The 57,671-nt window shown below is 71.3% G+C and carries 50 protein-coding genes (2 of these 50 cut by a window edge); 29 read left to right on the top strand and 21 right to left on the bottom strand.

Going from position 1 to position 57,671, the window contains the following annotated elements:
* From ACWDRB_RS17675 to ACWDRB_RS17650, 6 genes are all read right to left on the bottom strand, one after another.
* Positions 1–800: the 5' portion of a metal ABC transporter substrate-binding protein gene (locus tag ACWDRB_RS17675; protein ID WP_363967345.1), read on the bottom strand. It extends 115 nt beyond the left edge of the window; the window shows 800 of its 915 coding nt (coding positions 1–800); the start codon lies at positions 798–800; the stop codon falls past the left edge of the window.
* A gap of 153 nt (positions 801–953) precedes the next feature.
* Positions 954–1,814: a formate dehydrogenase accessory sulfurtransferase FdhD gene (gene fdhD / locus ACWDRB_RS17670; protein WP_350725062.1), complete on the bottom strand. Its 861-nt coding sequence runs from the start codon at positions 1,812–1,814 to the stop codon at positions 954–956.
* 29 nt (positions 1,815–1,843) lie between these two features.
* A complete protein-coding gene (locus ACWDRB_RS17665; RefSeq protein WP_364239898.1) occupies positions 1,844–2,686 on the bottom strand; it encodes a 2Fe-2S iron-sulfur cluster-binding protein in 843 nt (280 codons plus the stop codon).
* Entirely contained in the window at positions 2,683–4,476 is a 1,794-nt protein-coding gene (locus tag ACWDRB_RS17660) for an NAD(P)H-dependent oxidoreductase subunit E (RefSeq protein WP_449894969.1), read from the bottom strand. Before ACWDRB_RS17660 ends, ACWDRB_RS17665 begins: the two co-directional genes overlap by 4 nt.
* Positions 4,477–4,480: 4 nt before the next feature.
* Positions 4,481–6,382, bottom strand: coding sequence for a molybdopterin oxidoreductase family protein (locus tag ACWDRB_RS17655; protein WP_449894967.1), 1,902 nt, complete (start codon positions 6,380–6,382; stop codon positions 4,481–4,483).
* A gap of 38 nt (positions 6,383–6,420) precedes the next feature.
* On the bottom strand, positions 6,421–7,398 hold the full coding sequence (locus ACWDRB_RS17650; protein WP_350725070.1) for a 2-dehydropantoate 2-reductase: 978 nt from the start codon (positions 7,396–7,398) through the stop codon (positions 6,421–6,423).
* A 67-nt stretch (positions 7,399–7,465) separates the two neighbouring features.
* On the opposite strand from ACWDRB_RS17650, the gene ACWDRB_RS17645 reads away from it, so the two are divergent.
* The 7 genes from ACWDRB_RS17645 (at position 7,466) to ACWDRB_RS17615 (ending at position 16,794) form a co-directional block, all read left to right on the top strand.
* Positions 7,466–8,650, top strand: coding sequence for a molybdopterin molybdotransferase MoeA (locus ACWDRB_RS17645; RefSeq protein ID WP_449894964.1), 1,185 nt, complete (start codon positions 7,466–7,468; stop codon positions 8,648–8,650).
* 48 nt (positions 8,651–8,698) lie between these two features.
* A complete protein-coding gene (locus ACWDRB_RS17640; RefSeq protein WP_350725072.1) occupies positions 8,699–10,405 on the top strand; it encodes a thiamine pyrophosphate-binding protein in 1,707 nt (568 codons plus the stop codon).
* Positions 10,406–10,417: 12 nt separating this feature from the next.
* Entirely contained in the window at positions 10,418–11,641 is a 1,224-nt protein-coding gene (gene frc, locus ACWDRB_RS17635) for a formyl-CoA transferase (RefSeq protein ID WP_350725074.1), read from the top strand.
* Positions 11,641–13,752, top strand: a complete 2,112-nt coding sequence (locus ACWDRB_RS17630; protein WP_363967335.1) for an acetate--CoA ligase family protein — start codon at positions 11,641–11,643, stop codon at positions 13,750–13,752. The genes frc and ACWDRB_RS17630 overlap by 1 nt, the downstream gene beginning before the upstream one ends.
* A gap of 77 nt (positions 13,753–13,829) precedes the next feature.
* Positions 13,830–15,320: an Nramp family divalent metal transporter gene (locus ACWDRB_RS17625; protein ID WP_355373098.1), complete on the top strand. Its 1,491-nt coding sequence runs from the start codon at positions 13,830–13,832 to the stop codon at positions 15,318–15,320.
* Positions 15,320–15,808 carry a hypothetical protein gene (locus ACWDRB_RS17620; protein ID WP_449894959.1) on the top strand — a complete coding sequence of 163 codons (489 nt, stop codon included), beginning with the start codon at positions 15,320–15,322 and terminating at the stop codon, positions 15,806–15,808. Before ACWDRB_RS17625 ends, ACWDRB_RS17620 begins: the two co-directional genes overlap by 1 nt.
* On the top strand, positions 15,805–16,794 hold the full coding sequence (locus tag ACWDRB_RS17615; protein WP_449894956.1) for a TerC family protein: 990 nt from the start codon (positions 15,805–15,807) through the stop codon (positions 16,792–16,794). Before ACWDRB_RS17620 ends, ACWDRB_RS17615 begins: the two co-directional genes overlap by 4 nt.
* 41 nt (positions 16,795–16,835) lie before the next feature.
* Here the strand turns inward: ACWDRB_RS17615 and ACWDRB_RS17610 are convergent, their stop codons facing one another.
* From ACWDRB_RS17610 to ACWDRB_RS17600, 3 genes are all read right to left on the bottom strand, one after another.
* Entirely contained in the window at positions 16,836–17,015 is a 180-nt protein-coding gene (locus ACWDRB_RS17610) for a hypothetical protein (RefSeq protein ID WP_350725083.1), read from the bottom strand.
* A 78-nt stretch (positions 17,016–17,093) separates the two neighbouring features.
* A complete protein-coding gene (locus ACWDRB_RS17605; RefSeq protein WP_350725084.1) occupies positions 17,094–17,831 on the bottom strand; it encodes a GntR family transcriptional regulator in 738 nt (245 codons plus the stop codon).
* A 141-nt stretch (positions 17,832–17,972) separates the two neighbouring features.
* On the bottom strand, positions 17,973–19,247 hold the full coding sequence (locus tag ACWDRB_RS17600) for a hypothetical protein (RefSeq protein ID WP_449894952.1): 1,275 nt from the start codon (positions 19,245–19,247) through the stop codon (positions 17,973–17,975).
* A gap of 89 nt (positions 19,248–19,336) precedes the next feature.
* On the opposite strand from ACWDRB_RS17600, the gene sucC reads away from it, so the two are divergent.
* Genes sucC through ACWDRB_RS17570 form a run of 6 tightly spaced genes read left to right on the top strand, consistent with a single transcriptional unit; the run spans position 19,337 to position 26,242 of the window.
* Positions 19,337–20,467, top strand: a complete 1,131-nt coding sequence (gene sucC, locus ACWDRB_RS17595; protein ID WP_355208100.1) for an ADP-forming succinate--CoA ligase subunit beta — start codon at positions 19,337–19,339, stop codon at positions 20,465–20,467.
* On the top strand, positions 20,467–21,354 hold the full coding sequence (gene sucD / locus ACWDRB_RS17590) for a succinate--CoA ligase subunit alpha (protein WP_449894950.1): 888 nt from the start codon (positions 20,467–20,469) through the stop codon (positions 21,352–21,354). Before sucC ends, sucD begins: the two co-directional genes overlap by 1 nt.
* Entirely contained in the window at positions 21,351–22,115 is a 765-nt protein-coding gene (locus ACWDRB_RS17585; protein ID WP_449894948.1) for a hydroxypyruvate isomerase family protein, read from the top strand. The genes sucD and ACWDRB_RS17585 overlap by 4 nt, the downstream gene beginning before the upstream one ends.
* On the top strand, positions 22,112–22,972 hold the full coding sequence (locus tag ACWDRB_RS17580; RefSeq protein ID WP_449894946.1) for an NAD(P)-dependent oxidoreductase: 861 nt from the start codon (positions 22,112–22,114) through the stop codon (positions 22,970–22,972). Before ACWDRB_RS17585 ends, ACWDRB_RS17580 begins: the two co-directional genes overlap by 4 nt.
* Positions 22,969–24,690 carry a glyoxylate carboligase gene (gcl, locus tag ACWDRB_RS17575; protein WP_449894942.1) on the top strand — a complete coding sequence of 574 codons (1,722 nt, stop codon included), beginning with the start codon at positions 22,969–22,971 and terminating at the stop codon, positions 24,688–24,690. Before ACWDRB_RS17580 ends, gcl begins: the two co-directional genes overlap by 4 nt.
* Positions 24,691–24,700: 10 nt before the next feature.
* A complete protein-coding gene (locus ACWDRB_RS17570; RefSeq protein ID WP_449894940.1) occupies positions 24,701–26,242 on the top strand; it encodes an aldehyde dehydrogenase family protein in 1,542 nt (513 codons plus the stop codon).
* Here ACWDRB_RS17570 and ACWDRB_RS17565 read toward each other — a convergent pair.
* On the bottom strand, positions 26,239–26,589 hold the full coding sequence (locus tag ACWDRB_RS17565; RefSeq protein ID WP_449894938.1) for a DUF6703 family protein: 351 nt from the start codon (positions 26,587–26,589) through the stop codon (positions 26,239–26,241). The genes ACWDRB_RS17570 and ACWDRB_RS17565 overlap by 4 nt on opposite strands.
* A gap of 92 nt (positions 26,590–26,681) precedes the next feature.
* Between ACWDRB_RS17565 and ACWDRB_RS17560 the strand changes: the two genes are divergently transcribed.
* From ACWDRB_RS17560 to ACWDRB_RS17515, 10 genes are all read left to right on the top strand, one after another.
* Positions 26,682–26,969: an antibiotic biosynthesis monooxygenase family protein gene (locus tag ACWDRB_RS17560; protein WP_192791193.1), complete on the top strand. Its 288-nt coding sequence runs from the start codon at positions 26,682–26,684 to the stop codon at positions 26,967–26,969.
* A 95-nt stretch (positions 26,970–27,064) separates the two neighbouring features.
* The gene (locus ACWDRB_RS17555) at positions 27,065–28,450 is read left to right on the top strand and encodes a glycine--tRNA ligase (RefSeq protein WP_350725101.1); all 1,386 of its coding nucleotides are present in this window, start codon (positions 27,065–27,067) and stop codon (positions 28,448–28,450) included.
* A 344-nt stretch (positions 28,451–28,794) separates the two neighbouring features.
* Positions 28,795–31,905: a M14 family zinc carboxypeptidase gene (locus ACWDRB_RS17550; protein ID WP_449894935.1), complete on the top strand. Its 3,111-nt coding sequence runs from the start codon at positions 28,795–28,797 to the stop codon at positions 31,903–31,905.
* Positions 31,906–32,027: 122 nt separating this feature from the next.
* Positions 32,028–32,174 carry a hypothetical protein gene (locus ACWDRB_RS17545; RefSeq protein ID WP_350725105.1) on the top strand — a complete coding sequence of 49 codons (147 nt, stop codon included), beginning with the start codon at positions 32,028–32,030 and terminating at the stop codon, positions 32,172–32,174.
* Positions 32,171–33,166: an AAA family ATPase gene (locus tag ACWDRB_RS17540; RefSeq protein ID WP_449894933.1), complete on the top strand. Its 996-nt coding sequence runs from the start codon at positions 32,171–32,173 to the stop codon at positions 33,164–33,166. Before ACWDRB_RS17545 ends, ACWDRB_RS17540 begins: the two co-directional genes overlap by 4 nt.
* Complete coding sequence (locus tag ACWDRB_RS17535; protein WP_363967315.1) at positions 33,163–34,095, top strand: DUF58 domain-containing protein; 933 nt, start codon at positions 33,163–33,165, stop codon at positions 34,093–34,095. Before ACWDRB_RS17540 ends, ACWDRB_RS17535 begins: the two co-directional genes overlap by 4 nt.
* Entirely contained in the window at positions 34,092–35,036 is a 945-nt protein-coding gene (locus ACWDRB_RS17530) for a VWA domain-containing protein (RefSeq protein ID WP_363967313.1), read from the top strand. The genes ACWDRB_RS17535 and ACWDRB_RS17530 overlap by 4 nt, the downstream gene beginning before the upstream one ends.
* Positions 35,033–35,878 carry a S1C family serine protease gene (locus tag ACWDRB_RS17525; protein WP_449894929.1) on the top strand — a complete coding sequence of 282 codons (846 nt, stop codon included), beginning with the start codon at positions 35,033–35,035 and terminating at the stop codon, positions 35,876–35,878. Before ACWDRB_RS17530 ends, ACWDRB_RS17525 begins: the two co-directional genes overlap by 4 nt.
* Positions 35,879–35,888: 10 nt before the next feature.
* Entirely contained in the window at positions 35,889–36,554 is a 666-nt protein-coding gene (locus ACWDRB_RS17520; protein WP_449894926.1) for a response regulator transcription factor, read from the top strand.
* The gene (locus tag ACWDRB_RS17515) at positions 36,551–37,717 is read left to right on the top strand and encodes a sensor histidine kinase (RefSeq protein WP_449894924.1); all 1,167 of its coding nucleotides are present in this window, start codon (positions 36,551–36,553) and stop codon (positions 37,715–37,717) included. The genes ACWDRB_RS17520 and ACWDRB_RS17515 overlap by 4 nt, the downstream gene beginning before the upstream one ends.
* Here the strand turns inward: ACWDRB_RS17515 and ACWDRB_RS17510 are convergent.
* Entirely contained in the window at positions 37,714–39,066 is a 1,353-nt protein-coding gene (locus ACWDRB_RS17510) for a cytochrome b (protein WP_449894922.1), read from the bottom strand. The genes ACWDRB_RS17515 and ACWDRB_RS17510 overlap by 4 nt on opposite strands.
* Positions 39,067–39,295: 229 nt before the next feature.
* Between ACWDRB_RS17510 and ppdK the strand changes: the two genes are divergently transcribed.
* Positions 39,296–41,929 (top strand): pyruvate, phosphate dikinase, encoded by a 2,634-nt coding sequence (gene ppdK, locus ACWDRB_RS17505; protein WP_449894919.1) that lies wholly within the window; start codon positions 39,296–39,298, stop codon positions 41,927–41,929.
* Between the two features lie 349 nt (positions 41,930–42,278).
* On the opposite strand, the gene ACWDRB_RS17500 is transcribed toward ppdK, so the two are convergent.
* Positions 42,279–42,587, bottom strand: coding sequence for a helix-turn-helix domain-containing protein (locus tag ACWDRB_RS17500; RefSeq protein WP_449894917.1), 309 nt, complete (start codon positions 42,585–42,587; stop codon positions 42,279–42,281).
* Between the two features lie 311 nt (positions 42,588–42,898).
* The gene (locus ACWDRB_RS17495) at positions 42,899–43,591 is read right to left on the bottom strand and encodes a TetR/AcrR family transcriptional regulator (protein ID WP_449894914.1); all 693 of its coding nucleotides are present in this window, start codon (positions 43,589–43,591) and stop codon (positions 42,899–42,901) included.
* Between the two features lie 54 nt (positions 43,592–43,645).
* Between ACWDRB_RS17495 and ACWDRB_RS17490 the strand changes: the two genes are divergently transcribed.
* Entirely contained in the window at positions 43,646–44,800 is a 1,155-nt protein-coding gene (locus ACWDRB_RS17490; RefSeq protein ID WP_449894912.1) for an FAD-dependent oxidoreductase, read from the top strand.
* Between the two features lie 276 nt (positions 44,801–45,076).
* Here ACWDRB_RS17490 and ACWDRB_RS17485 read toward each other — a convergent pair whose 3' ends face one another.
* Together ACWDRB_RS17485 and ACWDRB_RS17480 are read right to left on the bottom strand one after the other, a co-directional pair.
* A complete protein-coding gene (locus tag ACWDRB_RS17485; RefSeq protein ID WP_449894909.1) occupies positions 45,077–47,620 on the bottom strand; it encodes an FtsX-like permease family protein in 2,544 nt (847 codons plus the stop codon).
* Positions 47,614–48,342 carry an ABC transporter ATP-binding protein gene (locus ACWDRB_RS17480; protein WP_350725127.1) on the bottom strand — a complete coding sequence of 243 codons (729 nt, stop codon included), beginning with the start codon at positions 48,340–48,342 and terminating at the stop codon, positions 47,614–47,616. The genes ACWDRB_RS17485 and ACWDRB_RS17480 overlap by 7 nt, the downstream gene beginning before the upstream one ends.
* A 62-nt stretch (positions 48,343–48,404) precedes the next feature.
* On the opposite strand from ACWDRB_RS17480, the gene ACWDRB_RS17475 reads away from it, so the two are divergent.
* Complete coding sequence (locus ACWDRB_RS17475) at positions 48,405–51,101, top strand: AAA family ATPase (protein WP_449894906.1); 2,697 nt, start codon at positions 48,405–48,407, stop codon at positions 51,099–51,101.
* 235 nt (positions 51,102–51,336) lie between these two features.
* Positions 51,337–51,570 (top strand): hypothetical protein, encoded by a 234-nt coding sequence (locus tag ACWDRB_RS17470; protein ID WP_449894904.1) that lies wholly within the window; start codon positions 51,337–51,339, stop codon positions 51,568–51,570.
* On the opposite strand, the gene ACWDRB_RS17465 is transcribed toward ACWDRB_RS17470, so the two are convergent.
* From ACWDRB_RS17465 to ACWDRB_RS17450, 4 genes are all read right to left on the bottom strand, one after another.
* The gene (locus ACWDRB_RS17465) at positions 51,551–51,865 is read right to left on the bottom strand and encodes a hypothetical protein (RefSeq protein WP_449894902.1); all 315 of its coding nucleotides are present in this window, start codon (positions 51,863–51,865) and stop codon (positions 51,551–51,553) included. The genes ACWDRB_RS17470 and ACWDRB_RS17465 overlap by 20 nt on opposite strands.
* Before the next feature lie 24 nt (positions 51,866–51,889).
* Complete coding sequence (locus ACWDRB_RS17460) at positions 51,890–52,681, bottom strand: arginase family protein (RefSeq protein ID WP_449894900.1); 792 nt, start codon at positions 52,679–52,681, stop codon at positions 51,890–51,892.
* A gap of 100 nt (positions 52,682–52,781) precedes the next feature.
* Positions 52,782–53,381 (bottom strand): TetR/AcrR family transcriptional regulator, encoded by a 600-nt coding sequence (locus ACWDRB_RS17455; RefSeq protein ID WP_449894898.1) that lies wholly within the window; start codon positions 53,379–53,381, stop codon positions 52,782–52,784.
* Entirely contained in the window at positions 53,351–54,871 is a 1,521-nt protein-coding gene (locus ACWDRB_RS17450; protein ID WP_449894896.1) for an FAD-dependent monooxygenase, read from the bottom strand. Before ACWDRB_RS17450 ends, ACWDRB_RS17455 begins: the two co-directional genes overlap by 31 nt.
* A gap of 39 nt (positions 54,872–54,910) precedes the next feature.
* Between ACWDRB_RS17450 and ACWDRB_RS17445 the strand changes: the two genes are divergently transcribed.
* Entirely contained in the window at positions 54,911–55,267 is a 357-nt protein-coding gene (locus tag ACWDRB_RS17445; protein WP_449894894.1) for a DJ-1/PfpI family protein, read from the top strand.
* Positions 55,231–55,593, top strand: coding sequence for a hypothetical protein (locus ACWDRB_RS17440; protein WP_449894891.1), 363 nt, complete (start codon positions 55,231–55,233; stop codon positions 55,591–55,593). The genes ACWDRB_RS17445 and ACWDRB_RS17440 overlap by 37 nt, the downstream gene beginning before the upstream one ends.
* 35 nt (positions 55,594–55,628) lie before the next feature.
* Here ACWDRB_RS17440 and ACWDRB_RS17435 read toward each other — a convergent pair whose 3' ends face one another.
* Both ACWDRB_RS17435 and ACWDRB_RS17430 read right to left on the bottom strand, forming a co-directional pair.
* A complete protein-coding gene (locus tag ACWDRB_RS17435) occupies positions 55,629–56,402 on the bottom strand; it encodes an FHA domain-containing protein (protein ID WP_449894889.1) in 774 nt (257 codons plus the stop codon).
* 79 nt (positions 56,403–56,481) lie between these two features.
* Positions 56,482–57,671 carry the 3' portion of a protein kinase domain-containing protein gene (locus ACWDRB_RS17430; RefSeq protein WP_449894886.1) on the bottom strand. It continues 604 nt past the right edge of the window, so the window shows 1,190 of its 1,794 coding nt (coding positions 605–1,794); its start codon lies beyond the right edge, outside the window; it ends in the stop codon at positions 56,482–56,484.

The raw sequence follows: 57,671 nt of genomic DNA, 5'->3' as shown, positions 1-57,671 counted from the left end.
ACCTCGTTCGCGAGCACCTCGGCCACCTTGGGGCTGACCAGGGACTCGGTGAAGATCGTGGTCACACCCTCGGCCTTGGCCAGCTTGGCCACCTCGGAGATGCGCGCGGGCGACGGCTCGGTCTCGGGGTCGAGCGTGATGCCGACCTGCTTGAGTTTGTAACGGTCCGCCAGGTAGCCGAACGCCTCGTGCGCCGTGACCAGGGACTTGGTCCTGCACGTGCTCAGGCCCTTGGCGAACTCCTGGTCGAGCGTTCCAAGCGCGCCCGCCGTCTTGGCGGCGCGGTCCTTGTACGCCTGCGCGTGCGCCGGGTCGGCGGCGGCCAGGCGCTCGCCGAGCTTGGTGGCGATGGTGGCCAGGCGGGTGGGGTCCAGCCAGAGGTGCGGGTCGTACGAGACCTCGTGGCCGTGCTCCTCCTCGCCCTCCTCGTGCCCGCTCGCGGGCAGGGTCGTGACGGCCGTGGCGGCGTCGAAGCTCTTGTCGGCGTCGACCGCGTCGTCCACGGCGGGCTGCACGCCCTTGATGTAGACCGTGAGCGCCGCCTTCTGGATCTCGGTCACCTGCTGGATGCTCAGCTCGAGGTCGTGCGGCTCGACGCCGGGGGCGGTCAGGACGGTCACGTGCGCGTCGGATCCTCCCACCTGCTCGGTCAGCCATTGGAGCGGATAGAACGCGGCGACCACCTCCGGCCTGCCCCCTGCGGCGGTCTCGGCGGAGCCGGATCCGCAGGCGGCGGTGGTGAGGAGGGTGGCCCCGGCCAGCAATCCGACGGCGTACGACCGGGAAAATCCTGACATCATGTGAGTCAGTATGCGCCAAAATGAAAATGGTTGTCAAAATCCTCTGGCGACGGCTCGCAGCGACCGAGCCCGCCTCCGCGAAGCGGAGGCAATAAGCAGGGAGGGGATGCCGGACGGCGGCTGGGGGCCAGGGCGCCGTGCGGCATCCCGCCATCACCCCGGTGAGTGTGCGCCGGCCGAGCCATAGCCGGCGCTCGGGGTGATGCTCAGGCGGCGCTCGCCCGTATAGACGTTCATCGAGTCCCCGCGCAGGAACCCGATGAGCGTCAGCCCCTCCTCCGCGGCCAGTTCGACCGCGAGCGACGACGGCGCCGAGACAGCGGCGAGCACCGGGATGCCCCCCATGACCGCTTTCTGCACCAGCTCGAACGAGGCCCGGCCCGACACCATCAGGACGGTCCCGCGCAAAGGGAGCCGGTCGTTGCGCAGGGCCCAGCCGAGCAGCTTGTCCACCGCGTTGTGCCGGCCCACGTCCTCGCGCACGCACAGCGGCTCGCCGTCGGACGTGAACAGGCCGGCCGCGTGCAGGCCCCCGGTCCGGTCGAACACCCGCTGGGCCGCGCGCAGCCGGTCCGGCAGGGCGGCGACGGTCGGCTGCGCCAGCTCGACCGGGTCGTCTCCGGCGCTCCAGCGAGCCACCGTGCGTACCGCCTCCAGCGACGCCTTGCCGCAGACGCCGCAGGAGGACGTGGTGTAGAAGTTGCGCGGCGCGGGCGCCGTCACGCCGGGCGCCAGCCGCACGTCGAGCACGTTGTACGTGTTCCCGCCGTCCACCGTCGCGCCCGCGCAGTAGCGGATCGTGGCGATGTCGTCGGCCGCGCCCACGGCCCCCTCGCTGACCAGGAACCCGGCGGCCAGGTCGAAGTCGTCGCCGGGCGTGCGCATGGTGACCGTCAGCGGCGTCCCGTCGAGGCGGATCTCCAGCGGCTCCTCGGCGGCCAGCGAGTCGACCTTGGGGATGCGGGCGGTGTCCTTGACCCGCAGGATCCGCCGTTTCACCGCGACCCTAGACACGAGCGCTCCCCTCGGCCCGGATGAGCGCCCTAGACATAGCCGTACCCGAAGCGGCCCTTGACGCAGAGGTTGCCCTTGGTCACCGGGTTGTCGTGCGGCGAGCTCACCTTGACGATCTTGTTGTCCTGCACGTGCAGGGTCAGGTTGCAGCCGACCCCGCAGTAGCTGCAGACCGTCGTGGTCTCGCTCTGCCGCGACTCGTCCCAGGTGCCCTCGGCCCGCATGTCGAACTCGGTCTTGAACGACAGCGCGCCCGTCGGGCACACCTCCACGCAGTTGCCGCAGTAGACGCAGGCCGAGTCGGTGAGCGGCGCCTCGAACTCCGTGGAGATCGTCGCGTCGAACCCGCGGCCCGCGACGGCGATGGCGAAGGTGTTCTGCCACTGGTCGCCGCAGGCGTCCACGCACTTGTAGCACAGGATGCACTTGCTGTAGTCGCGCACGTAGAGGTCGTTGTCCACCTTGGCGGGCTGCTCGACCGTGGCCGCGTCGTCGCCGAACCGCGTGGGATCGGCGCCGTACTCCTCGGCCCACTCGGCGGCGCGAGGGGTGGTCGACAGGTCCACGGAGGAGCCGAGCAGCTCCAGCACCACCTTGCGGCTCTGCCGGGCCCGCTCGGTGTCGGTGCCGACCTTCATGCCGGCCTCGGCCTTGCGGGAGCAGGCGGGCGCCAGCGTCCTGGCGCCCTCCACCTCCACGACGCAGACGCGGCAGGCGTTCTTCGGGGTCAGCGTGTCGCCGTAGCAGAGGGTGGGGATGTCCTTGCCCGCCGCGTGGCAGGCGTCGAGGATCGTCGAGCCCTCCGGCACCCGTACGTCCTCGCCGTCGATCTGGACGTCGATGAGCCGCCGGGGCGGCTGGAGCGGGATCATTTGAACACTCCCAGACGGTCGATGGCCGATTCGACGGCGTTCCAGGCGGTCTGTCCGAGGCCGCAGATCGAGGCGTCCCGCATGGTCTGGCCGACCTCGCGCAGCAGCACGAGATCATCGTCGGAGACCCGGCGCGACAGCCGGTGCAGGGCCTCCTCCTGCCGTACGGTGCCGACCCGGCAGGGCACGCACTGGCCGCAGGACTCGTCGCGGAAGAACTCCGCGATGCGCAGCAGCAGCCGTTTCATGTCCACGGTGTCGTCGATGACGAGCACCACGCCGGAGCCGAGCGTCGCCCCCGCGTTCCTGGTGCCCTCGAAGGTGAGCGGGATGTCCAGGTCGGTGACGAACGCGCCGGCCGCGCCGCCGAGCAGCACCGCCTTCGTCGTGCCGGTGGTGCCGGTCATGTCCAGGAGCTCGCGCAACGTCGTCCCGAACGTGAGCTCGTACACGCCGGGCCGCTCGACCGCGCCCGAGACGCAGAACAGCTTGGGCTCGGCCGCCGTGTACGCCCGGGCGCCGCGCTCCAGGATCGGCAGCACGTTGACCAGCGTCTCGACGTTGTTGACCACGGTCGGCTTGCCGAACAGCCCCTTCTCCACGGGGAACGGCGGCTTGCTGCGCGGCTCGCCCCGCTGCCCCTCGATGGAGTTGAAGATCGCGGTCTCCTCGCCGCAGATGTACGCGCCCGCGCCCCTGCGCAGCTCGATGTCGAACGACAGGCCCTTGCCGAGGATGTCGTCGCCGAGCAGGCCCCGTGCGCGCGCGGTCGCGATGGCGTGCTGGAGCCGCGCGGTCGCCCTGGGGTATTCGCCCCTGATGTAGAGGTATCCCTTGGCGCAGCCGGTGGCGTAGGCGGCGATCGTCATCGCCTCCACCAGCGCGTACGGGTCGCCCTCCATGATCACGCGGTCCTTGAACGTGCCCGGCTCGCTCTCGTCGGCGTTGCAGACCAGGTAGTGCGGGTGGTCGGGCTGGCGCGCGGTGGCGTCCCACTTGCGGCCGGTCGGGAACGCGGCGCCGCCCCTGCCGACCAGCCCCGACTCCAGGACCTCCCGGATGACCCCGGCGGGCCCCAGCTCGAACGCCCTCCTGAGCGCGCTGTAGCCGCCGGCCGCCCGGTAGTCGTCCAGGCTCGCGGGATCGGTCGTGCCGACCCTCCTGAGCAGGGTCAGCCCGTCCTGCCCGGACTGCGGCACGGCCGCCGCCACCGGGGCGTCGCCGGCGACGTCGAGGCTGGGGGTGGTGCCGTTGGGGGTGGGGGCGTCCAGGGTCAGGGAGGCGTTCGCGGGCGCGTACACCTGGGCCTTGGGAGGCGTGCCCGCCTCCAGGGCGAGCGCGGCGGGGGCCCGCTCACACAGGCCCAGGCAGGGGCTCTCGTGCCACGCCTTGCCGGGCGGGCCGAGCCGCTCCTCCACCCGCCTGCGTACGTCCTCGCCACCCTTGGCCTGGCAGGCCAGGTCGGTGCAGACGTGCAGCACCCGCTTCGGCCGCGGCTCCATGGAGAACAGCGAGTAGAACGTCGCCACCCCGTACGCCTCGGCGGGCGGCACGGTCAGGCGGCGGCAGATGTAGTCGAGCGCGCCCTCGCTGATCCACCCGACCCGGTCGTTGACCGCGTGCAGCGCGGGCAGCAGCATGTCGCGCTGCGACTCGGCGCGGGCGGCCACCCGCAGGTCGGCCTCGGTCCTCCCGCCGCCGTCCCACGCCGACGCGGGCGGCCCGAGCAGGGCGTCGACGGCCGCGCGCTCCTCGTCGGACGGCTCTGCGCCACGGAACCTCAGATCCATCTGATCACCCGGCCTTCACGAGCTTCTCGACGCGTACGGCCGCCGCCTTGAACTCGGCGGTGCCCGCGATCGGGCAGGTGGCCTCGATGGTGAGCGAGTTGGTGTCCACCTCGTCCGGGAAGTGCATGGTCATGAACACCAGCCCCGGCCGCAGGGCGGGGTCTATGAACACCGGCGCGACCACCGACCCGCGCCGCGAGCTGATCCGCACCTCCTCGCCCGCGACGACGCCGAGCCGGTCGGCGTCCTCGGGGCAGAGCTCCACCGTCTCGCCCCGGCGCAGGGGAGAGGCGAACCCGGAGGACTGCACGCCCGTGTTGTACGAGTCGAGCCGCCGCCCGGTCGTCAGCCGCAGCGGATACTCCTCGTCCAGCAGGTCCACCGGCGGCGAGTGGCGCAGCACCGCGAACGGCGCCGGCACGCCCCGCCTGACCGGGTCGCTCTCCCACAGCCTGCCGTGCAGGTAGGGCGGCTCCAGCGAGTCCTCCGACGGGCAGGGCCACTGGATGCCCTGCAGGTCGGCCAGCCGCTCGTAGGTCATGCCGTGGTGCTGGGGCGACATGGCGCGCAGCTCGTTCCAGACCTCCTCGGCGCCGTCGTAGTGCCAGTCGTGGCCCAGCCTGCGGGCCAGCTCGCACATGATCCAGATGTCGTCGCGCGCCTCGCCCGGCGGATCCAGGGCCTTGCGGACCCGCTGGACGCGGCGCTCGCTGTTGGTGAACGTGCCGTCCGCCTCGCACCAGGCGGCGCTGGCAGGCAGCACGACGTCGGCCATCTGGGCGGTCTTGGTGAGGAAGATGTCCTGCACGACCAGGTGGTCGAGCATGGACAGGCGCTTGATGCAGGCCAGCGAGTCGGCCTCGGACTGCACGGGGTTCTCACCGATGAGATAGCAGGTGGTCACCTCGCCGTCGGCCATGGCCTCCAGCATCTGGGTGAGGTTGAGTCCGTAGCGGGGCTGGATCTCCCTGCCCCACACGCTCTCGAAACGCGCCCGGATGCCGGGGTCGAGGATGTCCTGGAAGCCGGGCAGCCGGTTGGGGATGGCGCCCATGTCGCCGCCGCCCTGCACGTTGTTCTGGCCGCGCAGCGGCGACAGGCCGGAGCCGTAACGGCCGACGTGGCCGGTGAGCAGGGACAGGTTGATCAGGGCCCGTACGTTGTCCGTCGCGTTGTGGTGCTCGGTGATGCCGAGCGTCCAGCACAGCTGGGCGCGGTCGGCGCGGGCGTAGGCGTGGGCCAGCTCGCGGATGGCGTGCGCGGGCACGCCGGTGACCTGCTCGGCGGTGGTGAGGGTCCAGGGCTCGACCGACTCCTTGAACTCCTCGAACCCGATCGTGGCCCGCTCGATGAACGCCTCGTTGTGCAGCCCGGCGTGGATGATCTCCCTGGCCACCGCGTGGGCGAGGGGGATGTCGGTGCCCACGTTCAGCCCCAGCCACAGGTCGGCCCACTGGGCGGTGCCGGTGCGGCGCGGGTCCACCGCGAACATCCGCGCGCCGTTGTGGATGCCCTTCAGCACGTGCTGGAAGAAGATGGGGTGGGCGTTACGCGCCGCCGAACCCCACATCACGATCACATCGGTGTCCTCCACCTCCTGGTAGGAGGACGTGCCGCCACCACTGCCGAACACCGCCGACAGCCCCGCCACGCTCGGCGCGTGGCAGGTGCGGTTGCAGGAGTCCACGTTGTTGGTGCCGATCACCACGCGGGTGAACTTCTGCCCGACGTAGTTCATCTCGTTGGTGGAGCGGGCGCACGACAACATGGCGAAGCAGTCGGGCCCATGCGCGGCGAGGTTGCGGCGGAAGCCCTCCGCCGCCCGCTCCAGGGCCTCTTCCCAGGTCGCCCTGCGCAGCACGCCGTTCTCACGCACCAGTGGATGGGTCAGGCGGTCATAGCTCATGATCCCTCCATTCTGTATACAGGCTACGGTATTCCCCGCTAGACCGCGCGGACAAGGTTGGCGTTGAGGAGGTCGCTCACCGCGTGGATGGCACGCAGCGTCGGCACCTCGGCGCCGGTGAGGTCGGCCAGCTCGACCACCGCCGCGAGCAGCACGTCCAGCTCCAGCGGCTTGCCCTTCTCCAGGTCCTGCAGCGTGGAGGTCTTGTGCTCGCCCGCCTTCTCCGCCCCCTTCAGGCGGCGCTCGATGGAGATCCCCGGGTCGCAGCCGACCCGCCCGGCCACCTCGACGGTCTCCCGCATCATGGCCACGACCAGCTCCCTGGCGCCGTCGTGGCGGCAGATCCCGGCCATCGTCGCCCTGGCCAGCGCGCTGATCGGGTTGAAAGCGATGTTGCCCATGAGCTTGACCCACACGTCTTTGCGCAGGTCGCGCTCCACCGGGCACTTGAGCCCGCCGGCTATCGCGGCCTGGCTAAAGGCGGCGCACCGCTCGGTCAGCTCGCCGTCCGGCTCGCCGATGGAGAAGCGGGTGCCCTCAAGATGGCGGATCACGCCGGGCCGCTCGATCTCGGTGGCGGCGTACACGACGCAGCCGACGGCACGGTGCAGGGGCAGCGCGGTCGTGACCGCGCCGCCCGGGTCGACGCTCTCGATGCGGTAGCCCTCGTAGGGGCCCTTGAGCCCGTGGAAGTACCACCACGGGATGCCGTTCTGCGCGGCGATGATGCTCGTGGCCTCGTGCAGGAGCGGCCTGATCATGGGGCCCGCAGAGGCGTAGCTGTTCGCCTTGAGGCCCAGGAAGACGTGGTCCACCGGGCCGACCTGAGTGGTGTCGTCGGTGGCATGGGGATGGGCGGTGAAGTCGCCTCTGGGGGTGAGCACCCGCACACCGGCGCGCCGGATCGCCTGCAGGTGCTCGCCTCTCGCGATGAGGTGCACCTCGACTCCCGCCCGGTGGAGGGCGGCCCCCACGTATGCGCCGATGGCGCCGGCGCCAAGAACAGCGACCTTCATGCTGCGCTCCGTTCTCGCGTCGGATTTGCATTCGGTATACAGTATGGAAAAACGTGGGTCAAGGAGCATGCCTGTGACCGTTCTTCGGCATGATCTAGTGGTGGAATCGACGACCTGGGTGACCGCGCGGGCCCTCGCGAAGGGGGCCGCGACGCCCCTCGAACCCGCGTCCGTGCTGCTCGCAGACGCTCTCGGCGGCCGCCTCGCCGCGCCGTTGACGGCGCTGGTGGCGGTGCCCGGGGTGGACGTTTCGGCGATGGACGGCTACGCGGTGGCCGGTGCCGGTCCGTGGCGGGTGGTCGGCCGGGTGCTGGCCGGTGGCGCCTGCTACGGGGAGGAGTTGCGGCCGGGGGAGGCGGTCGAGATCGCCACCGGCGCTCCGACGCCCGCGGGGGCGTCGGCGGTGCTGCCGTACGAGCAGGCCGCGGTGGACGGGGCGCGGGTGAACGGCACGGCCGAGCTCGGGCGGCACATCCGGCGGCGGGGCGAGGACATCGCCGAGGGCGCGGTCGTGCTGGGCGCGGGCGCGGTGGTGACCCCGGTGGCGCTCGGGCTGGCCGCCGCGCTGGGCCACGACGAGCTGCCGGTACGGCCCCGCCCGCGGGTCGCGGTGCTGATCACCGGGGACGAGGTCGTGCACGAGGGTCTGCCCGCGCCGGGCAGGGTGCGCGACGCCATCGGCCCGTTCCTGCCGGGGCTGGTGGCGTGGGCCGGCGGCCGGGTGGCGAGCACCGACGTGCTGCCCGACGGCCGGGAAGCGCTCCGCGCCGCACTCAAGACCGGGACGGCAGACGTGGTCGCCGTGTGCGGCGCGTCGTCCAAGGGGCCCGCCGACCACCTCAGGGCCGTGCTGGGCGACCTCGGCGCCGACGTGATCGTCGACGGTGTCGCCGTCCGGCCCGGGCACCCGCAACTGCTGGCCCGGCTGCCGGGAGGGGCGCTGGTCGTCGGCCTGCCGGGAAACCCGTTCGCGGCCCTCGGCGCGGCCCTCACGCTGCTCGCGCCCATCCTGCGCGAGCTGGCCGGGATCCCCGTCCGCACGGAGACGTCGGCGCTGGCCGGAGCGGTGCGGGCGCACCCGCGCGACACGCGGCTCGTGCCGGTCCGGAGGTCGGGCCGGGACGCGGTGCCGGTGGGGCACGACCGGCCGGGTTCGCTGTGGGGGGCGGCGCTGGCCGACGCGCTGGCCGTCGTCCCTCCGGGGTGGGCCGGTGAGCAGGTCGAGCTGATCGAGTTGCCCCCTGGGGGCTAGACAGGCCGAACGGGAGGGAGTAACCATTGCGGTCATACGGTATGCAGTATGCGGAAGACAGCCGACGCCGGAAAGGGTGGCATGATGTCGGAAACGATCTCTGGTGGTCATCTCGTAGCCAAGGCACTCAAAGCCGAGGGTGTGGACGTGATCTACACGCTCTGCGGCGGCCACATCATCGATATCTATGACGGCTGCGTCGATGAGGGCATCGAGGTCATCGACGTACGCCACGAGCAGGTGGCGGCACACGCGGCCGACGGGTACGCGCGCATCACCGGCAAGCCCGGCTGCGCGGTGGTCACCGCCGGGCCGGGCACGACCGACGCGGTCACCGGCGTGGCCAACGCCTTCCGCGCGGAGAGCCCCATGTTGCTCATCGGCGGCCAGGGAGCGCTGAGCCAGCACAAGATGGGCTCGCTGCAGGACCTGCCGCACGTGGACATGATGAGCCCGATCACCAAGTTCGCGGCCACGGTGCCGAGCACGGAGCGGGTGGCGGACATCGTGTCGATGGCCTTCCGCGAGTGCTACCACGGCGCTCCGGGCCCGTCGTTCCTGGAGATCCCGCGCGACGTGCTCGACGCGAAGGTCCCCTTGGAGAAGGCGCGCATCCCCAAGGCCGGGCACTACCGGGCCTCGACCCGCCAGCAGGGCGACCCCGAGGCGATCGAGCGGCTGGCCGACATGCTGGCGCACGCGGAGAAGCCGTGCATCCTGCTCGGGAGCCAGGTGTGGACGTGCCGGGCCACGGACGCCGCGATCGACTTCGTCCGGGCCCTGAACGTGCCCGCGTACATGAACGGCTCGGGCCGCGGCACGCTCCCGCCCGGCGACCCGCACCACTTCCAGCTCAGCCGCAGGTACGCCTTCACCAACGCCGACCTGATCATCATCGTCGGCACCCCGTTCGACTTCCGGATGGGCTACGGCAAGCGCCTGTCGCCGACCGCCGCCGTGGTCCAGATCGACCTCGACTACCGCACGGTCGGCAAGAACCGCGACATCGACCTGGGGATCGTCGGCGACGCCGGCCTCGTCCTCGCGGCGGCGGCCCAGGCCGCCAGCGGCCGCATCGAGAACGCGGTCACCAAGCGCAAGGAGTGGATGGACGAGCTGCGCGCGGTCGAGACCCAGGCGTACGAGAAGCGCCTGCCCCGCCAGCTCTCCGGCGCCCAGCCCATCGACCCCTACCGCCTGGTCCACGAGATCAACGAGTTCCTCACCGAGGACACGATCTACATCGGCGACGGCGGCGACATCGTCACCTTCTCCGGCCAGGTCGTGCAGCCCAAGTCGCCCGGCCACTGGATGGACCCGGGACCGCTCGGCACGCTCGGCGTCGGCATGGCGTTCGCGATGGCGGCCAAGCAGGCGCGGCGCGACAAGGAGGTGCTCTGCCTGTTCGGCGACGGCGCCTTCAGCCTGACCGGCTGGGACTTCGAGACCATGGTCCGCTTCGACCTGCCGTTCATCGGGGTCATCGGCAACAACTCGTCCATGAACCAGATCAGGTACGGCCAGGCCGCCAAGTACGGCGAGGACCGCGCCCGCGTCGGCAACACTCTCGGCGACATCCGCTACGGCGACTTCGCCAAGTTGCTCGGCGGCCACGGCGAGGAGGTGCGCGACCCGGCCGAGATCCGCCCCGCGCTGGAGCGGGCCAGGGAGTCGGGCAAGCCCTCGCTGATCAACGTGTGGGTCGATCCAGAGGTCTACGCCCCCGGAACCATGAACCAGACGATGTACAAGTAGGGGAGCGCCCAGATGAAGGCTCTCGAAGGTGTCCGCGTCCTCGACATGACCCACGTCCAGTCGGGCCCGTCCTGCACCCAGCTGCTCGCCTGGCTGGGCGCGGACGTCGTCAAGCTGGAGGCCCCGACCGGCGACATCACCCGGCAGCAGCTCCGCGATCTCCCGGACGTCGACAGCCTCTATTTCACGATGCTCAACTGCAACAAGCGCAGCATCACCCTCAACATGAAGAGCGAGCGCGGCAAGGAGATCTTCACCGACCTGGTGAGGAGCGCCGACATCCTGGTCGAGAACTTCGGCCCGGGCGCGGTCGACCGCATGGGCTTCACCTGGGACCGGCTCCAGGAGCTCAACCCGCGCCTGATCTACGCCTCGATCAAGGGCTTCGGCACCGGCAGGTACGCCAAGTTCAAGGCGTACGAGGTGATCGCCCAGGCCATGGGCGGCTCGATGACCTCCACCGGCTTCGAGGAGGGCCCGCCGCTGGCCACCGGGGCGCAGATCGGCGACTCGGGCACCGGCATCCACGCGGTCGCCGGCATCCTGGCCGCCCTCTACCAGCGCCAGCAGACCGGCCGCGGGCAGCGCGTACAGGTGGCCATGCAGCACGCCGTGCTGAACCTGTGCCGCGTCAAGCTCCGCGACCAGCAGCGCCTGGCGCACGGCCCGCTGCGCGAGTACCCGAACAAGACGTTCGGCGACGAGGTGCCCCGCTCGGGCAACGCCAGCGGCGGCGGCCAGCCCGGCTGGGCGGTGCGCTGCGCGCCCGGCGGACCCAACGACTACATCTACGTGATCGTGCAGCCGGTCGGCTGGAAGCCCATCTCGAACATCATCGGCCGCCCCGAGCTGGCCGAGGACCCCGAGTGGGCGACGCCCGAGGCGCGGCTGCCGAAGCTGGACAAGATGTTCCAGCTCATCGAGGAGTGGACGATCCGCCACGACAAGTGGACGGTCCTCGACCGGCTCAACGCCGAGAACATCCCGTGCGGGCCGATCCTGTCCACCAAGGAGCTGGTCCAGGACGAGAGCCTGCGCGAGGAGGGCATCGTCGTCACGGTCGACCACCCGGAGCGCGGCGAGTTCGTGACCGTCGGCAGCCCGCTGCAGCTGTCGGACTCCCCGGTCGACGTCCGGACCCCGCCCCTGCTCGGCGAGCACAACCAGGAGATCTACGGCGAGCTCGGCGTCAGCGCGGACGAGCTGGCCCAACTCAGGACGAACGGAGTCATCTAGTGGTCCGCGAAGTCATCGAGAAGGCGCTCGCCGAGGGCCGCACGGCCCTGACCGCCCCCGAGGGGCGCAAGATCTGCGAGGAGTACGGCATCGCCACCCCGGGCGAGGGCCTGGCCACCTCGGCCGACGAGGCGGTCTCCATCGCCGAGCGCATCGGCCTCCCGGTCGTCCTGAAGATCGTCTCCCCGGACATCCTGCACAAGACGGACGCGGGCGGCGTGCTGGTCGGCCTGAAGAGCGCGGAGGAGGTCCGCGCGGGCTACGACACGATCCTCGCCAACGCCCGCGCGTACAACGCCGACGCCGCCATCGACGGCGTCCAGGTGCAGCAGCTCGTCGGCGGCGGCCACGAGGTCATCGTCGGCGCCGTCACCGACCCCACGTTCGGCAAGGTCATCGCGTTCGGGCTGGGCGGCGTCCTGGTCGAGGTGCTCAAGGATGTGACCTTCCGGCTCGCCCCCGTCTCGGGAGAAGATGCACTTGGGATGCTGGACGACATCAGGGCGGCAGAAGTGCTCCGTGGTGCCCGGGGGGCCGAGCCCGCCGACCGCCAGGCGCTGGCGGAGCTGATCGAGCGTGTCGGGCGGCTGGTCTCCGACTTCCCCGAGATCGTCGAGGTGGACCTCAACCCCGTCTTCGCCGACGCCAACGGCGCGGTCGCCGCCGACGTGCGCATCCTCATCGGCGACAAACCCGCCGAGGTCGCCCGCCTGTCGCGGGAGGAGATCCTCCGGCAGATGACGCGGATCTTCAAGCCGCGCTCGGTGGCCGTGATCGGCGCCTCCGCCGAGACCGGCAAGATCGGCAACTCGGTCATGCGCAACCTCATCAACGGCGGCTATCAGGGGCAGATCTTCCCGATCAACCCCAAGGCCGACGAGATCATGGGGCTGACCGCGTACAAGAGCATCTCGGACGTGCCCGGCGACGTGGACGTGGCCGTGTTCGCGATCCCCGCCAAGTTCGTGGCGCCGGCGCTGGAGGAGACCGGGCGCAAGGGCGTGGCGGGCGCGATCATGATCCCGTCGGGGTTCGCCGAGACGGGGAACGTCGAGGGGCAGAAGGAGATCGTCGAGATCGCGCGCAGGCACGGCGTGCGCATGCTCGGACCCAACATCTACGGCTACTACTACACGCCGGAGAACCTCTGCGCGACGTTCTGCACCCCGTACGACGTCAAGGGCAGCGTGGCGCTGACCTCGCAGAGCGGCGGCATCGGCATGGCCATCCTGGGCTTCAGCCGCACCACGAAGATGGGCGTCTCGGCCATCGTCGGCGTCGGCAACAAGGCCGACGTGGACGAGGACGACCTGCTGACCTTCTTCGAGCAGGACGACAACACCAAGGCCGTCGCCATGCACCTGGAGGACCTCAAGGACGGCCGCGGCTTCGTCGAGGCCGCGCGCCGGGTCGTCAGGCAGAAGCCGGTCATCGTGCTCAAGGCCGGCCGCACCGCGATGGGCGCGCGGGCGGCGGGCTCGCACACGGGCGCGCTGGCGGGCGACGACAAGGTCTACGACGACATCCTGCGGCAGGCCGGGGTCGTGCGCGCGCCGGGCCTCAACGACATGCTCGAATACGCCCGCGCGCTGCCGATCCTGCCCGCGCCCAAGGGCGAGAACGTCGTCATCATCACCGGGGCGGGCGGCTCCGGCGTGCTGCTGTCCGACGCCATCGTGGACGCCGGGCTGACGCTCATGGACATCCCGCCCGACCTGGACGCGGCCTTCCGCGCCTACATCCCGCCGTTCGGCGCGGCGGGCAACCCCATCGACATCACCGGCGGCGAACCCCCCTCGACCTACGAGAACACGGTCCGCCTCGGCCTGGCCGACGAGCGCATCCACGCGCTCGTCCTGGGCTACTGGCACACGATCGTGACGCCGCCGATGGTCTTCGCCGAGCTCATCGCCCGCGTCGTGGCGGAGGAGCGGGCGAAGGGCAACGTCAAGCCGGTCGTCGCGTCGCTCGCCGGCGACACCGAAGTAGAGGAGGCCAGCGAGTACCTGTTCGAGCACGGCGTGGTCGCGTACCCGTACACGACGGAGAAGCCCGTGGCGGTCCTCGGCGCGAAATACCGCTGGGCCAGGGCTGCCGGTTTGTTGCGCTAAGAGCCGAGCGCAACAAACCGGGTGAGGGGGCTAATCGGGGCGCACGAGGAAGCAACAACCCCCCAGGAGGTCCGTAGGTGGACACATCGAAAACACCACCGGCGACGGCCACGCCGCCGGTCGAGGACGAACGAGTATGGAAAGCGGGCCGGCTCGCGCCGATGCCCATCAGGAAGCTGCCCGACGCGCCTCCGTCGGTGCACATTCTCGGGCCGACGGTCTTCCTCGTCGCGCTGGGCGTGGGCATGGGCGAGTCGTACATGTGGCCCAGGCTGGTGCTGCTGTTCGGGCCCGAGATCAGGTGGCTGTTCCTGATCGGCGTCACGCTGCAGGCCTTCGTGATGCTGGAGATGGCGCGCTACGCCATGGCGACCGGGGAGAGCATCTTCTCCGGTGCGGCCCGGGTGTTCAAGCCGCTGATGTGGTTCTTCTTCATCGTGGCCATCGCCGTCTACATCTGGCCGGGACACCTGTCGGCCGGAGCGGCGGCGTTCGAGGAGATCACCGGCATTCCATGGATGGTGACCGCCATCATCGGGCTCATCCTGGTCGGCGTGGTGTTCAGCCTGGCCAAGGTGATCTACAACGTGCTCGAGAACGTGCTGTCGCTGCTCATCGGCGTACTCGTGATCGGCACGGCGGTGGTCGCCGCCATGGTCGGCTCCTGGGGCGACGTGGCCTCCACGCTCAGCGGCATGTTCTCCTTCGGCTACTTCCCGTCGGAGGCCATGTCGGCGGCCTGGTTCCCCGTCATCGTGGGGGCGTGCGCCTTCGCCGGACCCTCCGGCATGCAGCAGATGTGGTACACACTGCACCTGCGTGACTCCGGGGCCGGCATGGGCGCGCACATCCCGCAGATCCGCGGGCTGCGGCACGCGGGGCAGCAGGAGGAGATGCCCGCGCGCGGGTTCATGTTCGACACCGAGGACCCGGCCGAGATGGCCAAGTGGAAGGGGTGGCGGCGCTGGGTCACGTTCGACGCGCTGCTGCTGTTCTGGGGCGTCACCATGCTGGTGACGATCTCGTTCACGGTGATCGCGCAGTCCGCCGTGCGGCTGAACCCGGGCGTGCGCACCGTCATCCAGGGCGACGACCGCGAGGTGGCACTCACCGCGATGGCCAACGCCGTCTCCCACGCGGGCAGCTCGGTGCTCGGGGCAGTGTTCCTCGGGTTCATCGCGCTGATCGGCCTGAACGCCACCCTGGGGCTGTTCGACTCCTTCTCCCGGGGCCAGGCTGACATGACGTACCACTTCGTGCCCGGGGCGAAGAAGCTGGGCATGTCGCGCCTGTACGGGGTCTTCCTCTGGGGCGTGATCATTTTCGGCATCCTGATCCTGCTGTTCGGACCGGCCGACGGGCCGAGCGGGATCCTGGACACGCTGGCGTTCCTGTCGACGTTCGCGATGGGGGCGTACTGCGTGACCCTGCTCCTGGTGAACAACCGCATGCTGCCCAAACCGATCCGGCCCAAGTGGTGGACGAACGTCATCATCGGCTTCGGTGCGGTGTTCTACCTGGGGATGCTGTTCTACAGTCTGTTCGCCTTCGGCGTGGTCGTGGGCTGATGGACGGACGGCACAGCCTCGAACTCGCCCTGCCAGGGGCGTCGATCGGAGCCGTCGCCGGAGCCATGGCCGGTGGGCTGACCCTGTTCGCGGGGCAGCCCACCGGGATGGCCGCGCTGTCGGCCCTGTCGCTCGCCGTGCCGCTCGCCCTCTTCGGCGGCCTGTACGGCGTGCTGCTCGGCCACGGCGTGTTCCGTCCGGGGACCTTCGGGCCGGTCGGCCTGTACTGGGTGGCGGCCTTCCCCGTGTCCCGGCTCGCGCAGGAGAGCCTGGTCGGGATCGGCCTGGCCGACGGAGTGCTGCCGTTCCTGGCGTACCAGGCGATGGTGAGCCTCGGCTTCGCGATCGGCTTCGTCTGGCTGCACGAGCGGATCATGCCGTACTGGCTGATCCGCCGCGCCGCCGCCAACCCGCTGGCCAAGGACCTGCTCGGCGTCTACGTCCGGCACGCCGGGATGTTGCGCGCACGGAAGGGGGCCCGCCGGTGAACCTGCCGCCCTGGATCTGGCTGGCCACGATCGCCGGCTTCGCGGTCGTGCTCGCCGTGGACTTCTGGCTCGTCGCCAGGAGGCCGCACGAGCCGTCCATGAAGGAGTGCGTGGCCTGGGTCTCGTTCTACGTCGCCCTGGCCGCGGCCTTCGGCGTCGGACTCCTGCTGCTGTCGGGCCCCGCGCACGGCGGGGAGTTCTTCGCCGGCTGGATCACCGAGTACTCGCTCAGCGTGGACAACCTCTTCGTCTTCTTACTGATCATGAGCCGTTTCCAGGTGCCGCGCGAGTACCGCCAGAAGGTGCTGCTCATCGGCATCATCCTGGCGCTGGGGATGCGCGGTGCGTTCATCGCGGCCGGCGCGGGCGCGGTGGCCAGGTTCGACTGGCTCTTCTACGTCTTCGGCGCCTTCCTCGTCTACACGGCGTGGAAGCTCATGGGCGGCGAGGACGACGAGGCGGAGTTCTCCGAGAACGTCGCCCTGCGCGCGGTGCGCCGGGTGCTCCCGACCACGGACACCTATCACGGCGCCCGGCTGACCGTGCACCTCGGCCGCAGGATGGTCACCCCGATGCTGATCGTCATGGTCGCCATCGGGACCACCGACCTGCTGTTCGCGCTCGACTCCATCCCGGCCATCTTCGGCCTCACCAAGGAGCCGTACCTGGTCTTCACCGCCAACGCCTTCGCCCTCATGGGGCTGCGCCAGCTCTTCTTCCTCATCGGCGGGCTGCTCGACCGGCTCGTCTACCTGAGCAAGGGGCTGTCGGTGGTGCTGGCCTTCATCGGCGTGAAGCTGATGCTCGAGGCCCTGCACCACGACGGCGTGTCGTGGGCGCCGGAGATCCCGATCCTGGTCTCCCTCGGCGTCATCGTCGGCACCCTCGCCGTCACCACGGTGCTGAGCCTCATCAAGTCGGCCCGCGACGCGAGGGCGTCCGCCGCGGCCTCGGAGGGGGTGGAGCCCGAGCCCGTGGAACGCTGACCACGCCGCGGCATCGGGGCGATCGTCCCTGCCGCGGCTCCTCAGTGACGCGGACAGTTGGGTACGTCGTGCTCCGCGGCCGCCCACTCGCGCAGGTAGCGGTCCGCTTCGTCGGCGGAGTAGTGCTTCTTGAGAGCTGTGCTCAGACCCAGGCCGATCACCCGGCCGTCCGCTGCCTGGCCCGCGGGATCACCGAGGAGAAAGCGGATGAACGCCTTCATGGTCACGCACCTCCATTCGTCCGGCTCCATCCTCTACCCGAGGTGTTTCGGAGCATGCGGTCTCTTGTGAACGGCAGATCAACCCGGCTGCCGCGTCCGGCGCCGCCGCACCGGCTTGGGCGCCGGCTGGACGGGCTCCTGCTCGCGCTGAGCCATGTACGAGGCGCGGGTGTGCTCGGTGTGCTCGCGCATGATCTTGGCCGCCCGCCGCTCGTCGCCCGCCTCGATGGCGTCGATCAGCGAGGTGTGCTCCTCCCACGAGGCCATGCCGCGCTGGCGGGCCACCGGCGTGTGGTACCACCGCACCCGCCTGGCGACCTGGCTGGCCAGCTCGGAGAGGACCTTGTTGCCCGACAGGGCGGTCACCAGGGCGTGCAGCTCGGAGTTGGTCGCCACGGCGGAGTCGACGTCGTCGGCCTCCACCGCCGCGATGCCCCGCGCGCACAGGGCGCGCAGCCGCTTGACGCCGTCCTCGCCCGCCTGCTTGGCGGCGAGCCTGGCGGACTCGGTCTCCAGCAGCGTGCGCACGGCCAGCAGCTGGTCGGCCTCCTCCACGGTCGGGACATGCACGAACGCGCCCTGGCCGGGGAACAGGTCGACCCAGCCCTCGCCGCTGAGCTGCTGCAGCGCCTCGCGGACCGGCTGCCTGGACACGCCGAGCAGCTCGGCCAGCTCGCTCTCCACGAGGTGCTGGCCCGGCTTGAGCTGCCCGGAGACGATGAGCTCCTGGATAGCCTCGATAACGCTCTCGCGGAGCGTGGCTGGGCGGGGAATCTTGGTGGCCGCCGCCTGACCGGCCTGATCCGACAGCAACATGGTCACGTCTCCAGGGCTGCGCTACGGTTTTTCGTCGACTGCCTACAGCATACCGTCCAAGGATCTCTCCTGGCCGTGAGCCTCATCACAGGCGCCCCGGTGATGGAGGGCGGCGCCCGTGACCGGCGGGGCGGGTGGGTGTCACAAGGGGATGGTGGCAGGGAGGCCGGGGATGCGGAGGCGGGGGATGGCCAGGGCCGGAAGGGCGGCGAGAGCGGCGGCGACGGCGAGCGCGGGCACAGGCGTGCTCAGGGCGAGCAGGGCCAGGGCGGCGGCCCCCGCTCCGGCCAGGGCCTTGGCGCTGTAGACGACGGCGTGGATCTCGCCCGCCCGCTCGACCCCGAAGAACTCCCGCACCAGGCTGGCGAGCAGCGGGTAGAACGCCCCGCCGCCGAGCCCGGCCGCCACGGCCCCGAACCACAACAGCGGCCCTCCGGCCATCACAGGCTCGGCGCCGGGTGGCGTGGTGGCGAGGGCGGTGGTGTAGGCGGCGGCGAGGAGCACCTGGCCGGTGGCGAGGGCGGTCAGGACGGCGGCGAGCACGCGGCGCCGGCCGTACAGCTCCGAGCAGCGCATCGCCACCGACCGGCTGGCCCCGTTCAGCGCCACCAGGACGGCCAGCGCGCCCCACGACCCGGTCCCCGCGATCACGATCACGTCGAAGACCGACACCGCGCCCGCGCACGTCAGGATCAGGGCCAGCGCGGGCAGCGTACGCGTGCGCAGCGCCTGCGCCGGCCCGAACTGCCGGGCCGCCTCCGGCGTCGTGCGCAGCCGCGCCGCGTCGAGCGCGTGCGAGCGCGGGTCCACGTCCGCGGGCCACCACAGCGCGGGAGGCAGCCGCAGGTGCCGGGCCGCGGTCCCGATGACCGCCAGCGCGACGACCGCCGCGACCAGGAACGCGGTGGACGTGGCGGCCGGCGCGATCCCGGCCCAGACGAGCAGGGGCACCGCGCCGTAGCCGAAGGCGCCGGTGATCAGCCCGACCCGGGCGGCGGGCCGTTCCGGGTACCAGGAGGAGACGACCTCACCGCAGGCCCCGTAGACCAGGCCCGCGCCCAGCCCGCCGAGGAGTGCGTACCCCACGAAGGCGCCCGGGGCGCTCGGCGGGAGCGCCGCCGCGGCGAGGCCGGCGAAGCTCAGGGCGGCGCCCGCGGCCAGGCTGGTACGGACGCCGAGGCGGCCCCGCCGTACCAGGTGGAGTGCGGGCAGGGCGCCCGCGGCCTGGCAGGCGATCCAGACGGCCAGGAGGGTGAGCCCGGTGGCCTCCTTGGCGAGGAGGGCGGCGTAGCCGTACTGGAGCGGGCTGATCGCCGCCATGGCACCCCAGGCCAGCCGGAACATGCGCGTGCGGTCGGCGGGGACGGGTCCGGGGAGGTACGAACGCCCGCGCCAGTCTCTAACTGCATTCTCCATACTGTATGGAATATCCAGTAGACGAGAGACTGTCGAGACCCTAGACGAGGGTTTTTCCATACGGTATACCGTCTACAAAGGAGGCTCGAATGGACCTGTACGAGTATCAGGCGAAGGAGCTCTTCGGGCGTCACGGGATCCCGGTCCCGGCCGGCAGGATCGCGGCCACCCCGGCGGAGGCCCGCGCGATAGCGGCCGAGCTGAACGCGCCCGTCGTCATCAAGGCCCAGGTGAAGACCGGCGGACGCGGCAAGGCGGGCGGGATCAGGACCGCGGCCGGGCCGGTCACCGCCGAGGCGGAGGCCGAGCACGTGATCGGGATGGACATCAAGGGGCACGTCGCGCGCAGCGTGCTGGTCGAGGCGGCGACCGTGCCGTTCGAGGAGTACTACGCGGCTTTCCTTGTCGACCGGGCTGAGGGCGGTTTCCTGGCGATGGTGTCCGGCCGGGGAGGCATGGAGATCGAGGAGCTGGCCGCCACCGACCCCGACGCCCTGGTGCGGCTGCCGGTCGACCCGGTGACGGGCGTGGACGCGGACGCCGCGCGCCTGCTGGCGGCCAAGGCGGGGCTGCCCGAGCAGGCGGCCGAGGTGCTGGAGAAGCTGTGGCGGGTCCTGGTCGCGGAGGATGCCCTGCTGGTCGAGGTGAACCCGCTGATCTGCACCACCGACCAGCGCATCGTGGCCCTCGACGGCAAGGTCACCCTGGACGACAACTCCGCGTTCCGGCACGCCTGGGAGTACGGGGAGGCCACCGGCAGCCTGGAGGACCGCGCCCGGGCCAAGGGCCTGAACTACGTCAAGCTCGACGGCCGGGTGGGCGTGATCGGCAACGGCGCCGGGCTGGTCATGAGCACGCTCGACGTGGTCGCCGGGGCCGGGGCCGCCCCCGCGAACTTCCTGGACATCGGCGGAGGCGCGTCCGCCAAGATCATGGCCGACGGCCTGGAGATCATCCTGGCCGACCCCGACGTGCGCTCGGTGCTGGTCAACGTCTTCGGCGGCATCACCGCCTGCGACGCGGTGGCCAGCGGCATCGTCACCGCGCTCGAGCTCCTCGGCGAGCGCGGCCTGGCCAGGCCCATCGTCGTACGCCTGGACGGCAACAACGCCGAGGTGGGCCGGCGCATCCTGAGCGACGCCCGGCACCCGGCGGTCCGGCAGGTCTCCACCATGGACGGCGCCGCCGAGATGGCGGCCAGACTCGCGGCAGGTGCGTGATGGCGATCTTTCTGACCAAGGACAGCCGGGTGCTCGTGCAGGGCATGACCGGCGCGGAGGGCACCAGGCACACGGCCCGCATGCTGGCCGCGGGCACCGACGTCGTGGCCGGGGTGACGCCCGGCAAGGGCGGCCGGTCCGTGGACTTCGGCGAGCGCTCGGTGCCCGTGTTCGGGTCCGTGGCCGAGGCGATGGGGGAGACCGGGGCCGACGTCTCCGTGGTGTTCGTGCCGCCGCGCTTCACCGGCCCGGCCGTGGAGGAGGCGGTCGAGGCCGGGATGCCCCTGTGCGTGGTGATCACCGAGGGCGTCCCCGTGCACGACGCGGTGCGTTTCCGCGCCCTCGCGCACGGCCGCACCAGGATCATCGGCCCCAACTGCCCGGGGCTCATCAGCCCGGGGCAGTCCTCGGCCGGGATCATCCCCGCCGACATCACCTCCGCCGGGCGCATCGGGCTGGTGTCGAAGTCGGGCACGCTGACCTACCAGCTCATGTACGAGCTTCGCGACCTCGGCTTCTCCACCGCCGTCGGCATCGGCGGCGACCCGGTCGTCGGGACCACCCACATCGACTGCCTCCAGGCGTTCCAGGACGACCCCGGCACGGACGCCATCGTCATGATCGGCGAGATCGGCGGCGACGCCGAGGAGCGGGCCGCCGCCTACATCGCCGCGAACGTCAGCAAGCCCGTGGTCGCCTACGTGGCCGGGTTCACCGCGCCAGAGGGCAAGACGATGGGGCACGCGGGCGCGATCGTGTCCGGCTCGTCCGGGACCGCCCAGGCCAAGAAGGAGGCGCTGGAGGCGGCCGGGGTCCGCGTCGGCCGCACCCCGTCGGAGACGGCCCGCCTCATGCGCTCGGCTTTGAGTCAGCGGGGTGCGGCGTGAGATTCGCCGTCAACCTGTCCATTCTCTTCACGGACCTGCCGCTGCTGGAGCGGCCCGCGGCGGCGGCCAAGGCCGGGTTCGACGCGGTCGAGCTGTGGTGGCCGTTCGGCGTCCCCGACCCCGCGGGCGTCGAGGTGGCGGCGCTGCGGCAGGCGATCGAGGACGCCGGGGTGCGCCTGACCGGCCTCAACTTCGACGCGGGCGACATGGCCGCCGGCGAGCGCGGCCTGCTGGCCAGGCCGGACGGCTCCGCCCGGTTCCAGGCCAACATCGACGTGGCGGTCCGGCTGGCGGGCGAGCTGGGCTGCGGCGTGCTCAACGCCCTGTACGGCAACGATCCCGGCACCGACCGGGCCCTGGCCGTGGCGAACCTGCGCGGGGCGGCCGACGCGGCGGCCTCGATCGGCGCGACCGTGGTGGTCGAAGCCCTCAACTCCCACGAGAACCCGAAATATCCGATCACGTCGTCGCAGGCGGCGTTCGAGCTGATCGACGAGGTGGACCGGGAGAACGTGGCCTTCCTGGCCGACCTCTACCACCTGCACCGGATGGGCGAGGACGTGCTGGAGCTCATCGACCGGCACAGCGCCAGGTTCGGCCACGTGCAGATCGCCGACGACCCCGGCAGGGGACACCCCGGCAGCGGTCGCATGCCGTACGACGAGATCTTCGCCCGGCTGGCGGCGGCGGGCTACCGAGGCCACGTCGGCCTGGAGTACCGGCACCAGGGGCCGGGCGCGTTCGACTGGAGGCAGGCGTGAACATCGGGTTCGTCGGTTTGGGGATCATGGGCAGCCCGATGGCGGCCAACCTCCTCAAAGCCGGACATGTCGTGACCGGTTATGACGTGAGCGCCGAGCGGGTCAAACAGCTCGTCGGCCTGGGCGGCAAGGGCGCCTCCGGCGTGGTCGACGCGGTCGGCGGCGCCGAGGTGGTGATCACGATGCTGCCCGACTCGCCGCAGGTGGAGGAGGTCGCTCCGCTGATCGTCGAGTACGGCCGCCCGAACCTGCTCTACATCGACATGAGCACCATCAAGCCCGAGACCTCCCGCTGGGTCGCCGGGCAGGCGGCGGCCGCCGGCGTACGGGCGGTGGACGCCCCCGTCAGCGGCGGCGAGCGCGGCGCGATCGACGGCACCCTGTCGATCATGGTGGGCGGGGCGGCCGAGGACGTCGAGGCGGCCCGGCCCGTCCTGGGCGCCCTGGGCACGACCGTCGTGCACGTCGGCCCGGCCGGCGCGGGACAGACCGTCAAGGCGGCCAACCAGCTCGTCGTCGGCGGCATCTACGGGCTCGTGGCGGAGGCGATCGTGCTGCTCGAAGCCTCCGGCGTGGACCCCCTGGCGGGGCTGGACGTGCTCGCGGGCGGCCTGGCGGGCTCCAGGATCCTGGAGCTCAAGCGGCACACCATGGTCCGGCGGGAGTTCAACCCCGGCTTCCGGATCGACCTGCACCACAAGGACATGGGCATCGCCGTCGCCGCCGCCCGCGAGGCCGGGGTCAGCCTGCCGCTCACCGGGCAGGTCGCCCAGCTCGTGGCCGCGGCCAGGGCGCAGGGCCACGGCTCGCTCGACCACTCCGCCCTCCTCAAGGTCGTGGAAAGGCTCAACGGATGAAGAGGATTCCGTGCATGGAGGCCGTGGTGGCGGTGCTGGAGTCGGAGGGGGTGGACACCGTCTTCGGCATCCCGGGCGCGGCCATCCTGCCGCTCTACGCCGCGCTCCAGCACAGCTCGATCAGGCACGTCACCGTACGCCACGAGGAGGGCGGCACCCACGCGGCCGACGGCTGGTCCAGGGTGACCGGGAACGTCGGCGTCTGCATCGGCACCTCCGGCCCCGCCGGCACGAACATGATCACCGGCCTCTACACCGCCCTGGCCGACTCGATCCCCATGATCTGCGTCACCGGCCAGGCGGTCTCCTCCAAGCTGCACCAGGAGGCGTTCCAGGCGGTGGACATCGTGGAGATCGCCCGGCCGGTGACCAAGTGGGCGGTCCAGCTCAAGGAGCCGGCGCAGGCGCCGTGGGTGTTCAGGGAGGCGTTCAGGATCGCGCGGTCGGGGCGGCCCGGCCCGGTGCTCATCGACCTGCCGGTGGACGTGCAGCGCGGGACCTGCCTGTACGACCGGGAGCTGGACGCGCCGCTGCCCGTCGAGGAGCCCGCGCCGCTGCCCAGAGCCGTGCGCAAGGCCGTGGACCTGCTGGCCGAGGCCAGGCGGCCGATCATCCTGGCCGGCGGCGGCGTGATCATCGCGGACGCGTCCGACCAGCTGCGCGCGCTGGCCGAGCACCTCCAGGTGCCCGTGCAGGTGACGCTCATGGGCAAGGGCGCCTTCCCCGAGGACCACCCGCTGTTCGCGGGCATGGCGGGCATCCAGACCCAGACGCGGTGGGGCAACGCCGCCTTCCTGGAGAGCGACCTGGTGCTGGCCATCGGGGCCCGCTTCGGCGACCGGCACACCGGCGACCTCGACGTCTATCGCCAGGGCCGCACGTTCGTGCACGTGGACATCGAGCCCACGCAGATCGGCCGGGTCTTCGAGCCGGACCTCGGGATCGTCGGGCACGCCCGGCCGGTGCTCGGGGAGCTGCTGCACGAGGCGCGCCGCCGTGGCGGGCCGCGTCAGCCGGGCAAGTGGGTACGGAAGGTCGCCGACCTGCGCAAGACGATGGCCCGCCGCGACGACTTCGACGACGTGCCGATCAAGCCGCCCAGGGTGTTCAGGGAGATCAACGAGTATTTCGGCAGGGACACCACGTTCGTCACCGCCATCGGGCTCTACCAGATCTGGTCGGGCCAGTTCCAGACGACCTACCTGCCGCGCCGCTACCTGGTGTGCGGCCAGGCCGGGCCGCTGGGCTGGGAGGTGCCCGCGGCGATGGGCGTCAAGTGCGCGCATCCGGAGCGGCAGGTCGTGGCGGTGGTGGGCGACTACTCCTTCCAGTTCCTCATGGAGGAGGTGGCGGTGGCCGCCCAGTATCGGATCCCGTTCGTCATCGTCATGATCAACAACGAGTACCTGGGCCTCATCCGGCAGGCCGAGATCCCGTACGACATGAACTACGCCGTGGACCTGCACTACGGAGAAGGCGGCATCGACCATGTCAAGGCCATGGAGGCGTTCGGCTGCCCGGCGCGCCGGGTGGAGCTGCCGGGCGACATCCGGGACGCGCTGGCCTGGGCGACGGCGGAGTCGGCGCGGGAGCGGCTGCCGGTGCTGGTGGAGGTGATGGTGGAGCGCGAGGCCAACGCCGCCATGGGTCCGTCGCTGGAGGCGATCAAGGAGTTCGAGCCGCTGCCCGAGCTCATCACCGCCGACTGGTCCGACTGAGGAGGAGCGCATGCGGATCAAGCCGGGTACGGCCTGGCGGGACGCCTACGAACGGTGCTGTTCGGCGGCCCCCGAGGCATTCCACGACGACCGGGTGCTCAACCACTGGGGCGGCATCTGGCACCGCGACGGGCGCCCCGTGCCCGGCTTCTCGCCGCTGGACGGCACCGCCATCGCGGGCCTGCCCCGGATCGACCGGGCGGGCGCGGGACGGGCGGTGGCGGGCGCGGTGGAGGAGCACCGGCGCTGGCGGCACCTGCCGCTCGCCGAGCGCAAGGCGATGGTGTCGGCCGCCGTCGAGTCGATGGCCGCTCACCGCGACCTGCTGGCCCTGCTGCTGGTCTGGGAGATCGGCAAGCCGTGGAAGACGGCCTGCGCGGACGTGGACCGCTGCCTGGACGGCGTGCGCTGGTACGTGTCCGAGATCGACCGTATGGTCGCCGGCCGGATGCCGCTGCCCGGGCCCGTCAGCAACATCGCGAGCTGGAACTACCCGATGAGCGTGCTCATGCACGCCATGCTCGTGCAGGCGCTGGCCGGCAACGCGGTGATCGCCAAGACCCCCACGGACGGCGGCCTGTGCTGCCTGACGCTCGCCTGCGCGCTGGCGGTGCGGGAGGGGCTGCCGTTCACGCTGGTGAGCGGGGGAGGGGCGGAGCTGTCGCCGGTGCTGGCCGGCGGGCGGGCGCTGGGCAGCGTGTCATTCGTGGGCGGCCGGGACGCGGGGGCCAAGGTGGCGACCTCGCTGGCCGACCTCGGGCGGCGGCACGTGCTGGAGCAGGAGGGGCTGAACTGCTGGGGCGTGTGGGAGTACGGCGACTGGGAGCTGCTCACGAGGCAGATCCGGGCGTCGTTCGACTACGGTAAGCAGCGGTGCACGGCCTATCCGCGGTTCGTGGTGCGGCGGTCGCTGTTCCACGAGTTCCTGGGGGCGTACCTGGCGGCGGTGGGGTCCCTGCGGTTCGGCCATCCGCTCGCGGTGGCCGATCCCGGCGATCCGCTGCCGGAGCTGGACTTCGGGCCGCTGATCAACGCCTCCAAGGCCAAGGAACTGGCCGATCAGGTGGACGAGGCGGTGGCCAGGGGCGGGGTGCCGGTGCATCGGGCGTCGCTCGACGCCGGACATTTCCTGCCGGGGCAGGATATTTCGGCGTATTTGGCGCCAACGGCGCTCCTCAACCCGCCCCGCTCCTCACCCCTCTTCCACGCCGAGCCGTTCGGGCCCGTGGACACCATCGTGCTGGTGGACACGGAGGCCGAGCTGCTGGCCGCCATGAACGCCAGCAACGGCGCCCTGGTGGCCACGCTGTCGTGCGACGAGGAGGAGACGTTCCACCGGCTGGCGCCGGAGGTGCGGGCGTTCAAGGTGGGGCACAACCGGCCGCGCTCGCGCGGCGACCGGGAGGAGCTGTTCGGCGGGCTCGGGGCGTCCTGGCGCGGCGCGTTCGTCGGCGGCGAGCTGTTGGTGCGGGCCTCCACCGCGTCCTCTACTGGGGGCCCGGACGGCGAGCGCCTGCCGGGCAACTTCCCGCACTACACCCTGTTGCCTTAGGGGGAGATGAGGCCGAAGCGGGTCGCCGCCAGGAGCACGAGGAAGGTCAGCATGGCGACCCGCATCACCTTTCCGCCGATCCCCAGCGACGGCCACGACAGGTACGCCAGCCAGCCGATGAAGGCGATCGCCGGCAGCACGGCCACGCCGCCCAGCGGGTTGGCCACGGCGAACCCGGCCAGCAGCAGGACCACCAGCACCGTCGGCGCCGTCCATCGGGGCACCTGCGTGAACAGGTAGGTCATCGGCACGGCGCTGCGCCGCTCGACGGCCTTGCGCAGGCCGGTCGCGCCCGGCGTGAAGAACTGCTCGCCCTTGGGAAGCGGGCGCTTGCTGTCTGGGGCCACACCCAGAGCCTACGGGAGACGGGCCGCCGAGCGGGCGGGCCGCCTGACCGGGTCGGCGCATCAGACGGGCGTAACGCGTTTAATCTGGTCGGGTGCTCGCCGTGATCCGATACACCGTTCCAGAGTCCCAGTCCCAAGATTTCGTCAAGCAGGGCCACACCATCCTTGACACGTTCGCCGCCCAGCCGGGCTACCAGCGTGGCAGGCTGGCCCGTTCGGTCGATGAGCCCAACCTGTGGGCCCTGGTCACGGAGTGGGAGGGTGCCGGTTTCTACCGCAGAGCGCTCTCCGCCGCCCGGATGGTGATGTATCCACTGATGATTCTCATGGTCAACGAACCCAGTGCGTTCGAGGACGTTTACACGCAGGAAGGCGCTTAACGATTACTGGCGCGCGAGAGGGTCCGTGCGTCCCCTAAGCTGGGATCTCACCAATTTCACTCGCCGACCTCCAGCCGGAAAGAGAATCAACCAAAATGGCACGACGCACCGACGTCATGGACACCATCGTCAGCCTCGCCAAACGCCGCGGGCTCGTCTACCCGTCGAGCGAGATCTACGGCGGACTGCGCGCGTCGTGGGACTACGGTCCACTGGGTGTCGAGCTCAAGAACAACGTCAAGCGGCAGTGGTGGCTGTCGATGGTCCAGTCGCGCGACGACGTGGTGGGCCTCGACTCCAGCGTGGTGCTGGCCCCCGAGGTGTGGCGGGCCAGCGGTCACGTCGAGACCTTCACCGACCCGCTGACCGAGTGCCTCTCCTGCCACAAGCGCTTCCGCGCCGATCACCTGATCGAGGCGTACGAGGAGAAGAACGGCAAGGAGCCCGAGGGCGGCCTGGCCGACATCACCTGCCCCAACTGCGGCAACAAGGGCACCTTCACCGAGCCCAGGCAGTTCAGCGGCCTGCTCAAGACCTACCTCGGCCCGGTCGAGGACGAGTCGGGCCTGGCCTACCTGCGCCCCGAGACCGCGCAGGGCATCTTCATCAACTACCTCAACGTGCAGCAGTCGGCGCGCAAGAAGATCCCGTTCGGCATCGGCCAGATCGGCAAGTCGTTCCGCAACGAGATCACGCCGGGCAACTTCATCTTCCGCACCCGCGAGTTCGAGCAGATGGAGATGGAGTTCTTCGTCAAGCCGGGCACGGACGAGGAGTGGCACCAGTTCTGGATCGACGAGCGCTACCGCTGGTACTCCGACCTGGGCATCAACAAGGACAACCTGCGCCTTTACGAGCACCCGAAGGAGAAGCTGTCCCACTACTCCAAGCGCACCGTCGACATCGAGTACCGCTTCAACTTCACCGGCTCCGAGTGGGGTGAGCTCGAAGGCGTCGCCAACCGCACCGACTTCGACCTGACCGCCCACTCCAAGGCGTCGGGCACCGACCTGAGCTTCTTCGAGCAGGACACGGGGGAGCGCTACGTCCCCTACGTCATCGAGCCCGCGGCCGGTGTCGACCGCGCCACGCTGACGTTCCTGCTCGACGCCTACAGCGAGGACGAGGCCCCCAACGCCAAGGGCGTCATGGAGAAGCGCACGGTCATGCGGCTCGACCACCGGCTCGCGCCGGTCAAGGCCGCGGTGCTGCCGCTCTCGCGCAACGCCGACCTGTCGCCGAAGGCCCGTGACCTGGCCGCGCAGCTGCGCCGCCGGTGGAACGTCGAGTTCGACGACGCGGGCGCCATCGGCCGCCGCTACCGGCGCCAGGACGAGATCGGCACGCCGTTCTGCATCACCGTTGACTTCGACACGCTCGAGGACCACGCGGTGACCATCCGCGAGCGCGACTCGATGGCCCAGGAGCGCATCTCCATCGACGGCGTCGAGTCCTACCTGCGCCAGCACCTGAACGACTAATTTCGTCCAGCGCTCGTCTCACGGGCCGCCCGCCGTTCTTACGGCGGGCGGCCCGTTGCGCGTTTCACCACCATGGTCTTTTACGGCTGCGCACGGTGGGCCCCACCCGCCGCACCGGGCCGAGGGCCCTCCAGGGTGACGCTTCTCCGCCTCACCGCCGCGCCACCGTGACGCGCGCAAGCTTGACCGGCGGATGGGGCCTCCCTACGAATCCGGACGTGCCCTGGATTACATAGTTCGAAATTTGACCACATGTGGCCGTCTTGATTGACAAGCCCCCTGGCAGACACGGACATTGCGGACATCCCTAGCAGCCATTCGGGGGCGGATTTCTCGGAGGCGCGATGAAGCGCGCGTTAATCATGTTCGCCGGCACCCTCCTGTTACTCGGTTCGTTCACCATCCCGCCCGCGTCGGCGGTGCCCAAGCCCGCTCCGGGCCCTGACGGCGTGTTCGTCTACACCGGCGAGCTCACCGCGGACCAGGTGGCCAAGCTCGTCGCGGCTGGCGTGGACCGCGAGGAGATGCGGATCGTCAAGCGGGCGAACGGCAAGGTCACCATCGAGGTGATCCTCGCCGCCGCGCTGGCCGGCACGCTCGCCAAGCAGGGCGTCACCCTGAAGGCCCAGACCGCCGACAAGGCGCGGCTGGCACAGAAGGGCGACGGGGTGTTCAAGAGATACGCGGGCGCCGGCGGCATCCGCGAGGAGATCATCGCCGCGGCCGACGCCAAGCCCGGCATCGCCAAGGTCGTCAACCTCGGCAACAGCCTCAACGGCACGCCGATCACCGCGATCAAGGTGACCAAGGACGCCCGCAAGCTCGCCGACGGCAAGCGCCCGGCCATGCTGTACATGGCCGCCCAGCACGCCCGCGAGTGGATCACACCCGAGATGGTGCGGCGGCTGCTGCACCACTTCCTCGACGGCTACGGCGGCAACGCCGAGCTCACCAAGCTCGTGAACACCACCGAGCTGTGGTTCATGCCGGTGGCCAACCCCGACGGCTACGACTACACCTTCACCCCCGACAACCGGCTGTGGCGCAAGAACCTGCGGGACAACGACGGCGACGGCCGGCTCACCAGCGCCGACGGCGTCGACCTCAACCGCAACTTCGCCTACAAGTGGGGCTACGACAACGAGGGCTCGTCGAACATCCTCGCCAGCCAGACCTACCGCGGCAAGTCGGCGCAGTCGGAGCCGGAGACCGTGGCGCTGGACAACCTGACCAAGCGGGTGCACTTCACGTACCTGCTGAACTACCACTCCGCCGCCATGCTGCTGCTGTACGGGGTCGGCTGGCAGCAGGCCACGCGATCGCCCGACGACCTGATCTTCGAGGCCATGCTCGGCGACGACGCCCACCCGGCCGTACCCGGCTACGACCCCGACATCGGCGCCGAGCTCTACACCACCAACGGCGAGCTGGACGGGCACATGACCAACGTGCGGAAGGTCATGTCCATCACGCCGGAGATGTCCACCTGCGAGGACGCCGTCGAGCGGAACCCGAACGACGAGTGGACGCTCGACGACTGCGCCGGCGGGCAGGGCTTCACCTTCCCCGACAGCGAGGCGCTGATCCAGGACGAGTTCCTCAAGAACGTCCCGCTGGCGCTGGCCGCGGCCAAGACCGTGCACACGCCGGACACCCCGGTCTCCGTGGTCGGGCGCACGGTGCCCGACTTCGCGCCGGACTCCTTCAGCGTCTCGTACGGCGACCCGCAGCCGGTGGCGGTCACCGCCCGCAGGTCGCTGCTGGGCAAGGTGCTGCGCTTCCGCGTCAACGGCGGCCCGGCGCAGACCAGGCCGCTGTCGGAATGGCAGGGCGGCAAGCGGTACGGCGACGAGAACGACCTGTTCTTCGCCGAGTACCGCGGCACCGTGAGCGGCGCGAAACCGGGCGACAAGGTCGAGGTCTGGTTCCAGGGCTTCAAGCAGGGCACCGGGCTCGTCTCCAGCTCGCACTTCACCTACACCCTGGCCAAGGACTCCGCGGCCAAGGTCCTGATCGTCGCCAACGAGGACTACACCGGCTTCAACCCGGACTACCCGCCCTCGGTGACGGCGCCCAAGCACACCACGACGTACAAGAAGGCCCTCCAGGCCGCCGGGTACGCCTCCGAGACCTGGGACGTGGACGCGCAGGGCGTGCCGGACCACCTGGGCGTGCTGTCGCACTTCAAGGGCGTCGTGTGGGAGCTGGGCGACAACCGGCTGTCGATGGACCAGCAGGACCTGGTCACCGTGACCCCGCTCGGTAACCTGCCCGACGCGGACGTCAAGCGGTCGCAGCAGGACCTGACCGTCTCCATCCGCGACTACCTCAACGAAGGGGGCAAGCTCCTCTACACCGGCGAGACGGCCGCGTACTACGGCATTCTCGACACGATCGTCGGAGGCATCTACTACGGCATCGACGGCGACCCGGACGGCGACTGCGTGGTCACCACGATCCAGGGCCTGTTCGACGAGTGCCTGCTGCTGGCCGACGACTTCACCCAGTACTACATGGGCGTCGGCGGGCGCATCGCGCGCAACTCCCCGACCGGCTTCGCCGGCAAGGGCCCGCTGGCCGGGACGGGCGGCACGTTCGGCGGTCCGGCCACGGTGGACAACCCGCTGGACGAGGCGGGGGTGCTGCAGCCCATGGGCACGGACCTGCCGAGGTTCACGGGCACTCCGGCGGCCGGCTACACGCTCGGCGCGGGCGGTCCGTTCGATCCGATCGAGGGCCAGTGGTACGTCAGGGGGCCGCACGCGGACGACTCGTACATGCGGCTGACCAGGACGGTCAACCTGGGAACCGTGACGGCGGCGCAGCAGCCGAGGCTGGGCTTCCAGCTGTCCTTCGACACCGAGCCCGGCTATGACAACGTCATCGTCGAGGCCCACACGGTCGGCCAGGACAACTGGACCACGCTGCCCGACCTCAACGGCGGCACCGACAGCGCCGTGCCGTCGGAGTGCGAGGCCGGCTTCTACCTGGGCGAGCACCCGTGGCTGGGGCACTACCTGACCGGCGGCAACCCCTGCACGGCCAGCGGCACCAGCGGCTCCTGGAACCGGTTCACCGGTGACTCCGGCGGCTGGAAGCAGGTTGCCTTCGACCTGTCCGCCTACGCGGGCCAGCAGGTCGAGGTGTCGATCAGCTACGTGACCGACCCGAGCACGGGCGGCGTGGGCGTGTTCGTGGACGACACGCGGGTCACCACCACCGGCGGCACCCTCGACTCCGAGGGCTTCGAGACCGGCCTCGGCCCCTGGGCCATGCCCGGTCCGCCGGCGGGCAGCCCCACCGGCGGCGGCGACTTCGCCCGCGCGCAGGCGGACACCACGGCCGCCGTCTCCACCAAGGACACGGTGCTGCTGGGGTTCGGGCTGGAGCAGCTCGCCAACGACAACGAGCGGAACGCGACGATCAAGAAGGTGATGAAGTACCTGATCGGCTGATCTCCACCTGACGGACGGCCACCCCGTTGCGGGTGGCCGTCCCTTTTCGCGGTGAGGACCGAAAGATCATGTAAAGACGGGGGTTACGCGGGTTTTCGCGGTCGCTTGATGACATGCGTCCTATGCGTACATCACGTTTCGCTCTTGTGCTGCTGGCCGCGGGCGCCGTGCTCATGACGGGAAGCGCCGCGTTCGCCGATCCCGATCCGTCCGCGCTGGAGCTGCGGGTGGTCGTGGACGACTGCTACCACTCGGTGGTTCAGCCATGACGGACCCCGCGCTGCTCGAACGGGCGTTGTTCGAGGTCAAGCGGGTGATCGTGGGTCAGGACCGCATGGTCGAGCGGCTGCTCGTGGCGGTGCTCGCCAAGGGCCACTGCCTGCTGGAAGGCGTGCCCGGCATCGCCAAGACGCTGGCCGCCGAGACCGTGGCCACCGTGGTCGGCGGCACGTTCGCCCGCATCCAGTTCACACCCGACCTGGTGCCCGCCGACATCGTCGGGACCAGGATCTACCGGCCGTCGACCGAGACCTTCGACATCGAGCTCGGCCCGGTCATGGTCAACCTGCTGCTCGCCGACGAGATCAACCGGGCCCCCGCGAAGGTGCAGTCGGCGCTGCTGGAGATCATGGCCGAGCGGCAGGTCAGCATCGGCGGGGTCTCGCACGACGTGCCGAGGCCGTTCCTGGTGCTGGCCACCCAGAACCCGATCGAGTCCGAGGGCGTCTACCACCTGCCCGAGGCGCAGCGGGACCGCTTCCTCATGAAGATCGACGTGGACTATCCCAGCGAGTCGGAGGAGCTGGCGATCGTCTACCGCATGAGCGTGGACCCGCCCGTCCCGCACGCCGTGCTGGACCCCGCTCAGGTCGTCGCACTCCAGCGGCGGGCCGAGGAGGTCTTCGTGCACCACGCCGTGGCCGAGTACGCCGTCCGCCTCGTCTACGCCACCCGTGATCCCGACCGGTTCGGGGTGGAGGACGTGCGCCGGCTGCTGGCGTTCGGGGCGAGCCCCAGGGCCACGCTGGGCCTGCTGGCGGCCGGGCGGGCGCTGGCCCTGATGCGGGGGCGCGACTACGTGCTGCCGGAGGACGTGCGCGACCTGGCGCACGACGTCATGGCGCACCGGCTCGTGCTCTCCTTCGACGCGCTGGCTGACGGGGTGGCGCCCAGGCAGATCGTGGACCGGGTGCTGGCGGCCGTACCGGTGCCCGTCATCGCCCCCCAGCAGCAGTCACAGCTGAACGAAGCCGTGGCATGAGGCCGTACCTGATGGCCGAGCCCGCGCTGCGCCGGCTCGAGCTGACGATCACCAGGAGACTGGATGGACTGCTGCAGGGGGAGCATCTGGGACTGGTCCCGGGGCCGGGGAGCGAGCCTGCGGAGACCCGGCCGTACCAGGCGGGCGACGACGTGCGGCGGATGGACTGGAACGTCACCGCCCGCACCAACGAGCCCCATGTCCGGGACCTGGTCGCCGACCGCGAGCTGGAGATCTGGGCGCTGCTCGACGCCACCGCCAGCATGGACTTCGGCACCGCGGCCATGGAGAAGCGGGAGCTGGCCGTGTCGGCGCTGGCGGCGGTCGGCTTCCTCACCCAGCGGACCGGCAACCGGATCGGCACCCACCTGCTGCACGGCGGCGGCGTCAGGACGCTGCCCGCCCGGACGGGCCGGCCGCACCTGATGGCGCTGCTGCAGGCGGCGTTCGCGCTGCCTCGCACCCCGCCCGGGGTGGCCGAGCCGCTGCTGGGCGTGGCCGCCGACCAGCTCGGCCGGGTGGTACGGCGCCGCGGCCTGGTCGTGGTCGTGTCGGACTTCCTCGACGCGCCCGAGACCTGGGAGCTGCCGCTGCGCAAGCTCACCGCCAGGCACCAGGTGCTGGCCGTGGAGGTGCTCGACCCGCGCGAGCTGACGCTGCCCGACGTCGGGATTCTGACGCTGGTCGACCCGGAGACGGGGCGGCGGCGCGAGGTCGCCACGGGGAGCGCGCGGCTGCGCCGCAGGTACGCGGAGGCGGCGGCGGAGCAGCGCGATGCCGTCGCGCAGGCGCTGCGCCGGGCCGGGGCGACCCATCTGCGGCTGCGTACCGACCGGGACTGGGTGCGTGACCTGGTCCGGCACGTCATGCGCCAGCGCCGCCTGGCCGTCCTGGCGCGCCCCGCCGGGGGAGGAGGTGATGCGGCATGACGCTGATCGCGCCCCTGTGGTTGCTGCTGCTCGTCCCCGTGGCCGCGCTGGCCCTGGCGTACGTGGTCATGGCCTTGCGGAGCAGGACCGCGTACGCCGTCAGGTTCACCAACCTCGACCTGCTCGACAAGGTCGCCCCGAGGCGGCCGGGCTGGCGCAGGCACGTTCCGGCGGCGGCGCTGCTGCTGATGTTCGCGCTGCTCGTGATCGGTTTCGCCCGGCCGACGGCCGAGGTGCGGGTGCCGAGGGAGCGGGCGACGATCATGGTGGCGTTCGACGTGTCGGCGTCCATGAGCGCCACCGATGTCCAGCCCAACCGGTTCGAGGCGGCCAAGCAGGCGGCCAGGCAGTTCGTGGCGGGCCTGCCCGAGCGGTTCAACCTGGGCCTGGTGTCCTTCTCCTCGTCGGCGTCCGTCGCCGTGCCGCCGACCACGGACCGGCAGGCGGTGCTGAGCGCGCTCGACCGGCTCAGCACCGCCTCGGGCACCGCCATCGGCGAGGCGGTCTACTCCTCGCTGGACGCCATCGCCGCGCTCGACTCGCAGGAGGAGAGGCCGCCCGCGCACATCGTGCTGCTGTCCGACGGCTCCAACACGACGGGCCGCACGGTCGGTGACGCGGCCGCGGCGGCCTCCGGGAGGGGCGTGCCGGTCACGACCATCGCGTACGGCACGGCGGACGGCACGATCGACATCTCGGGACGCGAGATCCCGGTGCCGGTGGACGCGCCGGCGCTGCGCGGGCTGGCCGAGGCGGCCGGCGGCGGTTTCTACGAGGCGGCCAGTGGCGACGAGCTGCAGGCGGTCTACGAGGACATCGGCACGTCGGTCGGCTACCGGACCGAGCGGCAGGAGGTATGGATGTGGTTCGTGGCGGCGGGGATGGCCTTCGCGCTGATCGCGGCGGTGACGTCGATGTTGTGGTTCTCGAGGCTGCCATGAGAGGTCTGGGCAGCCCGCGCGGGCCGGAGTTCGTCACCCCGACCGTCGTGGCCACCGTGCCGCAGGATCCACCGCAGAAGGGGGCTCCACCCAAGGGACGTCTGCTGGTGGCCGCCGCGCTCGTCGCGGCGCTCACCGGGGCGGCGGCGGGCATCGCTGGGGGTGCGGCGGGGGCGCGGCTCTCCGAAGGGTCCGGGCCGGCTCCCGCCGCCCTCCCCAGGGTGGCGCCCGCGCCGTCGGCCGGCCTCAGCGGGCTGAGCGCGACGGCGGCCCGGGTCCTGCCCAGCGTGGTCTCGGTGGAGACGGGCGGCGGGGGCGGCTCGGGGTTCGTGGTGGACGGCCGCGGCCACATCCTCACCAACGCGCACGTGATCAGGGGCAGCGACCGGGCGACCGTCGTGCTGAGCGACGGCCGCCGGATCAGCGCCCGCGTGATCGGCGAGGACGACGACGAGGACCTGGCCGTGCTGGAGGTGGACTATCCCCGGGAGCTCACGCCCGCCACGCTCGGCAGGTCCGGCGACCTGGCCGTCGGCGACCAGGTGCTCGCGATCGGCTCCCCGCTGGGCCTGTCGGGCACGGTCACCGCCGGCATCGTGAGCGCTCTGGACCGGGAGGTACGGTTGGGCTCGGCCCGGGCGGCGGCGCTGCGTACGGCCGTGCAGACGGACGCGTCCATCAACCCCGGCAACTCGGGCGGCCCGCTGGTCAACGCCCGGGGCGAGGTCGTCGGGGTGAACACGGCGATCGCGTCCGGGCGGGGCGGCGGCAACATCGGCATCGGGTTCGCCATCCCCATCGACCGGGCGGCGCCGATCGCGGAACGAATCATCCGAAACTAGGGTGCGGGGCATGCGACTGCTTGTGGTGGAAGACGAGGAGGACCTGGTCGACGCGTTGCGCGTCGGCCTCGTCCGTGCGGGATACGCGGTGGACGTCGCCTACGACGCGCCTTCCGCGCATGAGAAGTTGCAGGTGAACTCGTACGATCTGGTCCTGCTCGACCTCAACCTGCCCGGCGGGGACGGGTTCCAGCTGTGCCGCAGCGTGCGCGCGGCCGGGCACGGCGCGCGGATCATCATGGTGACCGCCCGCGACCGCCTGGACGACCGGGTGCGCGGGCTCGACGAGGGGGCCGACGACTACCTGGTCAAGCCGTTCGCGTTCCCCGAGCTGCTGGCGCGGGTGCGGGCCCTGCTGCGCAGGGACTCCGGCGCCGGCACGTCGGTGCTGGAGGTGGGCGGGCTGCGGATCGACACCGCCAGGCTGGAGGTGTCGCTGCACGGCAGGTCGCTGGCGCTCACCCCCAAGGAGTACGGGGTGCTGCACTACCTCATGCGCCGCCCCGGATACGTGGTCTCCTCCGAGGAACTGCTGGAACACGTCTGGGACGAGCACGCCGACCCGTTCACCAGCACCGTGCGCGTCACGGTCGGCAACCTGCGCCGCAAGCTGCAGGAAGAGGGCCTGATCGAGACCGTGATCAGCCGGGGCTACCGGCTCAAGGAACCGGCGTGATCCACACCATCCGCTTCCGGCTCACGGTCCTCTACTCGGGACTGCTCTTCGTGCTGGCCGCGCTCGTGCTCGGCGGCACCTACTTCGCCGTCTCCAAGACCACCGACCAGCGCCCGATCACGACGGAGTTCGCCAAGACCTACAGCGGCACCACCTTCCTCGGCAAGCGCGAGGTGGTCTTCGTCGAGGAGGTCGAGAACGCGGTCAACGTCCGGACGATGGCCACGCTGCGCGACTATTCGCTGATCACGCTGGCCGGCCTCTACGTCGCCAGCCTGGGCATCGGCTGGGTGCTGGCGGGCCGCGTGCTGCGGCCGGTCAGGTCGATCACGCGTACGACGGAGGAGATCCAGGCCACCGACCTCAAGCGGCGCATCAAGCTGAACGGGCCGCGCGACGAGCTCAAGGACCTGGCCGACACCATCGACACCATGCTGGACCGGCTGGAGGAGGCGTTCAGTGCGCAGCGCCAGCTCATCGACGACGCCTCCCACGAGCTGCGCAGCCCGCTGACGATCATCCGGGCGAACGTGGACGCCGTGCTCGCCGCCCCCGAGGCCAGCGACGAGGAGCGGGCCAGGGCCGTGGCCATCGTGGACCGCGCCACCACCCGCATGACCAGGCTCGTCGAGGACCTGCTGGCCAGCGCCAGGCGGCAGGGCGGCGCGTTCGCCGACGCCGATCTCGACCTGGCCAGGATGGTGGGCGAGGCGTGCGAGGAGTACGCGGCCCCGGCCGCCGCCCGCGACCTGACGCTCACCCGGGAGCTGGGATCGGGCCTGGAGGCGACCGGCGACGCCGACGCGCTGCGCCGCGCCGTGGCGAACCTGCTCTCCAACGCCGTGCGCCTCTCGACGCCCGGCGGGGCGATCCGGGTCGCGGCGGGCAGGTCCGAGGGCTGGCTGTGGGTGGCGGTCCGCGACGACGGCCCCGGGATCGAGGCGGCCGACCAGGCGCGGGTGTTCGACCGGTTCTGGCGCGGCGAGTCCAGCCGCCGCGACCGCCACACGGGCCTCGGCCTGGCCATCGTTCGCCAGATCGTGGAGTCGCACGGAGGGCGGGTGGCGGTGTTCTCGCGGCTGGGGGAGGGGGCCACGTTCGTGCTCTGGCTGCCGCCGCGGGACGGTGTCCCCGGCGCGCCGCCCGATCACAACCCTCTCTAGCCGGCGCGCCTGCGGCAGACCGCCCGGGTGACCAGGAACGCCAGCACCGGCACCACGAACACGGCCACCCGCAGCCCGAGCACGATCATCGCGTAGGTGTCGTGCGGCACCGTGAGCAGCGCGTGGGGGGCCTGGGGCGGCTGCGGGAAGCCCGGCGCGGAGTGCATCGGCGGCGCCGCCTCCGAGAACCACGTTCCCGCCCACAACACGGTGAAGAACGCGATGACCGCGATGCCCAGCGCTGTGCGCACCGGGGCCTGCGAGGGCCGGTCGAGCAGATGGTGATGGTCGCCGTCGCCGGTGAAGCGCCGCTCCAGGAACGGATAGAGCAGCAGGATCCCGAAGAAGACCATCAGGATCAGCGGCGGGATCCAGAGCCCGGGCTGCAGGACGTACCCGCCGACCGTGATCTCCCACGGCGGGACGAGCCGCTGCGCGCCGTCCAGCACCCCGAAGTACCAGAACGGCTGCGCCGACGGGACGTAACCGCCCGCGCTGTACGCGCCGTGCTCCCACACCGGGTTGACCCGGACGAACGTGGCCAGCGCCGCGATGGCCCCCATCGTGAACAGCGCCGTGGTGCCGTTCTTGACCGCGAAGTACGGGAAGAACGGGCCGCCGGTGACCTGACCTTCTGAGACCGCCGTGGCCTTGCGTTCGGTGTGCTTCTGCCGCCAGGTCAGGATCAGCGCGTGCAGCGGCACCACCGCCATCAGGATCCCCGGCACCAGCAGCACGTGGGTGACGAAGACGCGCGGCAGGACCTGCCCGGGGAACTCGCCGTCGAAGGCGAACGCCGACAGGTACGTGCCCACCACCGGGATCGACAGCAGCAGCCCCTGAGCCTGCCGCAGCCCGGCCATCGCGAGCTGGTCGCCGGGCAGCGAGACGCCCAGGAACGACTCGAACAGCACCAGCCCGAACAGCACCACCCCGAGCATCCACGTCAGCTCGCGCGGCCGCCGGAACGCGCCGGTGAAGAAGACGCGGCACAGGTGGGCCACGATCGCCAGCACGAACACCGTCGCCGACCAGTGGTGGAGCTGCCGCATCAGCAGCCCGCCCCGCACGTCCAGGCTGATCTCCGTCGCGGACGCGAAGGCCACGTCGGGGTTGGGCTTGTAGAACAGCGTGAGGAACGTGCCCGTCAGCACCAGCAGCGCGAACGAGTAGAGCGCCAGCTCGCCCAGCAGGAACGACCAGTGGCTCGGGAACAGCTTGCGCAGCTGGGGGCGGAGCCAGCGGGCGAAGGGCAGGCGATCATCGAGGTAGATCGCCGAATCGACGGCCGTTTTTGCGGTTCCCGCGATGATACGGGCGCGTCGCTTGGGCTTGGTAGGAGTGGCCATGGGGGCCTCCTGGTGGGGGTGTGATCCGATTCTGCACCCATGCGCCACCTTTCTCAAGAATTGGTGTAAACCAATTGGTCTAATCCAATTTATGGTCTTCCAGAACTATAATTGGATTAGACCTCTGATGGGGCTTTGACCAGCGCAAACGATGACTTATCCGAGGAGTGCAGTTTCATCATCAATTTCGCCGGTAGAGTCCGGGCAGAGGCGTTGATTGGAGCGTGTGGTGGCCAAGTACGTTTACGACTTCACCGAGGGCAACAGGAATCTCAAGGATCTTCTCGGCGGCAAGGGAGCGAACCTTGCCGAAATGACCAACCTCGGGCTCCCCGTTCCCCCCGGATTCACGATCACCACCGACGCCTGCCGTCACTACCTGGCGGCGGGCGTCGTACCGGACGGCCTCGAGCGGGAGGTCGCCGCGCACCTCGACGCGCTCGAGAAGCAGATGGGACGGCGGCTCGGGCAGGCCGACGACCCGCTGCTGGTGAGCGTGCGCTCCGGGGCGAAGTTCTCCATGCCGGGCATGATGGAGACCGTTCTCAACATCGGGCTCAACGACGAGTCGGTGCACGGCCTGGCCAAGCAGGCGGGCGGCAACGACCGCTTCGCGTGGGACTCCTACCGGCGGCTCATCCAGATGTTCGGCAAGACGGTGCTCGGGATCGACGGCGACCTGTTCGAGCACGCGCTCGACGCGCTGAAGGGCAAGCGCCAGGACACCGACCTCGACGCGGGCGAGCTGCAGGGGCTCGTGGAGACGTTCAAGGGCATCGTCCACGAGCAGACCGGCAAGGACTTCCCCACCGACCCGCGCGAGCAGATGCGCCTGGCCGTCATGGCGGTCTTCGACTCCTGGAACGCTCCCCGGGCCATCCTCTACCGCCGCCAGGAACGCATCCCCGCCGACCTCGGCACCGCCGTGAACATCGTGGCCATGGTCTTCGGCAACGTCGGCAACGACTCCGGCACCGGCGTCGCCTTCACCCGCGACCCGGGGACCGGCAGGCAGGGCATCTACGGCGACTACCTGCAGAACGCCCAGGGCGAGGACGTGGTGGCCGGCATCCGCAACACGATCCCGCTGGAGGAGCTCGAGCGCATCGACAAGCGCTCGTACGACGAGCTGCTCGGGATCATGGAGACCCTCGAGAACCACTACCGGGACCTGTGCGACATCGAGTTCACGATCGAGCGCGGCAAGCTGTGGATGCTGCAGACGCGGGTCGGCAAGCGCACGGCGGCGGCCGCGTTCTGCATCGCCACCCAGCTCGTGGACCAGGGCCTGATCACGATCGACGAGGCCGTCACCCGCGTCACCGGCGACCAGCTGGCGCAGCTCATGTTCCCCCGCTTCGACGGCGGCGCGGACAAGAAGAAGATCGCCAAGGGCATGAACGCCTCGCCCGGCGCGGCCGTGGGCAAGGTCGTCTTCACCTCCGCGCGGGCCGTGGAGCTGTCGGAGCAGGGCGAGGACGTCATCCTCGTCCGCCGCGAGACCAACCCCGACGACCTGGCCGGCATGATCGCCGCCAAGGGCATCCTGACCAGCAGGGGCGGCAAGACCTCGCACGCCGCCGTGGTGGCCAGGGGCATGGGGAAGACGTGCGTGTGCGGGGCCGAGGAGCTGGAGGTCTCGACGCGCGAAGGCCGCTTCACCGCGCCCGGCGGGGTGGTGGTGTCGGAGGGCGACGTCATCTCGATCGATGGAATGTCCGGGGAGATCTACCTGGGCGAGGTGCCGGTCGTGGACTCGGCCGTGGTCGAGTACTTCGAGGGCGCCGAGCCGGAGGACGAGCTGGTCAAGGCCGTGGACCGGATCATGCGCCACGCGGACTCGGTCCGGCGGCTGGGCGTGCGGGCGAACGCGGACACCCCGGACGACGCGGCGCGGGCCCGCCGGTTCGGGGGGCAGGGGATCGGGCTGTGCCGGACGGAGCACATGTTCCTGGGCGAGCGCAGGCAGCTCGTGGAGGACCTGGTCCTGGCGTCGACGGACGAGGCCCGCCAGACGGCCCTGGACGCGCTGGAGCCGCTCCAGAAGGCCGACTTCACCGAGATATTTCGGGCTATGGACGGAAATCCCGTCACAATTCGGTTGATCGACCCGCCGCTCCACGAGTTCCTTCCCGACATCGTGGACCTGTCGGTCAAGGTCGCCACGGACGAGGCCACGGACAAGGACCGCAAGCTCCTGGCGGCGGTGAAGCGCCTCCACGAGCAGAACCCGATGCTCGGCCTCCGCGGCGTCCGCCTCGGCCTGGTGATCCCGGGCCTGTTCGCCATGCAGGTGAGGGCCATCGCCCAGGCGGCCAAGGAGGTGCCGGGCGCGCGGCCGGAGATCATGATCCCGCTGGTGGCGGCCGTACAGGAGCTGGAGTCGGTACGCGAGGAGGCGGCGAAGATCCTCGCGGAGAGCGGCGTGGCGGCCCTGATCGGCACCATGATCGAAGTCCCCAGGGCGGCCCTGACCGCGGCCCAGATCGCGGAGGCGGCGGAGTTCTTCTCCTTCGGCACCAACGACCTGACCCAGATGGCCTGGGGCTTCTCGCGGGACGACGTGGAGTCGGCGTTCTTCTCGCGCTACCTCGACCTGGGCATCTTCGGCGTATCCCCGTTCGAGACCCTGGACCGGGAGGGCGTCGGACGCCTGATCAAGATCGCGGTCGAGGAGGGCCGCTCGACCCGTCCGGACCTGCACCTGGGCATCTGCGGCGAACACGGCGGCGACCCCGACTCCGTCCACTTCTGCCACGACCTGGGCCTGGACTACGTCTCCTGCTCCCCGTTCCGCATCCCGATAGCCCGCCTGGAAGCCGGCCGCGCCGCCCTGACCGACTCAGACTCCGACACCCGCTAACCCAGGGGCTCCGACACCCCCGCTCGCTTCGCTCGCCGGCGCCCGCCCGTTACCTGGTTACCGGGCGGGCCTGCTGGATCCCGCCCCGAGCGGTCCTCGCTGACGCTCGGGCGTGTCGATGGGGGCTCGAGGCTTCGCCCCGAGCCCCGGACGAGGTGGCCTGCCGGCCCCCTCGCGCTCCCCCGGCCGTGGGCCACATTCCACAGGAGTGCCGTAGGCCATGCAGCCAATGTTCAAAGGCAGAGCTCTGGGCGAAGTCATCTGAAACAGGGCAAGTGAGAAAGGCCTTGGCGGGTATGCGCCGGAGACAAGAACGCGAGCGGCGTTCTACGGCTGGGGAGGGATGATGCTAAGCGGCGTGAGCCTCGAACCAGACCGATCCGAGATCATGGCCGGAGGTGAGCCGGACATCGGCGTCCAGGGCCGCGGCCAGGCGGCGTAGCAGCGCGATGGTCGGTGCCGTCCCACCTTCCTCGATGCACTCGATCTCGTCCTCGGTCATCATCGTCCGATCGGCCACCTCCGCCACGCTCAAGCCGAGTGCGACGCGACGATCGTAAAGCGCCTTGCCGAAGGCCAGCGCCTCGCGGATGGCAATGCGTTCAGGATCATCTGCCTGCTCAGAAGGACGGACCCAGCGAGTGTGGTAGCCGGACATCACACCTGCCTTTCACATACAGCTCGCGGGATTACCCAGCCCTCCTTGATCGTTACTAACAGTAACGAGAGCGCATGTCGCGCCGGATGGACTTCGCGGAACGCCCCACTTGTCCTGGCTGAACTCCATGAGTGATCGGGAGTCGCGGCTTCGCCCCGACCCCCGGTGAGGTGGCCTGCGGGCCCCCACGCCCCCGGCCGTGGGCCACGTTTCACCAGGATGTGTCGTGGGTCGCGCAGCGATCGACCAAGGAGCAGTTGGCCCTTTCGCGAGCCCGCAGTGCCACGGATGTCACCAGGAAGTCCTGAGCGTCACGCCGGCGGCCGGGTGAGTTTGGCGGCCACGGCGTCGAGGACCCAGTCCAGGCCGGTCGCGAAGGACACCTCGGCGTCCACCTCCGTGCCGTCGTGCACGGCCTTGGACAGTGCCGGGAAGCGGCCCGTGGCCAGCATCCTCCTCACATGCGGGCCGGACGCGCGCTGCCAGTCGCGCTTGGACAGGCCCGTGGCGCGCTCGGCCCGCAGGTTCGCGATCTCGCGCCTGAGCGCGCCGGTGAAGTAGGCGCTGACGGTCTCCACGGCGCGCATGACGGTGTCGAGGTCGGCGAGGCCGTCGAGGGCGGCCAGCGTGGCCTCGGTCACGGCGAGGGCGTTCGGGCCCAGGGTCGGACGGCCGCCGAGCAGGTCGGCCAGCCATTCGTGGCGGAGGGTGGCCTGCCTGGTGAGGTGGGCGCGGATGCGCAGCACCTCCCGCCAGTCGCCGGGCTGCTCCTCGGGGAGGATCTCGGCGTAGACCTCGTCCACCATGAGGTCGAACAGCTCCTCTTTGGTGGAGATGTATCCGTACAGCCGCATCGGGCCGACGTCCAGCCGGGCGGCTACCTTGCGCAACGACACCGCCTCCAGCCCGCCCTCGTCGGCCAGCGCGACGGCGGCGGCGACGATCCGCTCCCGGTCGAGCGGCGCGGGGCGAGTCGGCGGCTCCGGCCGGTCCCACACAGTCATGGGTTACATCGTACTGTTGCGATACACCGTAATAGATCAATACAGTATATCGACATGAGACACCGTATCGCTGTGATTGGGGGCGGCCCTGCCGGCCTTACCTTCGCCCGCGTCCTGCACCGCCACGATCACCCCGTCACCGTCCTCGAACGCGATCCCGCCCCCGACGCCCGTCCCCCGGGCGGCATGCTGGACCTGCACGAAGGGCTGGGCCAGCTCGCGATGAGCAAGGCGGGGCTGCTGGCGGAGTTCCAGGCGCTGTCCCGTCCTGAGGGGCAGGCCATGCGCATCCTGGACACGGACGGGACCGTCCTCCGCGACTGGCAACCCCGTCCGGGGGACCTGGCCAATCCCGAGATCGACCGCGGGCAACTCCGTGACCTGCTGCTCGGCTCCCTGGACGTTCAGTGGGGGCGGGGCGTGACCGAGGTGGTGCCGGAGACCCGGGATGGCGTGCTGGTCCATTTCGCGGACGGGCGGCAGGAGACGTTCGACCTCGTGGTCGGCGCGGACGGCGCCTGGTCCCGGGTCCGCCCCGCAGTCTCGCCCGCGACGCCGCACTACACCGGCATCACCTCGGTCGAGACCTCCCTGGACGACGTCGACACCCGCCACCCCGACCTCGCCCGGCTGGTCGGCGACGGTTCCATGGCTGTGTACGGCGTGAACCGCTCCCTCGTCGCCCAGCGCAACAGCGGCGGCCACGTCAAGGTGTACGCCCGGTTCCGCGCGCCGCTGGACTGGCACACGAACGTGGACCGGCATGTGGGCCTGGACGCAGGCCTGGACCTGGCTGACGTCGAGGCTGTGCGATCAAGCCTGCTGGCTATGTTCGACGGCTGGGCCGCTCCCGTCCTCGACCTCCTCCGCCACGGCACCGCTTTCGTCCACCGCCCCCTCTACGTCCTGCCCGTGTCCCACACCTGGGCCCACGTCCCCGGGGTGACGCTCCTGGGCGACGCCGCCCACCTGATGCCCCCCTTGGGGGCAGGCGCGAACCTCGCGATGCTGGAAGGCGCCGAACTCGCCGAGTCCGTCGTCGCCGCCCCCGGCCCTGGCGATCTGGACGAGGCCGTCCGCGCCTTCGAGGAACAGATGTGGGCACGGGCCGGCAGGTGGGCGGAGATCACGACGGCCGGTCTGGAACGCCTCGTGAGCCCGGACCCCACCGAAGCCATCGCCCGCTGGGACCAAGTCCAGCCGTCCTGACTGCCAAGCGCGAGAGCACCAGCACCAGGTGGCCACCACCACCTCCTCCGACGGCCGCCGGCGGTTCGCCGTGTCCGTGACGGTGGCCATGGACGGTGACGAGCGCCTCACCGTGCCGAGGCGCGGGCCGCCTTCCTGCCGCCCGGCAACAGCGGTTCCAGCATCGCCCACTGTGCGGCGGTCAAATCACCTTGACCCATACAAAGCTCATTTCGGTAGTGGACCACCCAGGTGATCCACTACCGAAACAAGTCCTTTCGCCTCTGGGTACCGGATTCACCTGGGGATCGCCACTGCCCGGACACGGATTGAGGGCAGTACGGTCGCCAGCACCGCGAGCATCGAACAGAGGGCGATCACCCCGATGACCGGTTGCCAGGGCACGTCGATCGTCACGGGGCCGGCCAGTTGCAGCAGCGCGGCGTACAGTCCGAGCAGACCGAGCGCGGTGGCGAGGGCGGCGAGGAGCACGCCGACCGCCACGACCAGCAGCGCCTCGGCCACGACGTATCGCAGGACCTGCCCCTTGGTGGCGCCGAGCAGGCGTAGCGCTCCGTGCTCGCCCGCCCGGTCGGGGGCCGCCATGAGCAGGGTGTTGACCTGCGCGATCACGGTGTAGCTCAGCATGATGCCGAGCACGGCCAGCAGGCCGAGACGGCTGGCTGAGGCGGCGCGGCCGGTGACGGTCCCGGCCCAGGCGGCCTTGGTTATGGAACGGGCGTTGTGCCCCTCTACGGCCTGCTCCAGCGCCTTGGCGGCGGAGGTGCCGGGACGCAGCTTCACGTAGGCGAGCGAGGGCAGGGTGGACAGCGCGTGCGCCGGGGTGACGTACGCGTCCGCGGTGGAGTCGGCGCCGAGCAGTGCGACGACCGTCAGGGACACCTGGCTGCCGTCGGCCCGCCACAGCCGCACCCGCTGGCCCAGGTTCACCTCCCAGGTGGGGGAGACGGCGATCGTGTCGTCGCGCAGCTCCGCGAGCGATCCGGCGGTCACGGGCACCGACAGGGCGGTCGTGAGCGTGGCCGGGTTCACGGCCTCGGCGGGGCGCTGGATGAGCTGGGTCCCGGCGCCTTCGAGAGTGTAGAGGCTGGTCGGGGTCACGGTAGTGACGTCGGTGCCGGGGACGGCGCGCAGGCGTTCGGTGAGTTGCCGATCCAGCCCGGCCGTGCCGGACGGCAGCACCAGGTAGTCGGCGCGTACGGGGTCAATCCGCATCGCGGCCTTGGTGGCGTCGGTCATCGCCGCGGCGCCGAGCAGGGTGGCGGCCAGCGCGACAGTCATCAGGACCGGCGCGGCCGTGGCGGCGGTACGCCTCGTGGAGGCGACGGCGCCGGCGGGGACCACGAGAGCGCCCGCGCCGCGCAGCCGTCCGAGCGGGGCGGCGAGCAGGTTCGCGACCGGGCGGACGAAGACCGGGGCGAGCAGCCCGGCGGCGGCGATGAGCAGCATGACGATGGGCATGAAGGTCTTGTTGTTGGTCGCGCCCGACGGGTCGCTGACGGCGTTGACGGCCATGCTGATGACGGCGGTGGCGAGCAGGCCGCCGCCGGCGATCCAGCGCCCGGGCGTCATGGCCCGCGGTTCCACCGCCGCCTGCCGCAGCGCCTCCGCGGGCCGCACCCGGCCCGCCCGCCAGGCGGCCACGACCACGCCGAGCACGGCGACCAGCACTCCCGTGCCGAAGGCCACGTACGAAGGCACCGGGGAGGTGGAGGGCACCAGCCAGGCGGGCGCCATGCCGAGGGAGCTCAGCAGGTCCAGGATCGGCCGGGTGGCGAGGGGGCCGGTCAGCGCGCCGAGCGCGGAGGCGGCGATCGCGACCAGGAGTGCCTCGCCGTACACCATGCGCCTGACCTGGCCGGTGGTCGCGCCCACGGTGCGGAGCAGGGCGAACTCTCGCTGCCGCTGCCCGACCGCGAAGGCGAAGGTGGAGGAGACCACGAACACGGCGATGAACCCGGCGAAACCCGCGGCGATGCCGGCGATCGTGTTGGCGTTGTTGCGGGCCTGCTCGTCGCTCTTGCGGGACGGGTCGAGCAGCGCCCGCTCCTGGCCGGTCAGCACCTTGACCTCGGTCGAGATCGCGGGGGTCCCGTTCTGACGCGATGCCGCCCCGGATGTGATGGCCTGGCCCGGGGTGGGCTGGTCCGAGGTGGCCCGGTCCCCAGTGGTCTGGCCCAGCTTGGTCCGGCCCGCGGTCGACTGGCCCAGGGCGGCGCGGACCTCGGCGGCGGGGCGCCACACGGCCAGCGCGTCGATCCGCGGTGACAGCCGGGCGGCCCGCTCGTCGGTGAAGAACACGGTCGGCTGCGGCCCCGCCGCGGCGATCCCCACCACCCGGTACGACCGGGTCCCCGCCGCGGTCACCACCTGGACCCGCCGCCCGACCTGGGCGCCGGCGGTGACGACGATCTCGTCGTCCGCGGCGGGCGCCCGTCCCGACGACAGCTGCTGCGGCGCCGTACGGGCGGCGGACCAGGGACGGCCGACGGCGGGCGGGCCACCGGCGAGCTGCGCGGCGAAGATGCGATCCACCACGGCCCCGGGCATGCGTCCGGCCAGCTCGGGAGCCAGTCCGCGCGGCTCGGCCAGCGGCGCGCCACTCTCCCCGAACGGGCTCCGCACGGTGAGCCGTTCGTCGGACACCACCACGACGGGCGCGGCGGCGTACCGCTGTGGCCCTCGGTCGGGCGAGGAGATGCTGGAGGCCAGCACCTGGCCGAGCGCGGCCATGAGGGCCGCGCCGAACGCCAGGGCGACGAACGTGCCGGCAAAGGACGACCACCGGACGCGCAGCGTGGACCAGGCGATCCTCAGCACGACGCCTCCAGCTGCAGCATCCGGGTCGCGACCTGCTCGGCGCTCGGGTCATGGAGCTCCCCGTAGACCCGGCCGTCGGCCAGGAACACCACGCGGTCGGCGTGGGCGGCGGCCACCGGGTCGTGGGTGACCATGATGATGGTCTGTGCCTGCCGGTCGACGAGTTCGCGCAGCAGCCGGAGCACCTCGCGGCTGGTGTTGGCGTCCAGGGCGCCGGTGGGCTCGTCGGCGAACAGCACCGCCGGCCGGGTGACCAGAGCGCGGGCGATGGCGACGCGCTGCTGCTGGCCGCCGGACATCTCGGCGGGCCGGTGGTCGACGCGCCCGGCCAGGCCCACCGCGGTCAGGCTCTGGCGCACCTGCTGGGAGTCGGGGCGGCGGCCGGCCAGGCGCAGCGGGAGGGCGACGTTCTGGGCGGCGGTGAGCGACGGCAGCAGGTTGAAGGACTGGAAGACGAACCCGATCCGGTCGCGCCGCAGCAGCGTCAGCTTCTTGTCGCTGAGCGTCGCCAGGTCCCGGCCGTCCACCGTCACCCGCCCCGAACTCGGCCGGTCGAGCCCTGCGGCGCACTGCAGCAACGTCGACTTGCCCGACCCCGACGGTCCCATCACGGCGGTGAACGTGCCGGCGGCGAAGCCGATCGACACGTCGTCGAGCGCCGTGACGCCGTGTGCGTAGTGTTTGGTGACCGAGCTGAGGTCGACCGCTTGCGTGGAATTCATGACGGTGACGCTATGAAGGCCGAGACCTGGGCGGTACCGGATGAATGACTAGGATTCGTCCCATGCTTCGGGGGCGGGAGTCTGAACAGCAGGCCATTGACGTGCTGCTCGACCAGGCTCGCGCCGGACGCTCCGGCGTGCTGGTGCTCGGGGGCGAGCCGGGGATCGGCAAGACCGCCCTCCTGACCTACGCCGGGGAACGCGCCCAGGACATGCGGGTGCTGCGCGGCCTGGGCGTCGAGACCGAGGCCGACATCCCGTACGCCTCGCTCCACCTGCTCCTGCGCGGCGCGCTCGGCCACCTTGAGTCGCTGCCCGAGCCCCAGGCGGCGGCGCTGGAGGGCGCCCTGGGCCTGGCGCCCGCGCGGGCCGACGACCGGTTCCACGTCGGCGTGGCCGTGCTGTCGCTGCTGGCGGAGCTGGCCGAGGAGGAGCCGCTGCTGTGCCTGGTCGACGACGCGCACTGGCTGGATCAGGCTTCGGCGGGCGTGTTGCGCTTCGCCGCGCACCGGCTGCACGCGGAGGGCGTCGTGATGCTGTTCGGCGCGCGCGACGGCTTCGACCCCGGGAGCCTGCCCGGACGGCGGCTCGGCGGCCTGGACGACCGTAGCGCCGCGCAGGTGCTCGCGGACGCCGCGCCCGGCCTCACCGGCTCAACCCGCCTGAAGATTCTCAAGGAGAGCGCGGGCAACCCGCTCGCCCTGCTCGAACTGCCGCGCACCGCCGACCTGCCGTTCTACGACCACAGTCCGCTGCCGCTGCCGGAACGCCTCCGGCTGGCCTACGCCGCCCGCGTCGGCCGCCTGCCCCAAGCCGCCCGGACCGCGCTCCTGATCACCGCGCTGGCGGACGACGGGGACCTGAACGTGATCACGAAAGCCTGCGCCGCGCTCGGCATCGAACCCGCCGCTTTGGGCGCGGCCGAGCGCGCGGAGCTGGTCACGATCGCCGGCCGGCAGGTGCGCTTCGCCCATCCGCTCATGCGCGCGGCGGTCTTCCAGCTCAGCACGTACGACCTGCGCCTGGCGGTGCACCGGACCCTGGCCGGTCTGCTGGCAGATCGGCCCGACCGGCGGGCCTGGCACCTGGCAGCCGCCGCGACGGGTCCCGACGAGGCGGCCGCGCGAGCGCTGGAGGACATGGCCCGCCGAGCCGGGGACCGCGGCGCGAGCGTCAGCGCCTGCACCGCGTTCGAGCGGGCGGCCGAGCTGAGCCAGGACAAGGAGCTCAAGGGGCGCCGGCTGCTCTCGGCCGCCGTGCACGCCACTGAGGCGGGCCAGTCGCAGCGGGCCCAGCGGCTGGTCGAGGCCGCCACCGCGCTCGTGCCGGCCACGTCGGCCCGCACCACGCTCCCCAAGCTGCGGGCCAGGATCGCCCTCGACCAAGGCGCCCCTCACCTGGCCCACGACCTGCTGCTCAAGGGCGCCGCGGACGTGGCCGGCGACGACCGCGCCGCCGCGGGCCTGATGCTGGTCGAGGCGGCCCGCAATGCCAACCGGTTCGGCGACGCCGGCAGGCTCGTCGAGGCCGCCGACCGGCTGCGGGAGCTGGACCTGCGCCCGGAGGACGACCTCGACCTCGCCAGACAGGCCGCCCTGGGAACGGCGCTGCTGCTGACAGAAGGCCCCGCCGCCGCCCTGCCGATCATGCGGGAGCTCGTGTCCAAGGGCAGCCGGATCACCCCGGAAATGCATTCACGCCGGATCAACGCCTCCTACTTCGCCCTCCAGACCGGTGACTTCCAGGCCGCGTGGGAGATCGCCCGCGCCGCCGCCGACGAATGCCGCACCAGCGGCGAGCTCGGCAAGCTGGCCGTCCTCCACATCACGCTCGCCACCAGCGAGATCTTCCTCGGCAGGTTCACGGACGCGACGGCCACCGCGACCGAGGGCCTGCATCTGACCGCCGAGACCGGCCGGCCGAGCAGGGCGGGCTGCATGCGGGGCATGCTCGCCTGGATCGCCGCTGCCCGGGGCGACGCGGACCGGTGCGGCGAGCTGGCCGCCGCCGCGCACCAGCAGTACGACGCCAACGGCATCGTCAACGGCCTGGCCTGGGCCCAGTGGGCGCAGGCCCTGCTCGATCTGGGCCGGGGCCGCCACGCCGTGGCTCTGGACCGGCTGGAGACGGCCCTGGCCGGGCCGGCACGCCACCAGTTCCAGACCGTCCACTTCGCCCCCGACCAGATCGAGGCTGCGGCCCGGCTCAGCCTGCCCGCCGAGCAGCCGCTGCGCCGCTACGAGGCATGGGCGGAGGCATCCGGCCAGACCTGGGCGCAGGCCGTACTGCACCGCTGCCGGGCCCTGCTCGAACCCGACGGGGAACGAGCGCACGACCATTTCCGCTCCGCCGTACGACTGCACGCCGGCGGCGGCCACCCCTGGGAGTCGGCGCGCACCGCGCTGGTCTACGGCGAGCGCCTGCGCAGGGACCGGCACAAGAGCGCGGCTCGCGCGCAACTGCGCGCCGCGCTCGAGACCTTCCAGCGCCTGGGCGCGCGGCCTTGGGCGGAACGCGCAGGCCACGAACTGCGTGCCGCCGGCGACACCGGTCTCGTCGCCGCCGGGGCTGATGCGCTGTCGGCGCTCTCCCCCCAGGAGCTGCAGATCGTGCGCCTGGCCGCGGCCGGGCGCACCAACAAGGAGATCGGCGCGCAGCTCTTCCTCAGCCCCAAGACCGTCAGCTATCACCTGTACCGGGCCTTTCCCAAGCTCAACGTGACCAGCCGGGCCCAGCTCGCCGGGCTCGACCTGGCGTGAGCGGCTCTAGAGGGCTCTAGAGGGCTCTAGAGGGTGATGTCCTCGCCCTGTTCGAGGGCGGCGTCCCCCTTGGTGCGCGGCCAGACGACCTTCGGCATGGGCGCCGACAACGGGGTGCCCTCCAACTCGCCGTGCTGACCGAGGCGGCCGGCATGTTCACGGCGGCCGTGGCGGCGCCGAGCGAGCAGGCGCCTTCACCGCCGCGTCCTGCGAGCTGGACGGCCGGCCGCGCGAGTTGCGGAGCTTCCTCCTCGACATCGTGACCCGATGGCGGGCTTTCCCGCGCGAGCAGATCGTGATCGCGCAGGCTTCGGGCGACCTCGCCACGACACTGGACGCGGACGACCCTCGTGACGCCCCTGACGGGGATTGCGATGTCCGCCAACCAGGAGATTCAGCTGCTCGGCGACGCCACCGCGACGGCACGCGCCCGGCGTCTCATGCTGGCCCTAGTCGAGGAAGGACCTGAGATGAGGGAGCAGAGCGTCCCACGAGACGTTGTGGTCCTGGCCTTCGAGGACCACGTGCCGGCAGTACGGCAACCCGTCCGACACGGCCTGCGCGGCGGCCGGAGCCCACGGGCCGGTCCTGGAGCCGGTCAGGACCAGAGCGGGGACCTGCGGCCACCGCTGGAGCGCCTGCGCGAAGGCGTCCTGCGCGCACTCCTCCGCCAGGTCCCAGTCACCGGTCATCCGGATGAGCGTCGCGACGATCTGGCCCCATTCCTCCCGGAACAGGCCCTCGATCGTCGCCTCGACGGTCAAGGTGACCGGGCCGGCCGGGAATCGTCAGCGCGTCAGCGCGGTGCCCAGGCGGCGGATCACCTCGGCCTCGCCGGGGTCGGCGTCGTCGCCGGACGGCGCGTGTTCGGTGATGGCCGCCCCGACGACGTCGTCCACCTGGGAGACGAGGTCGATCAGCCGCTGCGGCCGCACGCCGTCCGGCTCCGGGTAGCAGGTCGAGCCGAAGGCGGTGGGCTCCAGGACGTCGAGGTCGACGTGTACGTACACGGGGCCCCGCAGATCGTCGAGCACGCGCTCCAGGTCGTTCACGCCGTACCTGCGCAGGCCGGTCTTCTCGAGGTACTCGTGCTCGGACACGTCGCCCGCCCGCTCCCCGGCGATGATCACCTGGTGCGGTCGCAGCGGCCGCTCCGGCGTGAGGCCGGTCGGGCCGTCCCCGAGCAGCGCGCGCACCACCATTCCGTGGAAGGCGCCCGACGGCAGGGTCTGCGGGCTGTAGACGTCCGGGTGCGCGTCGATCCACAGCACCGTCAGAGCGTCCCCGTAGCGGGCGTGGGCGGCGTCGATCGGCGCGATGTCGACCGCGCAGTCGCCGCCGACGGTGATCACCCGGTCGTCGATGCCGGCCAGTGCCTCGCGCGTCAGCCGCTGGTTCTCCACGAGCACGTCGTACGCGCGAACCCCGGCGGCCCTGTCCCCGCCGGTCTCGAGCACCGGCACGGTCACCACCGCGTCGGCCGGGACGAGCGCGGCGGCGCGGCGGGCCCCGGCCATCAGCCGCGGCGCGCTGCCGGACGCCGAGCCTTGCCATTGCGGTACGCAGAGCACAGTGGTCATGCGGCGACGATACGGGGCGCCGGAATCCAAGGTCCAGATCATTTCATGCCGGCCGACGCCGCAGCGGTAGGTGATCGCCCGCTGTTCCTGACCTAGGAAATCAAGACTGGTATCCGATGTGGCGCAACAGAACCCGCAGCCGGCGCTCGATCTGTACGGCGGTCACCTCTTCCGCATGCTGAAGCAGGACGGATCCGATCGAGCTGGCCAGGATGTCCTGGATGACGCTCGGGTCGGTGTCCGCTGGGAGGTGGCCGGCGTCGATGGCCTGCTGCGCGATCTGCGCCAGGGCGTTCAGCCGTGGCTGCAGGTAGCGCTCGGTGTAGGCGGTCACCAGTTTCGGGTAGTCGACCGAGGCGCCGATGACGCGTGCCATCAGTGCGCGGAAGCGGGGGCGGCTGAGGAGTTCGGCGATGGATGAGATCAGTTCGTCGATCGACTGCCCGGCCGGGGCGGCGTCCATGTCGGGGGCGCGGGCATGCTCCAAGGCGGCCATCAGGAGGTCGTCTTTGGCTCGCCAGCGCCGGTAGACGGTCAGTTTCGCCACGCCGGCGCGTTGGGCGACCGCTTCGATGCTGGTGCCCGCCGCGCCGCGTTCGATCATCAGGTCCAACGCCGCGTCCAGGATGGCGGCGTCGTTCTCCGGATCGCGTGGACGGCCGTGGCGTTCTACGCCGGCCACAGCACCTGATTCAGCCATGCTGCCAGTTTGTCGGGTGCCGGATGGTCACGCCAACCGATGTGCCCGTCGGGGCGGATCAGCATGACATCGGGCGAGCTGGGCTGCTCCACCGGGGTGAGCGCGACGATCAGGTCGGCCCCCAGTCGCGCCGCGGCGGCCTCGGCGTGGCGGGCGGCGACGTGCTGATCATCGGCGAGCAGCACCCAGCGTCCGGAGATCGCGGCGTGCAGGGTGGTCCGGCCGCCGTCGAGATGCCGGCAGGTGAGGTCGGGCATCCGGTCGCCGGGACGGAGTCCGGGCATCCACCGGTGCACGGCAGGGGCCAGCGGTCCTCCCCGGTAGCTGATGCCGAGTTGGGAGGCGGCCAGCCACAGCCGGCGCTGCACTGCGGGCAGGCGGACGACCGGCAGGACGACGTTGTCGCGCAGCAGGCGTTTCCAGGGGTTGTGCGGCAGCATGATGTCCACGGCGGTGCTGGTGGCGCGCAGGACTTTGCGGGCCAGCGGCCGTCGTTCGCCTTCGTAGGTGTCGAGCAGTCGCTGGTCGGCGCGGCCGCGGGTGACCAGCACCAGCTTCCATGCCAGGTTTTCCGCGTCGCCCAGCCCGGTGTTCTGTCCCTGGCCGCCGGTGGGGCTCTGGATGTGCGCCGCATCGCCGGCCAGCAGGATCCGGCCGCGCCGGTAGGCGTCGGCCAGCCGGCGGTGGATACGGAACTCCGAGGCCCAGCGGACGTCCGTGACCGTGTCGAGGCCGATGCCGCTTCGGCGGGAGAACTCGCTCAGCACCCGGTCGCTGATCTCGCGTTCGGACAGCTGGTCCGGCAGATCCGATGGTGGTTCGGTGAACACCCGCCAGGTGTCGTCCGGCAGCGCGGTGACCGACAGCATGTGACCGGCCTCCATCCAGGTCGTACTGCCGTTCTTGTCCAACGGCCACCGGGCCCGCACGTCGACCATCAGCAGGCGTTCGAGGAGTTTGCGGCCGGGAAAGCCGATGCCGGCGAGCTTGCGTACGGTGCTGTGCGCGCCGTCGCAGCCGATCAGCCAGTGGGTCTCGATGTGGTGCTCGGCGCCGTCGGCCGTCCGCACGGTGGCGGTGACGCCCGTGTCGTCCTGCCGAGCCTCGACCACCCGGGTGCCCCACTCCACGTGGCCGCCCAGTTGGGCAAAGCGTTCCCGCATCGTGCCCTCGACCTCGGCCTGCGAGATCAGCAGCGCCTGTTTCGGCTGGTCGGCGACGGCTTGGCCGACGTGAAGGCGCAGCACGGTGCGCGATCCCTCGTTGTAGGACATGTTGAGCGAGGACTGGGAGCGCTGTGGCAGGTCGCCGAGTGCGCCGATGCGTTCCAGGACCTCGACGCCGCGTGGTTGCAGGCCGAGGGCCCGGGAGGTGGTGGCGGGGCCGGTGGCGGCGTCGATGACGCGCACGGGGATGTCGTGCAGTGCCAGGTGGATGGCCAGGGCCAGCCCGGTGGGGCCGGCGCCCGCGATGAGTACGGTGTCAGTCACTTAGTAAACGATACGGTACCGATTACTAAGTAGCCAAGGGTGGCGGGGCCGGCGCGGATGCGGCACGGCTCCGGTGGTTACCGCATCCGGCACGCGTCCGTCGACGGGCGGCCGGTGCGCACGGATGTCGGTGTGCCGCTGGGAGCGGACCTGGCGCTGGGCGAGCTCGACGGGCCGATCGGCACGCTGCTGGTGCCGGGGTACGCGCCGTCGGACGGCGACCGTCCCGGCGAGGCGTTCCTGAACGTGCTGCGTGACATCGGCGGTCGCGCGCACCGGGTGGCGTCGGTGTGCACGGGCGCGCTCCTGCTGGCGGAGGCCGGGCTGCTCGACGGGCGGCGGAGCACACCCTGCCCGCGATGGCGGCCCGGGCCACGGTCAGCGAGCGCCATCTGACCCGGCTGTTCCGCCGTGAGATCGGGCTCACCCCCGGCCAGTACGTCGAGGTCGACGGTGCCGACTTCGCCGCCCGGTTCCTGGAGCAGCACGGCATCACCGACGCCCGCGTCGACACCGTCTGGGACGGCATCGCCCTGCACACCTCCCACGGGCTGCACGATTCCCCCGTGTTCGCCCGTCGCCGCCCGCCGGAGATCGCGATCGCGCTGAACGGCATCGGCGTCGACCTGACCGGTGGCCCCGACGATCTGCCCGCCGGATACGCCGATCGCGTGCACGCCGCCTATCCCCGCCACGGCGGCGCCCGCGCCCTGACCGACTGACGGGGCGTCTCGGCCCAAGCGGCCGCCCAAAGTGCCTATCGGGCGGGGTCGGTCTCCAGGAGGTCCAGGTCCGGGGGGACGAGGGTGGTCGACTCCACCAGGCCTCTGAGGAGGTTGTGCAGGAGGTTGTTGTCGTACGGGCGGCCTTCCGACCGGTCGTGGCGCAGCGGGTACGTGAAGCCGGCGGCGTGGAGGCGGTGCCGCACGGCCTCGATCCGGTCCTCGACGATGCCCGCCCGCCATTTCTCCCCGGGCCGCAGGTAGGCCAGCCGGGCCTCGGCCTGGTTGTACGTCAACGGGCGCGGAGCCTCCTCGTACAGCAGGTAGCGCTCGCCCAGTACCACCAGGAGCAGGCGTTCCGTCTCGCTGAGGCCCCAGATCTTCGGCGGGGTGGTCGCGGCCGCGTGGAGGTCGGCCTGGGTGTCGCCGTAGGCGCCCGTGACGTAGAGCTCCACCAGGTGCTGGCGGTAGCCGGAGCCCCTGATGAACAGCGGGGTGTAGCCCGGCGCCAGCGGCACGGGGTCGGTGGAGCTGTGCATCAGCTGGCCGCGCGGCAGGCGGACGAGCTGCTGGCCCAGGTTGCGCAGCCACCACCGGCTGTCCTCGTACGTCGCCTCGGCGTGCAGGCGGCTCACCGACTGGTCGTCCGCGCCCACCCGCAGATCGACGGTCGGGCGCTGGTCGCGGCCGAAGCGGACATGACGGCCCGGGCGTGGCGCGACCCTGATGCCGCCCATGATGGTGCGGGCGTGCAGCGTGCCCGGGACGGCCGGGTCCACGCCGTGGGCGAGGCTGTGGGGAGCGCTCATCTGTTCGCCTCCTCGGTGCTTGTCGGACGCAGCCGTATGGTGCCCCAACCTCTCCGGGACCCTCCCCGGAAGCGTGACGTCAGGTGCCGCGCAGCTCGGCGGTGGCCGAGCGGGCGAGCGCGGTGGCCATCCCGCACAGCCGGTCCATGGGGCGCGAGCCGCCGACCACGAGGAGTACCTCCTCGACCGCCGTCCGGCCGTCCTGATCGGTGTACGGGCGGAACACCACCTCGACCTCGCAGGCCCGCTCCTCCCGGTCCGGCCGGACGAAGGCGCGGTAGCCGTTGATCCGGGTGGCCGTCCCGTCCTCGGCGGTGGGCGGCTGGTCGCGGTCGAAGTCCAGGTCCACCCAGGTGTCACTGGTGGTGCTGTCCCACTCGCAGTCCCACCCGCCGAACCCGACGTCCGGGCCGGCGGCGTCGATGCCCGGGACGGCCTCCAGGGCCTTGCCGGACAGCAGCGAGCAGGCGTCCCGCTGCGCCAGCGACGTGGCGGGGAGCGGCGGGGTACGGCGTTCGAGCGGGCCCCGGCCGAGCGCCCGCGCCGCGACGGTGGCGGCGGCGTCGGCGATCTCGCAGAGCCCGGCCTTGCCCTCGTCGCCCTCCCACCGCGCGCGGACTTTCACGATGACGTCGTCCACGCCGGGCAGGACGAGCGTCCGCGAGCACTCGTCGCTCTCGGCGGGGTCGTCGGCCACCGTGATCCCGCCCACGGTCCGCGCGGCCCCGAGCTGCTCGGGCGGCGGGTCGTGGTTGAGGTCCACCACGACGTCCACGACTCCGCCGCCCGGCGGGGACACTCTGACGTCGCACCGGTCGAAGTTCCCGTAGTCGCGGTCGAGCTCGGTCTTCCCGAACCGGTCGAGCGCGGTGGCGTCGGTCATGGCGCAGGGGTCGGCCGTGCGGGGGTCGCCGATCAAGAGGTCCCCCGCTTGCGCGGGGGTGGCGGGGGCCACCGAGGCTCTGGGCGGCGGTGTGCCGCGTTCTCCGAGGACGGACACGGCGGCGATCAGCACCGCCGCGGCGGCCACCGCCGCCACGAGGAGCGGAAACCATCGCCGTGCAGGGACCGGCGGCGGCGTTCCGGTGATCTCGGCCAGCCGTTTCCGTACGTCCTCGATCTCCGGCCGCTCCCGGAGGTCCAGCCGCAGCATCTCCCGCAGCAGCCCGTCCAGCGGTCCCACGTCCGCCGTCAGCGAGACGTCCGAATGCGCGGCCCGCCACGCCACGATGTCGGCGTCCGATTCCGTGTCGCCGGCGCCCCGGCGCG

The organism is Nonomuraea sp. NPDC003707 (assembly GCF_053587055.1).
Note: the sequence above shows the minus strand (reverse complement) of the source record. Positions and strands in the feature narration are given on the sequence as shown.

Bases quoted from the DNA above. Each gene is read 5' to 3' on its own strand.
- ACWDRB_RS17665 (WP_364239898.1), bottom strand. From the start codon at position 2,686: ATGATCCCGCTCCAGCCGCCCCGGCGGCTCATCGACGTCCAGATCGAC.
- ACWDRB_RS17660 (WP_449894969.1), bottom strand. From the start codon at position 4,476: ATGGATCTGAGGTTCCGTGGCGCAGAGCCGTCCGACGAGGAGCGCGCG.
- ACWDRB_RS17655 (WP_449894967.1), bottom strand. From the start codon at position 6,382: ATGAGCTATGACCGCCTGACCCATCCACTGGTGCGTGAGAACGGCGTG.
- ACWDRB_RS17650 (WP_350725070.1), bottom strand. From the start codon at position 7,398: ATGAAGGTCGCTGTTCTTGGCGCCGGCGCCATCGGCGCATACGTGGGG.
- ACWDRB_RS17645 (WP_449894964.1), top strand. From the start codon at position 7,466: ATGCCTGTGACCGTTCTTCGGCATGATCTAGTGGTGGAATCGACGACC.
- ACWDRB_RS17640 (WP_350725072.1), top strand. From the start codon at position 8,699: ATGCGGAAGACAGCCGACGCCGGAAAGGGTGGCATGATGTCGGAAACG.
- frc (WP_350725074.1), top strand. From the start codon at position 10,418: ATGAAGGCTCTCGAAGGTGTCCGCGTCCTCGACATGACCCACGTCCAG.
- ACWDRB_RS17620 (WP_449894959.1), top strand. From the start codon at position 15,320: ATGGACGGACGGCACAGCCTCGAACTCGCCCTGCCAGGGGCGTCGATC.
- ACWDRB_RS17610 (WP_350725083.1), bottom strand. From the start codon at position 17,015: ATGAAGGCGTTCATCCGCTTTCTCCTCGGTGATCCCGCGGGCCAGGCA.
- ACWDRB_RS17605 (WP_350725084.1), bottom strand. From the start codon at position 17,831: ATGTTGCTGTCGGATCAGGCCGGTCAGGCGGCGGCCACCAAGATTCCC.
- ACWDRB_RS17600 (WP_449894952.1), bottom strand. From the start codon at position 19,247: ATGGAGAATGCAGTTAGAGACTGGCGCGGGCGTTCGTACCTCCCCGGA.
- sucC (WP_355208100.1), top strand. From the start codon at position 19,337: ATGGACCTGTACGAGTATCAGGCGAAGGAGCTCTTCGGGCGTCACGGG.
- sucD (WP_449894950.1), top strand. From the start codon at position 20,467: ATGGCGATCTTTCTGACCAAGGACAGCCGGGTGCTCGTGCAGGGCATG.
- gcl (WP_449894942.1), top strand. From the start codon at position 22,969: ATGAAGAGGATTCCGTGCATGGAGGCCGTGGTGGCGGTGCTGGAGTCG.
- ACWDRB_RS17570 (WP_449894940.1), top strand. From the start codon at position 24,701: ATGCGGATCAAGCCGGGTACGGCCTGGCGGGACGCCTACGAACGGTGC.
- ACWDRB_RS17555 (WP_350725101.1), top strand. From the start codon at position 27,065: ATGGCACGACGCACCGACGTCATGGACACCATCGTCAGCCTCGCCAAA.
- ACWDRB_RS17550 (WP_449894935.1), top strand. From the start codon at position 28,795: ATGAAGCGCGCGTTAATCATGTTCGCCGGCACCCTCCTGTTACTCGGT.
- ACWDRB_RS17545 (WP_350725105.1), top strand. From the start codon at position 32,028: ATGCGTACATCACGTTTCGCTCTTGTGCTGCTGGCCGCGGGCGCCGTG.
- ACWDRB_RS17540 (WP_449894933.1), top strand. From the start codon at position 32,171: ATGACGGACCCCGCGCTGCTCGAACGGGCGTTGTTCGAGGTCAAGCGG.
- ACWDRB_RS17535 (WP_363967315.1), top strand. From the start codon at position 33,163: ATGAGGCCGTACCTGATGGCCGAGCCCGCGCTGCGCCGGCTCGAGCTG.
- ACWDRB_RS17530 (WP_363967313.1), top strand. From the start codon at position 34,092: ATGACGCTGATCGCGCCCCTGTGGTTGCTGCTGCTCGTCCCCGTGGCC.
- ACWDRB_RS17525 (WP_449894929.1), top strand. From the start codon at position 35,033: ATGAGAGGTCTGGGCAGCCCGCGCGGGCCGGAGTTCGTCACCCCGACC.
- ACWDRB_RS17520 (WP_449894926.1), top strand. From the start codon at position 35,889: ATGCGACTGCTTGTGGTGGAAGACGAGGAGGACCTGGTCGACGCGTTG.
- ACWDRB_RS17510 (WP_449894922.1), bottom strand. From the start codon at position 39,066: ATGGCCACTCCTACCAAGCCCAAGCGACGCGCCCGTATCATCGCGGGA.
- ACWDRB_RS17500 (WP_449894917.1), bottom strand. From the start codon at position 42,587: ATGTCCGGCTACCACACTCGCTGGGTCCGTCCTTCTGAGCAGGCAGAT.
- ACWDRB_RS17495 (WP_449894914.1), bottom strand. From the start codon at position 43,591: ATGACTGTGTGGGACCGGCCGGAGCCGCCGACTCGCCCCGCGCCGCTC.
- ACWDRB_RS17490 (WP_449894912.1), top strand. From the start codon at position 43,646: ATGAGACACCGTATCGCTGTGATTGGGGGCGGCCCTGCCGGCCTTACC.
- ACWDRB_RS17480 (WP_350725127.1), bottom strand. From the start codon at position 48,342: ATGAATTCCACGCAAGCGGTCGACCTCAGCTCGGTCACCAAACACTAC.
- ACWDRB_RS17475 (WP_449894906.1), top strand. From the start codon at position 48,405: ATGCTTCGGGGGCGGGAGTCTGAACAGCAGGCCATTGACGTGCTGCTC.
- ACWDRB_RS17460 (WP_449894900.1), bottom strand. From the start codon at position 52,681: ATGACCACTGTGCTCTGCGTACCGCAATGGCAAGGCTCGGCGTCCGGC.
- ACWDRB_RS17455 (WP_449894898.1), bottom strand. From the start codon at position 53,381: ATGGCTGAATCAGGTGCTGTGGCCGGCGTAGAACGCCACGGCCGTCCA.
- ACWDRB_RS17440 (WP_449894891.1), top strand. From the start codon at position 55,231: ATGGCGGCCCGGGCCACGGTCAGCGAGCGCCATCTGACCCGGCTGTTC.
- ACWDRB_RS17435 (WP_449894889.1), bottom strand. From the start codon at position 56,402: ATGAGCGCTCCCCACAGCCTCGCCCACGGCGTGGACCCGGCCGTCCCG.